At 61.9% G+C, this 57,671-nt stretch carries 48 protein-coding genes (2 of these 48 cut by a window edge); 25 read left to right on the top strand and 23 right to left on the bottom strand.

Annotated features, from left to right (window positions below; translation table 11 throughout):
* The 7 genes from RIN13_RS01455 to RIN13_RS01485 all read left to right on the top strand — a co-directional run.
* Positions 1-989: the 3' portion of a sugar ABC transporter substrate-binding protein gene (locus RIN13_RS01455; RefSeq protein ID WP_309105554.1), read on the top strand. 346 nt of this gene lie to the left of the window's left edge; 989 of the gene's 1,335 nt are visible here — the last part of the coding sequence; its start codon lies off the left edge, out of view; the stop codon is at positions 987-989.
* A gap of 144 nt (positions 990-1,133) precedes the next feature.
* Entirely contained in the window at positions 1,134-2,033 is a 900-nt protein-coding gene (locus RIN13_RS01460) for a sugar ABC transporter permease (protein ID WP_309105555.1), read from the top strand.
* An 11-nt stretch (positions 2,034-2,044) separates the two neighbouring features.
* Positions 2,045-2,995: a carbohydrate ABC transporter permease gene (locus RIN13_RS01465; protein WP_309105556.1), complete on the top strand. Its 951-nt coding sequence runs from the start codon at positions 2,045-2,047 to the stop codon at positions 2,993-2,995.
* The gene (locus RIN13_RS01470) at positions 2,992-4,335 is read left to right on the top strand and encodes a family 43 glycosylhydrolase (RefSeq protein ID WP_309105557.1); all 1,344 of its coding nucleotides are present in this window, start codon (positions 2,992-2,994) and stop codon (positions 4,333-4,335) included. Before RIN13_RS01465 ends, RIN13_RS01470 begins: the two co-directional genes overlap by 4 nt.
* A gap of 2 nt (positions 4,336-4,337) precedes the next feature.
* Entirely contained in the window at positions 4,338-5,009 is a 672-nt protein-coding gene (locus RIN13_RS01475; protein WP_309105558.1) for a DUF624 domain-containing protein, read from the top strand.
* A 133-nt stretch (positions 5,010-5,142) separates the two neighbouring features.
* Entirely contained in the window at positions 5,143-6,657 is a 1,515-nt protein-coding gene (locus tag RIN13_RS01480; RefSeq protein WP_309105667.1) for an alpha-N-arabinofuranosidase, read from the top strand.
* A gap of 44 nt (positions 6,658-6,701) precedes the next feature.
* Entirely contained in the window at positions 6,702-7,706 is a 1,005-nt protein-coding gene (locus RIN13_RS01485; protein ID WP_309105559.1) for an arabinan endo-1,5-alpha-L-arabinosidase, read from the top strand.
* On the opposite strand, the gene RIN13_RS01490 is transcribed toward RIN13_RS01485, so the two are convergent.
* From RIN13_RS01490 to RIN13_RS01510, 5 genes are all read right to left on the bottom strand, one after another.
* On the bottom strand, positions 7,703-8,746 hold the full coding sequence (locus tag RIN13_RS01490) for a LacI family DNA-binding transcriptional regulator (protein ID WP_309105560.1): 1,044 nt from the start codon (positions 8,744-8,746) through the stop codon (positions 7,703-7,705). The genes RIN13_RS01485 and RIN13_RS01490 overlap by 4 nt on opposite strands.
* Before the next feature lie 68 nt (positions 8,747-8,814).
* Positions 8,815-9,864: a GNAT family N-acetyltransferase gene (locus tag RIN13_RS01495; RefSeq protein ID WP_309105561.1), complete on the bottom strand. Its 1,050-nt coding sequence runs from the start codon at positions 9,862-9,864 to the stop codon at positions 8,815-8,817.
* 9 nt (positions 9,865-9,873) lie between these two features.
* Complete coding sequence (gene cydD / locus RIN13_RS01500; RefSeq protein WP_309105562.1) at positions 9,874-13,407, bottom strand: thiol reductant ABC exporter subunit CydD; 3,534 nt, start codon at positions 13,405-13,407, stop codon at positions 9,874-9,876.
* A gap of 6 nt (positions 13,408-13,413) precedes the next feature.
* Entirely contained in the window at positions 13,414-14,463 is a 1,050-nt protein-coding gene (cydB, locus tag RIN13_RS01505) for a cytochrome d ubiquinol oxidase subunit II (protein WP_309105563.1), read from the bottom strand.
* Positions 14,464-14,484: 21 nt separating this feature from the next.
* Positions 14,485-16,107, bottom strand: coding sequence for a cytochrome ubiquinol oxidase subunit I (locus RIN13_RS01510; protein WP_309105668.1), 1,623 nt, complete (start codon positions 16,105-16,107; stop codon positions 14,485-14,487).
* A 268-nt stretch (positions 16,108-16,375) separates the two neighbouring features.
* On the opposite strand from RIN13_RS01510, the gene RIN13_RS01515 reads away from it, so the two are divergent.
* Positions 16,376-16,762: a BlaI/MecI/CopY family transcriptional regulator gene (locus RIN13_RS01515; RefSeq protein ID WP_309105564.1), complete on the top strand. Its 387-nt coding sequence runs from the start codon at positions 16,376-16,378 to the stop codon at positions 16,760-16,762.
* Positions 16,763-16,768: 6 nt separating this feature from the next.
* On the top strand, positions 16,769-17,758 hold the full coding sequence (locus RIN13_RS01520; protein WP_309105565.1) for a M56 family metallopeptidase: 990 nt from the start codon (positions 16,769-16,771) through the stop codon (positions 17,756-17,758).
* Positions 17,759-17,802: 44 nt separating this feature from the next.
* On the opposite strand, the gene RIN13_RS01525 is transcribed toward RIN13_RS01520, so the two are convergent.
* Both RIN13_RS01525 and RIN13_RS01530 read right to left on the bottom strand, forming a co-directional pair.
* Positions 17,803-19,338 (bottom strand): M28 family peptidase, encoded by a 1,536-nt coding sequence (locus RIN13_RS01525; protein WP_309105566.1) that lies wholly within the window; start codon positions 19,336-19,338, stop codon positions 17,803-17,805.
* 199 nt (positions 19,339-19,537) lie between these two features.
* Positions 19,538-21,646: a DNA topoisomerase IV subunit B gene (locus RIN13_RS01530; protein WP_309105567.1), complete on the bottom strand. Its 2,109-nt coding sequence runs from the start codon at positions 21,644-21,646 to the stop codon at positions 19,538-19,540.
* 223 nt (positions 21,647-21,869) lie between these two features.
* On the opposite strand from RIN13_RS01530, the gene RIN13_RS01535 reads away from it, so the two are divergent.
* Positions 21,870-22,091: a hypothetical protein gene (locus RIN13_RS01535; protein WP_247044971.1), complete on the top strand. Its 222-nt coding sequence runs from the start codon at positions 21,870-21,872 to the stop codon at positions 22,089-22,091.
* A gap of 196 nt (positions 22,092-22,287) precedes the next feature.
* Here RIN13_RS01535 and RIN13_RS01540 read toward each other — a convergent pair whose 3' ends face one another.
* The 4 genes from RIN13_RS01540 to RIN13_RS01555 form a co-directional block, all read right to left on the bottom strand.
* Complete coding sequence (locus tag RIN13_RS01540) at positions 22,288-23,595, bottom strand: RNA polymerase sigma factor (protein ID WP_309105568.1); 1,308 nt, start codon at positions 23,593-23,595, stop codon at positions 22,288-22,290.
* Between the two features lie 298 nt (positions 23,596-23,893).
* On the bottom strand, positions 23,894-25,189 hold the full coding sequence (locus tag RIN13_RS01545; RefSeq protein WP_309105569.1) for a DUF4192 family protein: 1,296 nt from the start codon (positions 25,187-25,189) through the stop codon (positions 23,894-23,896).
* Between the two features lie 101 nt (positions 25,190-25,290).
* On the bottom strand, positions 25,291-26,625 hold the full coding sequence (locus RIN13_RS01550; RefSeq protein ID WP_309105570.1) for an MFS transporter: 1,335 nt from the start codon (positions 26,623-26,625) through the stop codon (positions 25,291-25,293).
* A 35-nt stretch (positions 26,626-26,660) separates the two neighbouring features.
* Complete coding sequence (locus RIN13_RS01555) at positions 26,661-27,599, bottom strand: PAC2 family protein (protein WP_309105571.1); 939 nt, start codon at positions 27,597-27,599, stop codon at positions 26,661-26,663.
* Positions 27,600-27,903: 304 nt separating this feature from the next.
* On the opposite strand from RIN13_RS01555, the gene RIN13_RS01560 reads away from it, so the two are divergent.
* The 5 genes from RIN13_RS01560 (at position 27,904) to RIN13_RS01580 (ending at position 34,583) form a co-directional block, all read left to right on the top strand.
* Positions 27,904-29,430: a leucyl aminopeptidase gene (locus tag RIN13_RS01560; RefSeq protein WP_309105572.1), complete on the top strand. Its 1,527-nt coding sequence runs from the start codon at positions 27,904-27,906 to the stop codon at positions 29,428-29,430.
* 231 nt (positions 29,431-29,661) lie between these two features.
* Positions 29,662-30,297, top strand: coding sequence for a ScbR family autoregulator-binding transcription factor (locus tag RIN13_RS01565; RefSeq protein WP_309105573.1), 636 nt, complete (start codon positions 29,662-29,664; stop codon positions 30,295-30,297).
* 502 nt (positions 30,298-30,799) lie between these two features.
* Positions 30,800-32,182, top strand: a complete 1,383-nt coding sequence (gene lpdA / locus RIN13_RS01570; protein WP_309105574.1) for a dihydrolipoyl dehydrogenase — start codon at positions 30,800-30,802, stop codon at positions 32,180-32,182.
* Positions 32,183-32,299: 117 nt separating this feature from the next.
* Complete coding sequence (gene sucB / locus RIN13_RS01575; RefSeq protein ID WP_309105575.1) at positions 32,300-34,075, top strand: 2-oxoglutarate dehydrogenase, E2 component, dihydrolipoamide succinyltransferase; 1,776 nt, start codon at positions 32,300-32,302, stop codon at positions 34,073-34,075.
* A 157-nt stretch (positions 34,076-34,232) separates the two neighbouring features.
* The gene (locus tag RIN13_RS01580) at positions 34,233-34,583 is read left to right on the top strand and encodes a hypothetical protein (RefSeq protein ID WP_309105576.1); all 351 of its coding nucleotides are present in this window, start codon (positions 34,233-34,235) and stop codon (positions 34,581-34,583) included.
* On the opposite strand, the gene RIN13_RS01585 is transcribed toward RIN13_RS01580, so the two are convergent.
* Positions 34,580-34,804: a hypothetical protein gene (locus RIN13_RS01585; protein WP_309105577.1), complete on the bottom strand. Its 225-nt coding sequence runs from the start codon at positions 34,802-34,804 to the stop codon at positions 34,580-34,582. The genes RIN13_RS01580 and RIN13_RS01585 overlap by 4 nt on opposite strands.
* Before the next feature lie 132 nt (positions 34,805-34,936).
* Between RIN13_RS01585 and RIN13_RS01590 the strand changes: the two genes are divergently transcribed.
* The gene (locus tag RIN13_RS01590; RefSeq protein WP_309105578.1) at positions 34,937-35,368 is read left to right on the top strand and encodes an OsmC family protein; all 432 of its coding nucleotides are present in this window, start codon (positions 34,937-34,939) and stop codon (positions 35,366-35,368) included.
* A 139-nt stretch (positions 35,369-35,507) separates the two neighbouring features.
* Here the strand turns inward: RIN13_RS01590 and RIN13_RS01595 are convergent, their stop codons facing one another.
* Entirely contained in the window at positions 35,508-39,008 is a 3,501-nt protein-coding gene (locus RIN13_RS01595) for a S41 family peptidase (RefSeq protein ID WP_309105579.1), read from the bottom strand.
* A gap of 84 nt (positions 39,009-39,092) precedes the next feature.
* On the opposite strand from RIN13_RS01595, the gene RIN13_RS01600 reads away from it, so the two are divergent.
* Positions 39,093-39,983: a TIGR01777 family oxidoreductase gene (locus RIN13_RS01600; protein WP_309105580.1), complete on the top strand. Its 891-nt coding sequence runs from the start codon at positions 39,093-39,095 to the stop codon at positions 39,981-39,983.
* Here the strand turns inward: RIN13_RS01600 and RIN13_RS01605 are convergent.
* The gene (locus RIN13_RS01605; RefSeq protein ID WP_309105581.1) at positions 39,980-41,755 is read right to left on the bottom strand and encodes a serine/threonine-protein kinase; all 1,776 of its coding nucleotides are present in this window, start codon (positions 41,753-41,755) and stop codon (positions 39,980-39,982) included. The two genes, RIN13_RS01600 and RIN13_RS01605, sit on opposite strands and share 4 nt — an antisense overlap.
* Positions 41,756-41,873: 118 nt before the next feature.
* Between RIN13_RS01605 and lipB the strand changes: the two genes are divergently transcribed.
* The 4 genes from lipB (at position 41,874) to RIN13_RS01625 (ending at position 44,889) form a co-directional block, all read left to right on the top strand.
* Entirely contained in the window at positions 41,874-42,542 is a 669-nt protein-coding gene (lipB, locus tag RIN13_RS01610) for a lipoyl(octanoyl) transferase LipB (RefSeq protein WP_309105582.1), read from the top strand.
* Complete coding sequence (gene lipA / locus RIN13_RS01615) at positions 42,539-43,546, top strand: lipoyl synthase (protein WP_309105583.1); 1,008 nt, start codon at positions 42,539-42,541, stop codon at positions 43,544-43,546. Before lipB ends, lipA begins: the two co-directional genes overlap by 4 nt.
* Positions 43,547-43,642: 96 nt before the next feature.
* Positions 43,643-44,407: a DUF4191 domain-containing protein gene (locus tag RIN13_RS01620; protein ID WP_309105584.1), complete on the top strand. Its 765-nt coding sequence runs from the start codon at positions 43,643-43,645 to the stop codon at positions 44,405-44,407.
* A 119-nt stretch (positions 44,408-44,526) separates the two neighbouring features.
* On the top strand, positions 44,527-44,889 hold the full coding sequence (locus tag RIN13_RS01625; RefSeq protein ID WP_309105585.1) for a DUF3817 domain-containing protein: 363 nt from the start codon (positions 44,527-44,529) through the stop codon (positions 44,887-44,889).
* Between the two features lie 56 nt (positions 44,890-44,945).
* Here the strand turns inward: RIN13_RS01625 and RIN13_RS01630 are convergent, their stop codons facing one another.
* Positions 44,946-45,383: an RDD family protein gene (locus RIN13_RS01630; RefSeq protein ID WP_309105586.1), complete on the bottom strand. Its 438-nt coding sequence runs from the start codon at positions 45,381-45,383 to the stop codon at positions 44,946-44,948.
* A gap of 302 nt (positions 45,384-45,685) precedes the next feature.
* On the opposite strand from RIN13_RS01630, the gene glnA (RIN13_RS01635) reads away from it, so the two are divergent.
* Positions 45,686-47,110 carry a type I glutamate--ammonia ligase gene (gene glnA, locus RIN13_RS01635; RefSeq protein WP_309105587.1) on the top strand — a complete coding sequence of 475 codons (1,425 nt, stop codon included), beginning with the start codon at positions 45,686-45,688 and terminating at the stop codon, positions 47,108-47,110.
* 116 nt (positions 47,111-47,226) lie between these two features.
* Here the strand turns inward: glnA (RIN13_RS01635) and RIN13_RS01640 are convergent, their stop codons facing one another.
* The 5 genes from RIN13_RS01640 to glnA (RIN13_RS01660) all read right to left on the bottom strand — a co-directional run bounded on the left by RIN13_RS01640 (position 47,227) and on the right by glnA (RIN13_RS01660) (position 53,038).
* Positions 47,227-47,463 (bottom strand): hypothetical protein, encoded by a 237-nt coding sequence (locus tag RIN13_RS01640; RefSeq protein WP_309105588.1) that lies wholly within the window; start codon positions 47,461-47,463, stop codon positions 47,227-47,229.
* Positions 47,464-47,591: 128 nt separating this feature from the next.
* Positions 47,592-48,113, bottom strand: a complete 522-nt coding sequence (locus tag RIN13_RS01645) for a GNAT family N-acetyltransferase (protein ID WP_309105589.1) — start codon at positions 48,111-48,113, stop codon at positions 47,592-47,594.
* 57 nt (positions 48,114-48,170) lie between these two features.
* Complete coding sequence (locus RIN13_RS01650) at positions 48,171-48,590, bottom strand: VOC family protein (RefSeq protein ID WP_309105590.1); 420 nt, start codon at positions 48,588-48,590, stop codon at positions 48,171-48,173.
* An 86-nt stretch (positions 48,591-48,676) separates the two neighbouring features.
* Positions 48,677-51,688 carry a bifunctional [glutamine synthetase] adenylyltransferase/[glutamine synthetase]-adenylyl-L-tyrosine phosphorylase gene (locus tag RIN13_RS01655; RefSeq protein WP_309105591.1) on the bottom strand — a complete coding sequence of 1,004 codons (3,012 nt, stop codon included), beginning with the start codon at positions 51,686-51,688 and terminating at the stop codon, positions 48,677-48,679.
* 9 nt (positions 51,689-51,697) lie between these two features.
* Positions 51,698-53,038, bottom strand: coding sequence for a type I glutamate--ammonia ligase (gene glnA, locus RIN13_RS01660; protein ID WP_247045066.1), 1,341 nt, complete (start codon positions 53,036-53,038; stop codon positions 51,698-51,700).
* A 281-nt stretch (positions 53,039-53,319) separates the two neighbouring features.
* Between glnA (RIN13_RS01660) and panB the strand changes: the two genes are divergently transcribed.
* Complete coding sequence (panB, locus tag RIN13_RS01665; RefSeq protein ID WP_309105592.1) at positions 53,320-54,225, top strand: 3-methyl-2-oxobutanoate hydroxymethyltransferase; 906 nt, start codon at positions 53,320-53,322, stop codon at positions 54,223-54,225.
* A gap of 9 nt (positions 54,226-54,234) precedes the next feature.
* On the opposite strand, the gene RIN13_RS01670 is transcribed toward panB, so the two are convergent.
* Entirely contained in the window at positions 54,235-54,399 is a 165-nt protein-coding gene (locus tag RIN13_RS01670) for an SPOR domain-containing protein (protein ID WP_309105593.1), read from the bottom strand.
* A 158-nt stretch (positions 54,400-54,557) separates the two neighbouring features.
* Here RIN13_RS01670 and map point away from each other — a divergent pair, with 158 nt between their 5' ends.
* On the top strand, positions 54,558-55,436 hold the full coding sequence (gene map, locus RIN13_RS01675) for a type I methionyl aminopeptidase (RefSeq protein ID WP_309105594.1): 879 nt from the start codon (positions 54,558-54,560) through the stop codon (positions 55,434-55,436).
* A 66-nt stretch (positions 55,437-55,502) separates the two neighbouring features.
* The gene (gene ppgK / locus RIN13_RS01680; protein WP_309105595.1) at positions 55,503-56,306 is read left to right on the top strand and encodes a polyphosphate--glucose phosphotransferase; all 804 of its coding nucleotides are present in this window, start codon (positions 55,503-55,505) and stop codon (positions 56,304-56,306) included.
* A 46-nt stretch (positions 56,307-56,352) separates the two neighbouring features.
* Here the strand turns inward: ppgK and nrdR are convergent, their stop codons facing one another.
* Together nrdR and hisD are read right to left on the bottom strand one after the other, a co-directional pair.
* On the bottom strand, positions 56,353-56,850 hold the full coding sequence (gene nrdR, locus RIN13_RS01685; protein WP_309105596.1) for a transcriptional regulator NrdR: 498 nt from the start codon (positions 56,848-56,850) through the stop codon (positions 56,353-56,355).
* Positions 56,851-56,966: 116 nt separating this feature from the next.
* On the bottom strand, positions 56,967-57,671 hold the 3' portion of the coding sequence (gene hisD / locus RIN13_RS01690) for a histidinol dehydrogenase (RefSeq protein WP_309105597.1). Its footprint extends 666 nt past the window's final position; the window shows 705 of its 1,371 coding nt (coding positions 667-1,371); its start codon lies off the right edge, out of view; the stop codon is at positions 56,967-56,969.

Raw genomic sequence — 57,671 nt, forward strand, 5'->3', positions numbered from 1 at the left:
TAGAGAAGTCAGACACCATTGACCTGGACAACATTTGGGAATACGGCGTAGACAGCTATCGATTCGACGGCAAGCTGACAGGCCAGGGAGCCATCTACGCCCTGCCCAAGGATGTCGGACCGTTTTCCTTTGGCTACAACAAGACCATGTTCGAAAAAGCCGGGATTCCGCTGCCGGACAAGGACAAGCCCTACACCTTTGACCAATTCGTCGACATCTCCAAAAAGCTCACGGCCGACACAAATGGTGACGGCAGCCTGGATCAGTGGGGCACCGGCCTCAACGTCCAGTGGAATCTCCAGCCCTTCGTCTGGTCCAATGGCGGCGACTGGCTGAACGAGGACCGGACCAAAGTCACGGTAGACACCCCTGAATTCGCCGAGACCCTGCAGTGGTTCGCCGACCTCCAGAACGTCCACGGCGTCACCCCTTCCGTGGCCGAGGCACAGACCCTTGACACCTACCAGCGATGGATGAAGGGCGAAATCGGGTTCTTCCCCATCGCACCCTGGGACCTGTCCACCTACCAGAAGCTCGGCTTCGACTGGGACGTCATCCCGTACCCAGCCGGTAAGACGGGTAAACCCGCTACCTGGACGGGAACGCTGGGAATCGCAGTTTCTGAAAATACGCAGCATCCCGAGGATGCGGTGAAGCTCGTTGAATTCCTGACAGCGAACAAAGAGGCACAGGAGTCGCTGGTGAAGGCAGGCATCCAGATCCCCAACCTGAAGGATATGGCGGAGACCTGGGCGGCCGACACCACCACCAAACCGGCCAACAAGGCTGAGTTCCTGGAGATCGTCAAGGACTACGGCCGGGCGCTTCCCGGCGGCAACACGTATAACGCAGAGTGGTACGACGAACTGTTCACCAATATCCAGCCTGTACTGGACGGCAAACAGACGGCCAAGGACTACCTGAAGGAAGCGCAGCCCAGGATGCAGCAGTTCCTGGATGCAGCAAACCAGCAGGCCGGTATCGGCTGACCGTTAGCCACGGTCCCCCAAGACTGGTGCCGCGGCTGCATCCGAGCGCAGCCGCGGCACCCCTTCCTTTGCCTTCACCACCGCTAGACACGCAAAGGGCCACTGAAGCCCTGGCCCCATCACCACATCAAAGAGGATCCGCCGATGTCCATGACCATGCGCCGCTCAAGGCTCCACCGGAAGGAACACCTGGCCGCCCTGCTCTTCGTGGCTATCCCGGTGATCGGGTTCCTGTTGTTTACGCTCTTTCCGCTGCTGTTCTCTGTGTACGCGTCCTTCACCAACTGGAACGGCATTTCGAGTCCGAAATTCAAGGGCATCGACAACTACGTCAAGATGTTCGAAGACCGCTACTTCCTGAAGTCCCTGTGGAACACGCTCTACATGATGATCGGCATACCGGTTGGCCTGGCCATCTCCCTCGCCCTGGCGCTGGCCCTGAACCGCAAGATGCGGGGCACAACTTTCTTCCGGACTGTGTACTACCTGCCGGTCATCTCCTCCATCGCGGCAGTGGCCATCCTTTGGCAGTGGGCCTTCAACGGAGACTTTGGACTGATCAATCAAGGCCTGTCCCTGGTCGGCATCGACGGGCCGAACTGGCTTCAGGACACTTCCACTGTCAAGCCTGCCCTCATCATCATGGCCGTCTGGAAGGGCTTGGGCTACTCAATGCTGCTGTATCTGGCGGCGTTACAGTCTGTCCCCCGGTACCTCTACGAAGCCGCGTCCCTGGACGGAGCCAGCCCATGGCAGCAGTTCCGCCACATCACCATCCCGATGGTCCGGCCGGTCACGTTCTTCCTGATTGTCACGAGCATCATCGGAGGCAGCCAGATCTTCGTCGAAATCAACATCATGACTCCTACGGGAGGCCCGGAATTCGAGTCCGCCTCCATCGTCTGGTACATCTGGCAAAAAGCCTTTGACAACCTCCAGATGGGTTACGCCTCCGCCATGTCCGTGGTTCTGGGGCTCCTGGTGTTCATCATCACTTTCATCCAGTTCCGGCTCAACCGCCGCAACCAGTTCTCGATCGATTGAGGCAGGCAGCCATGTCGACACAGCGCGTCATCACCCCAGCGCCCCTGAAACCGGTCCACAGAATCCCCGAGAGTTCCGGCAAGGGCAGCGGTGACGGTAGCCGAACCGCCGTCGTGCCCGAACGCAGCAAACGCAGGACCAACCCCGGGAACATCCTGGTTGGAATCATCTTGTCCCTCGGAGCCGTCATGATGATTGCTCCCCTCGCCTGGACCTTCTCCACCTCGCTCAAGACCCGCGAGGGCGTATTCGAGCTCCCGCCCCAGTGGATCCCCGATCCTTTCGTGTGGGAAAACTACGCCAGAATCTGGACGGCCGGGCCGTTGCTGAGCGGCATCCAAAACAGCCTGATCGTGGCATGTTCTGTGACGATCGTCGGGTCCCTGACCTCTGCCCTTGCCGCCTTTGCCTTCGCGAAACTGCGGATGCCTTTCAAAAACGCCATCTTCCTTGGGCTGCTGGCCGGGTTGATGATTCCGTTTCCCACCCTGATGATTCCCCAATTCACCATATTCGCGAGCATCGGCTGGGTGGACACGCTGCTTCCCCTGATCGTGCCGGGTCTGTTTGGAAACATCGTCATGATCTTTTTCCTTCGTCAATTCCTCAACAGCGTCCCGGACTCTATCGTGGAGGCGGCCAGAATTGACGGCGCTTCCTACCTGCAGATTTTCTGGATACTGATCCTGCCGGCTGTGAGGCCTGCCCTTGCTGCACAGTTCATTCTTTGGTTTATGGCCATGTGGAATGACTATTTGGCGCCGATCATCTACCTCAACTCCCCAGGCACACAAACTCTGCAGTTGGTCATCGCCAACTTCAACGCCCAGTACGCCATCCAGACGGACTATCCCCTCATCATGGCTGCTTCCTTCGTGGCGCTGCTGCCGGTCCTGATCGTCTTTGTCGTCTTCCAGCGTCAGATCATTGAATCCATCGCATTGACGGGAGCCAAAGGGTGAGCGCCGGCGTCATCCCGCAGCGGCTCCGGCCAATGCGCCCGGAACCCACAGGAGCGCCCGCAACGTGGGGTGGCCGGCATGCCCACGACCCTACTGTGGTCCAGTCAGATGACGGAACGTTCTACATGTACTCCACCGACGCTGTCGCGAACTCGGCATCGGTTCCCGCGGGGGTGCACATCCGGACATCGAGGGACCTAGTTACCTGGAGTTATGCCGGCACAGCGCTCGACGGCGTTCCGGGTCCGGCCTTTGACTGGACGGGAGCACAGGGACTGTGGGCTCCCGACGTTGTCCGCTGGCATGACGGCAGGTGGCATATGTACTACTCGGCTTCCACCTTCGGATCGAATACCTCAGCCATAGGCCTGGCTGTTTCACCTGACCCTTCAGGACCATGGGAGGACCTTGGCCTTGTAGTGGCTACCCGGAGCGGGGAGCACACACAGAACGCCATTGACGCCGCAGTGACCTTCGACGCAGACGGGGAAGCCTGGCTCACTTACGGATCGTTCTTTTCCGGGATCTATACCCTGCCGCTCGACAGGACCACAGGCAGGCCGATCAGAGATGGTGACCTCGGCTCGCTGATTGCCTGCCGCCAGCTTTCGGTTGAGGGTGCCATCGAGGGCGCCTACATCATGTACCGTCCGGAAGAGGACAAGTATGTCCTGTTCGCTTCCTATGATTCCCTCTTCGCCACCTACAACGTGCGGGTCGCCGTCGCCGACTCGGTTACAGGGCCCTATCGGGACTTCAACGGCGCTGCCATGACGGATCTTGAGCAGGAACCGGGTTCCATAGGCACCAAGGTGCTGGGAAGCTACCGTTTCGACGGCGACACCGGCTGGCTCGCGCCGGGCCACAATTCTGTGTTCACGCGCCCCGGGCAAGCAGGTTATGAGCACTTCATGGTGCATCATGTCCGCTTTACCGAGGACCCATCCCAGCACACGGTACAGCTCCGACGGCTGTTTTTTACGGAAGCCGGCTGGCCCGTTGTATCACCGCAGCCCTTCGCCGGGGAGGCGGAGGAGGTGTTCAAGACACCCCAGGCGGTCTCCGGTAAGTGGCGCGTCATCCGCCTGGATCCATCCTCCACCGGGCTGGTCAACGCTGTACCGGCCGAACTGGACGCCGGTGCCACGGAGGCGTTGGATGGGTGGCCGTCCAACATGATGGTCCGCGTCAGCGTTGAACTCGACGGTGTTGAACTGCACGGCGTCGAGGTGGACTCCGTGGTATTCGCCTCCTGGGACTGGTCCAAGGGTCAAGCGGCACTCTCGTTCAGTGGGATCGACAAGGACGGCGTCGTCTGGTCCGGGACCAAGGAGTCGTAACAGTGAACGAGGAAGCCTTGGGTTGGGCTGGCCGGCTGATGCTTTGGCTCGACTTTGCCGTGAACCTGGTCCTGATCAACCTGCTGTTTGTGACAGGAGTCCTGGCTGGGGGTATTGTTCCCGGGCTCTTCCCTTCGGCCGTGGCCGCGTCCACCATGCTGGCCCGGCTGCGGACGGGAACTCTGGGTGAGCACCCCGTCAGGGATTTCATCACGGCCTATCGCTCCCAGTTTCTTCACGCCAACAAGGTGGGCAGCATCTTCTGGGTTGCAGCGGCCGTTCTTGTGCTGAACGGACTGTCGTTGGTGAGCCCCGCTTCGCTCCATGCCGCAGCACTGGACCCAACCGCACCGACAGCAGCCTCCTCCCCTGTCCGGGCAGTCTTGCTGGTTCTCTCAGGGGTCGCAGGGGCGGCCACGCTGGCCGCAGCAGGGACCGCCGTCGACGTCTGTACGCGCTACCGCGATACCGTGTTCAGGACATGGCGCCTGGCGTTCATGCTTCCTTTGGCCTCTCCCCTGCTTGGCCTGTCCCTGATAGCCAGCTACGTGGGCATGGCCACTGTCTTCGCAGGCATAAACGTTCTGATCCCGCTGATTGGCGCTTCACTCCCGCTTCTGCTCTCCGGGTGGCTCGTAGGACGGCATCTAAGCGCTCTGGAACCCTCCTACTAGCCGAATTTGCAACATCATGTGGCCCCGGATGCTCCGACCACCGTCTACAACGTTATACAGAATAGGAAACAGACAATTGACTTCCCCTGCCAGCACCAAAGTCGGCAATACTGACAACCCTGACACCGTCCATCTGGACGCAGTCGCCCCGACGGTTATTACCATTGACCGTTCTGCCGTCGTTGCCCCTGTAAGCCGCCGTATCTTCGGTTCGTTCGTGGAGCACTTGGGCCGGTGCGTCTATGACGGGATCTACGAGCCCGGCCACCATACCGCCAACGACGATGGCTTCCGGCTTGATGTTGTGGACCTCGTCAGGGAACTTGGCTCAAGCACCATCCGCTACCCCGGCGGCAACTTCGTCTCCGGCTACCGCTGGGAAGACGGCGTCGGGCCCAGGGACCAGCGGCCTGTCAGGAGGGACCTCGCGTGGCACTCCCTGGAAACAAACCAGGTGGGGATCGACGAGTTCGCCCGCTGGTGCGCGCTCACCGATTCAGAGCTGATGATGGCGGTCAACCTCGGTACCCGCGGGATAGATGCCGCGCTGGACCTGCTCGAGTATGCCAATCACCCCTCCGGCACCACCCTGAGTGAACAACGCATCGCCAATGGTGCCAAGGACCCTTACAACATCCGCATGTGGTGCCTGGGCAACGAAATGGACGGACCGTGGCAGATAGGCCACATGTCCGCTGACAACTATGGAAAGCTGGCCGCACGAACGGCATCGGCCATGAAGACCGCGGACAAGAACCTCGAGCTGGTGGTCTGCGGCTCTTCGAGTTCCTCAATGCCGACCTTCGGCGAGTGGGAGCGCGTGGTCCTCGAGCACAGCTACGACTATGTGGACTACATCTCCTGCCACGCCTACTACCAGGAACGCAACGGAGACCTCGGCTCGTACCTGGCATCCTCCCTGGACATGCAGTACTTCATCGAGACTGTGGTGGCTACCGCCGACCACGTCAAGCACAAGCTGAAGAGCAAGAAGACCATTCAGCTTTCCTTTGATGAGTGGAATATCTGGTACCTCGATGAGCACCAGGCCTCTGACGAGGTGAATGAGGAATGGGTCCACGCGCCACGCCAGCTGGAGGACGTCTATTCCGTGGCCGACGCCGTGGTGTTCGGTAACCTGCTGATCACCCTGCTCAAGAACCATGACCGGGTGGCGTCCGCATCTCTGGCCCAACTGGTCAACGTCATCGCCCCCATCATGACAGAACCGGGTGGGGCCGCCTGGCGGCAGACGACGTTTTTCCCCTTCTCAGTGACGTCCCGGTTGGCGCGGGGCGAGGTACTGCGGCCCCGGATCGATGCCGGAACCTATACAACCGCCGTATACGGAGAAGCTCAGCTCGTGGATGCTGTCGCAACCGCCGACGCCGGAACCGGACAGTCGGCACTCTTCCTCGTAAACCGAAGCCAGACGGAAGCGATCGACATTACGGTCAGGGTGGCTGAGCTCAATGCCACGGTCATCAGCGAGGCTGTCACTCTGCACGATGAGGACGTTTACGCCAAGAACACGCTCCAGGACCAGAACCGCGTCGGTCTCAAACCGCTCAACGGCGCTGTCCTGGAAAACGGTGTGCTCACGGTGACATTGCCTCCGGTGTCATGGTCCGCCGTCGCGCTCGCTTGATGGGGTTGTTGCGCAGGACCAGCACCGCAGCCAGCCGCACGAAAATGGCGCTGGCCGCGGTGCTGGCCGCAGGACTTGCCTTGGCAGTGGGACTGTCCGGTTGCGCAACAGCAGGGACAGACGCTGCGGCAGCTCAAGGAAGCACAAACGAGCTCACCGGGGACTTCTTCACGCACGACCCCGCGCTTGTTGCCGGGGAAGAAGGCGGTCCCTGGTTTGTCTACTCGACAGGCAACGGTCAGACGGCCGACGGAAACATCCAGATCCGACGCTCCGGGGACGGCAGGGAGTGGACCTACGCGGGCGAGGTATGGCAGGAGAAACCCGAGTGGCTGAAGAAGGCCGTGCCTGGTGTGGACAACCTTTGGGCCCCCGAGCTCTACCAGCACAACGGCACCTGGTACCTCTACTACTCGGCGTCTACCTTCGGCAAGAACAACTCCGTTATTGCCCTTGCCACAAACACCACACTGGATCCCGAGGAGCCCGGCTACCAGTGGGTTGATAAGGGTGAAGTGATCTCTTCGGCGGGCCAGCACTTCAACGCTATCGACGCCGGCATCGTCGAGGATGACAACGGCACTCCCTGGATGGCCTTCGGATCCTTCTGGACCGGGATACAGCTCGTGGAACTGAAGTGGCCGGGAGGCCTCCGGGCCAACACGGCCGAACCGGTTCGCATCGCCGACAGGAAATCGCCGCCCAACGCCATCGAAGCGCCGTACATTCTGCCGCGGGACGGCTATTACTACCTTTTCGTCTCCAGGGATTTTTGTTGTCAGGGCCTGGAAAGCACCTACAACATTGCAGTGGGGCGATCCGAAGAGGTGACAGGACCCTATATCGATCAGGATGGTGTGGCATTGCTTAACGGCGGCGGCACCCCTGTCCTGGCAACGGCTGATGAAAAGGTGGGACCCGGCGGACAGTCTGTTTCCGGGGACACACTCGCCTTTCACTTCTACGATGCCAAGCTCGACGGCGCTTTCCGCCTTGGCCTGCTCGAGCTGCAGTGGGTGGACGGCTGGCCCGTTGCCGGCTGGGACTAGGACCCCGAAGGTGGATGTGCCGGAACCGTCGCCTGGCCCAAGGTGGACTCCCTGGCCACCACCTTGAACGTGGTTTCGATTTCCTGGGGAGCTGAGCCGTCCGGGTGCATAATCCGCTCCAGGAGCACCCGGATGGCCGTTTCGGCAATTTCCACACGGCCCGGGTCCACAGTGCTGAGCGTTGGCAGTGAATAGCGTGTCTCGTCCAGGTCATCAAACCCGATGACGGCCACATCCTCGGGCACGCGGTAACCCGCCTGCTGGAGTACGCGCATTGCACCCTGCGCCAAGGTGTCGTTCATGCCGAACACCGCATCAAAGGTGACTCCCCTGGCCAGGAGTTCGCGCATCGCCGCGGCACCGTTGGAACGATGCCAGGACCACATGTAGGCCACGATGGAATCGTCATAGGCAATGCCTCGTGCCGCCAAGGCTTCACGGTATCCCCGGAGCCGCAACCCTGCCGAGCCGATGACTTCACCGTCGTGAGCGCCCACCACGGCTATGCGGTTGCGGCCCAGGTCCAGCAAATGATCTGTGGCAGCCCGGGCCGCAGCCACGTTCTGCATGGTGACGTGGTCGCAGTCCCCGGAAAAAATCCGCTCGCCCAAGAGGACCATCGGCACCTCAGACTTCACCAGGGCGGCGTCTTCTTCGCCTAGGCCCAGGGGGCTGAACAGCAGCCCGTCCGACATCTGCAGGCGCGGGCTCGAAAGGACCTCAAGTTCGCGCTCGCGGTTCCCACCTGTTTGTTCAATCAGTACAACCAGGCCCCTGGCCTCGGCGGCGGCAATGACGGCATCGGCAAGCTCGGCGAAGTAGGGCAGCTTGAGCTGCGGAACCGCGAGGGTGATGGCACCCGTATGTCCGGACCTCAGGCTCCGCGCCGCCAGGTTCGGCCGGTAGCCCAGTTCTGCGATGGCCGCCTCGACCTTGCTGCGGGTGACCGGACGTACGTGAGGATGATTATTGATGACATTTGAGACAGTTTTGAAAGACACTCCTGCCACGCGTGCAACGTCGTGCAGTGTCGCTGCCATGAAGGTTCCCCTCATTCGGTGCCCGGAAAAGTGCCGTTTCTCCTATATTACAACGTTGTATCAGGGATTTACTCTTGCAGCTCCTTATCCCACGCCATACTTCGGTTCACAACGGCGTAGCCCATCTTCGTATAGAGCGCCAGGGCACCTGTCGGGTTCTCCGAGTCGACATCCAGGGAAGCTTTATCCATCCCGGCCACCGCGAACTTTCGCATAGCGTCTGCAAGGAGTGCACTCGCGATGCCCCGGCCGCGGTATTCCCGCCTGACCCCCAGCAAATCCGTGTACCCCTCGGTGTAACCCCGGATCACGGCAATGTGAGGATCGTGCGTGGCCAGTTGGTAGCCCGCAACCCTCCCGGTGACGCGGTCCAGGACAACGGCACTGAGGTCCGGACGCGCCAACGGATCGTTCACAGTATCCGCCCAGGATTCCTCGTCCCGGGGTTCGCTCCCCCAATGATCCCGAAAGGCATCGTTGTGGGCCTCCCGCACTGGCTCGTTGAGGTGCGGCGCCATCCCCACAAGCTCCAGTCCACTGGCAAGGGCAAAATCGGGCAGCGGAGTGCTCAGGGGCCGGTGCATCTCGTTGTAGTACCGGACGACGACAAACCCGGACCGGCCGAACAGTTCGGCCTGGTGGCGGTGCTGCTCTTCCATGTGGAGGCGAAGACGCGCGCGCGGAGCTGCGCGGCTTTGGTCCGGGCCACCTTTGTTGGCAGCCAGGTCCTCCGCGAACCTGGCCACGGTCCGCGACTCCAGCCAGCCAAGCAGAGCCCGTCCTATCCCCCTTCGCTGCCACTCCGGGTCCACACAGCCGAAACCGTAGGCCTTGTCCCCTTCGGGGTTCTTGGTGATGCGTGCGTACGCTCGAGGAATCCCCTCTTCGTCCACACCGATGATGGTGTTCGCTGCAGGGTGGTTCTTCTTTGACTGCAGTATCTGGATCAGGTCCTCCCGCCGTTCGAACCAGACGGGCTGTTCCACCGCTGCAGTCCGTTCAATCAGTCCGGCCCAGGAAGCAAGGTCCTGGAGCGTGGCCGGACGCCATGACAGCAGTTGTGGCAGCATTTCGGCCTGCTGGGGTGGACTGCGGCAAATGCCAGGGTCGTGATCCATGGCAACAGGCTAGCCTCCTGCTCCTGCCCGCGCCAGAATAGGCTTGGTGGTACGGCCCGCGTGCTCCTCAAGACGGATGACGTGGTCAGTCGAGTGGATGTCGGCCGGGTTGTGGCTCACCAAAACAACTGTCTTTTCCTTCAGTCCGCTGCGAAGGTCGGCCAGCATGGCCCGTCCCGCTGCCGCATCCAGGTGTGCCGTGGGTTCATCCAACAGAATGACGTCCGCCCCGGCCATCAGCGTTCGGGCGACCGCAAGCCTCTGACGTTCGCCACCACTCAGGAAGGACCCGGATGGCCCGATCCTGGTGTCCAGACCCTCGGCCAGCCTGTCCATCAGCGGAGCCAGGCCTGCCGCGGTAAGGGCGGCCTTCATCGCAGTTTCAGCAATCTGCCCCTGAGCCTCTTCACCCTTCGAGCGGTTGTTTTCAGAACCAGGCAGGCCCAGCATGAGGTTTCCCCTGATGGTGGAATCAAAAAGATGCGCCTCCTGGGGGCACCACGCTACTTTCCCCGTGACGAGAACGTGCCCCTGCCCCGCCGGCAGGAAGCCAAGGATGACGGACAACAGCGTGGATTTACCGGATCCCGACGCCCCGGTGACAGCCAGCCAAGTCCCCGGTTCGGCAACGGCGGACAACTCCTCAAAAACCGACGGCCCTCCCGGCCAGGCTGCAGTAAGTCCGTCCAATTCAACTCCGGGCCGGTCCCCTGCCCGCCCGGGGACCGGAAACAGGCCATCATTGGTCTTTGCCGCCCCGGCACGGTTCACTCCAGGTGTGTCCTCGCCGGCAGGATCTTCCTTATCGGAACCCGCCAAAACCCCGGCTCCGCTGATGCGCTGCAGTACCGAGCGGAAGGCGGGATACTGCCGGACTGAGCTTGCCATGGCGGAGTATGGCTCCAGGAGCGCCAGCTGAAGCAGAACAACTACTGCCGCCGTCGCAGGTTCTACAGCCCCCGCCATCACAACCGGTGCCGCGAGCACGGCAGAAATCAGGGCCGCTCCCCCGCAGGCCAGAACGGTGAGGGCCTGCCCGAGGCCCTCCGCCCAGGCCGAGCGCAGGGACGCCGCGGTGGCAGCACGGTCAGCGTCCCGGATCGCCGAAAGAACAAGCCCGGCGGCGTGGTTTGCCTGCAGCTCCAATCGGGCATCCAGCGCTGCCGCCACATCCCGAAGCACCCCGGTGCGAAGCTGCTGTTCCGTGCGGGAGGACATCCTGTCGGCAAGGAGCGCCAGAATCGGAGAAGCCACCAGCGACACCAAGGCCGTAGCCGCCGTGGCAGGAAGTGCCGCCGGCAGCAGGAGTCCGGTAGACAGGACAGCCGCTGCGGCCACAGCGATTGCGGTCAACGGGGGCAGCACAACTCTGGGCAGCAGATCGCGCACCGTATCGACGTCGTCGATGACAGATCCGAGCACATGTCCGCCCTGCAGCAGTTTCCGGACCGCCAGCGCCCGCCTGCTCAGCGACTCCCACAACCGTCCCCGGAGGGAGGTCAAAGCGGCGAAGACGGCATCGTGCAAGAGCAGCCGCTCACAGTAACGCAGGACGGCGCGGCCGATGCCGAAGAACCGGACGCCGACGATGGCCGTGAGCAGGTACAGGATGGGTGGTTGCTCACTCGCCCGGATGATCAACCAGCCGGACAGCCCTGCCAGCGCGACGGCGAAGAGCGAGGCAAGCACTCCGACCATCGTCGATGAGGTGAACTTCAGGGCTTCGGGGGCGAGCAGGCTTCGCAATGCCTGGAAGGTACTCCCTCTCCCTGCGCCCTCTGTGACTGCGGGGATGGGGCTGGTGCGCTTTAGAGAACCGATGGACGACGCAGAAGAGGCAGCGGAGGAGACTGTGCCGGAACTGAGCCCACCTCCCGGCCGCTCCGCAACCGGAGCCTCGGCTTTGCGTGAATCCGCTCGGACACCAGGCTCATGTGCCACCTGAACAATCTTGTCGGCCAACTGTCGGGTGGTCGGATCATGGGCGACAAGGACCACTGTCACCCGGCCGCGCAGTGCGAGGATGGTGCAGTTGATGACGGAAGCTGTCTCGGGATCCACGTGGGCTGTGGGCTCATCCAGCAGCAGCAGGGTGGCTCCGGCCTCAATTCTGGCCAGTCCGCGGGCCAGCGCAACGCGCCGCAACTCTCCGGGGCTCAACTCGGCCGGATGCTTGTCTGCAAGGTGGGCCGCCGCCACGTCAGCGAGGCAGCGCTCCGCAGATTCTGTAACAGCGTCAGGGTCGGGCAGGACCCCCTTGTGTGCGGCAGTCAGATAAAGCTCCACTTCATCCTGCACCGTCGGTGCGACCATGACAGGGTGCTGGGGCACCCATGCCACGCCTGCACGATCAAAGCCTGCAATTTCGCCAAGGACTCTGGTGGAACCACTGTTTCCGACCATTCCTGCCAGCACCCCAAGCACAGTGCTTTTTCCTGCGCCGCTTACTCCGTCCAAGGCAGTGATGCTTCCGGCTGCCGCTTCAAAGCTCAGTGGCGCAACGGCCGGAGTGTCTCTTCCGCTGAACACCACCTCCAGGTCACGGACGACGACGGTTGGCGGAGCGCCGTCGTCGTCGGTCCTATGGTGGTCCGCATCAAGCGGCACGGCTTGCGGCGTGTCAAGGACCAGCGTGGCCTCCGCGAGCGCTGCACGGCCGTCGTCGCTGGCATGATGGGCAGTGCCCAGCTCCCGCAGGGGAAGATAGCAGTCCGGGGCCAGGATCAGTGCGAGAAGCCCCGCCTCCAGCGGCATCTCCCCGTGGACCAGGCGCACACCGATAAACACGGCCACGACAGCTACGGAGATGGTCGCAATCAGTTCAAGTGCCAGAGCTGAAAGGAACGCGGTGCGCAGTGTCCCCATGGTGCGGATGCGGTATTCATCCGAGATGTCTTCGAGCGCTTTCCTCTGGGCAGTGGCACGTCCCAGGCCAACCAGCACGGGCAGGCCCTTTGCAAGTTCGAGCATGTGCCCCGACAGTCGAGCGAGTGCCGTTTGGGCTTCCCTGACGCGATCTTCCGTATACCGGCCGATCAGGACCATAAACACGGGCACGAGCGGGACTGTGAGCACAATGACTGCTGCGCTGATCCAGTCGGCAAAGAGGATGCGCGCCCCCAGCAAGAGGGGAACCGCGGCGCAATTGACCAGCGCGGGCAGGAACTGGGTGTAGTAGCTGTCCAGGGCGTCCAGTCCCCGGGTGGCCAGAATGGCGAGTCCTCCGTCTGAGGGGCCGGCACCGCGGGTCCCGGTCCGGAGGGCCCGCTCCAGAAGTTCTGACCGCAGTTGTTCCTTGACGCCCAAGGCCGCCCTGCGGGCCGCGACTGACTGGGCCCACGTAGTGAGCGAGCGCAGCACTACCCCGGCCATTCCCCAGGTCAGCTGCTGGCCCCAGGCGGGGTCATGGGCCATCAGTCCGGCAAGCACAGAGGCAACTGCCTGGGCCATAAGCACAAGGGACAGTGCCTTCAGGGCGGCGACGAGCCCCAGGAGATAGATCGCGGATCTGGTGGCCGGCCCCGAGGGGAACGTTGGTCTCACAGGGGATCAGTCCTTGGTGGACAATGATTTGGCAGCAATCGCGGGAAGGAAGCTGTGCGCCTCCGGAATGTGGTTGGCGCTGACACGGCGCCGGAATACCCAGTAGGTCCATGCCTGGTATGCGAGAACCAGGGGAAGCCCGACCGCGGCAACAATGCTCATCAGCCCCAGCGTGTAGTCGGATGAGGAGGCATTGAACACCGTGAGGCTGAAGTCCGGACTGATGGTGGACGGGAGTACTACAGGGAACGCAGCACCGAAGATCGAGGCCGTGCCCGCGACGAGGAAGACGCCAAGGGCCAGGAAGGCCTTGCCTTCCGAGCCGCGTCGGGCGAACCTCCATGTCATGACCGCCGCCACCACCGCGACGAGAACGGCACCCCACGTCCAGGGTTCGCCGCTGAGCAGCTGGACACTTACCGCCCATGCAGCCATGGGCAGCAGCAGAACAGGCAACAGCCGGACAAACCAGCGCCGCGCGCGATGCCTGACATCGCCGTCGGTCTTCAGGGCCAGGAAGGCGAGGCCGTGCACTATCGCGAAGCCCACGACGGCGAATCCCCCCAGCAGTGCGTAGCCGCTGAACCACGCAAACGGGCCGCCTTCCCGGTCCCCGTTGGCGTTGAGCGGAAGGCCTGTGGTGGTCAGGGCCAAGGTCGCACCGACGCCAAAGGCGGCCAGGAAGGAACCGGCGGCAATCGCCAGGTCCCAGCGGGCACGCCAACGTTCAGTGTCCACTTTTCCACGGTATTCAAAGGCGACAGCGCGGAAGATAAGGGCCACAAGAACCAACAGAAGCGGCAGGTAGAGGGCAGAGAAAAGGGAGGCGTACCAGAGCGGGAAGGCCGCGAATGTTGCACCTGCCGCTGTCAGGAGCCACACCTCGTTGCCGTCCCAGACCGGCCCGATCGTATTGAGCAGCACGCGCCGATCCGTGTTGTTGCGGGCGAAGAGCTTCATCAGCATGCCGACGCCGAGGTCGAAGCCTTCGAGAAAGAGGTAGCCGGTCCACAGCAAAGCAATGGCGATGAACCAGATGGTGGGTAGCAGTTCCATGCTCAAATTCCTCTGCTTTTCCTAGTACGCGAAGGCCAGGACATCGTCCGCAGCGCCGGGCCCGCCGGCTTTGGTGGAACCGGACGTCCCCGGTCCTTCATCGTCGTCGGCTGGCTCTTTTCCGTGGGTCTGTCCATCCGCAAGCTCCGGCATGGCTGAAGCCACACCGCCGCGGATGTACTTGACCAGCAACTTCACCTCCACCACGAGCAGCACAGCGTAGATCGAGGCCAGGACCACAAGGGATGTCAGGAGCTCCCCGGCGGAAACCCCGGGCGAGACAGCAGCGGCAGTGAACATAAATACCTGATCGATGCCACTGGGATCGGGATTGGGTGCCACAACGAATGGCTGGCGGCCCATTTCCGTGAAGATCCAGCCTGCGGCGTTGGCTCCGAACGGTGCCAGGATCCCGAAGACGGCAAGGCGCATCAGGCCCCGGGAGGCCGGAACCGTTCCCTTACGGGTGGCCCACAGCGCAAGGAGCGCTGCGAAGGCCGCGATGCCGCCAAAGCCGATCATCATGCGGAAGCCCCAGTACGTCACCTCCATCACGGGCACATACTCGATTTCCTGGCCCGCCCGGTCGCCGTAAATAGGGTTGTCGGGAAGGTTGGTGCCGTACTTGGCCTGATATTCAGGGAGGAGTGTGTTGACGCCCTTGACCTCTGTGGTGAAATCGCCCTTGGCCAGGAAGGAAAGGATGCCGGGAACTTCGATGACGGCGACAATATCGTCACAGTCCTGGGAGCCGACGTTCCCTACGCTGAGGACTGAGAAGCCGGTCCCGTCATGGCATGCTGCTTCGGCCGCTGCCATTTTCATGGGCTGCTGCTCAAACATCAGCTTGCCTTGCAGGTCCCCCGTCACGGCAGTTCCGGCGAACGAAATCATCGCGACGACGGCACCAATCCGCAGCGAGCGGATCCAAACGGTGTGGTCGGTCAGATCGCGGCCGGGAATGTCTGCCTGACCGGGGATGACCTTCCCGTCAGGCCCTACGACGTCGATACCGTCATGCCTGCGCCGCCAAAGATGGTACCAGGCGATCCCCAGCAGGAAAGCTCCTGCCACTGCAAGGGCACCAAAGATGGTGTGGGGAACTGCAACCAGGGCTGTGTTGTTCGTAAAAACGGCCCACGCGTCCGTCATCACAGGCCTGCCGTTGATCATCTCCACACCAACCGGATGTTGCATCCAGCTGTTGGCGACGATGATGAAGTACGCCGAGAAAACGGAGCCCACCACGGCAATCCAGAGGCAGGCAAGGTGCACGGCCGGCTTGAGCTGTTTCCAGCCAAAGATCCATAGACCCAGGAACGTGGATTCAACGAAGAAGGCGAGGAGGGCTTCCATGGCCAGCGGGGCGCCGAACACATCTCCGACAAACCGGCTGTACTCGCTCCATGCCATTCCGAACTGGAATTCCTGCACAATGCCGGTTGCAACCCCCATGATGAAGTTGATCAGGAAGAGCTTGCCCCAGAACTTGGTCATCCGGAGGTACTCGGGTTTTCCCGTGCGATGCCACAGCGTCTGCATCAGCGCCACCACGAGACCAAGACCGATCGTGAGGGGCACCATCATGAAGTGGTAGACGGTGGTGATTCCGAATTGCCAGCGTGCGATTTCCAAGGCGTCCAAGGCGGTCCCTACTGTTGGCCGGGCTATCAACGTTGAAACTTCTACAAGGCGTAGAACATTCAACTTCTACAAAGTGTAGAACAAATCCGGGAAGTCCGGAAGCTGCGCTTTCGTACAGCAAAGAATGGCGGCGACACGCTGGAGTAGTGTTCTACCTCATGTAGAAAGAAAGCCGGAAACCGGGTAGATTTGGAGCTGGAGCTTTTTAAGAAACGCGCCCTGGTCGGAAACCCGCCCCGGGCGCCGGCGGGACCAGAAGGATGTACGAATGGCAAGTCTTGGGGAACTGGAACGGGCAGTGATGGACCTGCTCTGGGCGGGCCAGGAGGCAGCCACTGCAAACAGGCTTCGTGATCTGCTGGCGCAGAGCACACAGGCGCAGGGCGGATCAGCCGGCCATGTGGGCAAGGATCTCGCCGTGACCACCGTGCTGACTGTGCTCTCCCGCTTGGAGAAGAAGGGGCTTGTGGAGCGCGAACGCGGCACACGCCCGCACCGCTACCAGGCGGTCTCCAGCAGGGAGGACCATACGGCCGAACTCATGCATGAGGTCCTTGGCTCCGCGCCGGACCGCGAAGCAGTCCTCGCCCGCTTCATTGGATCGGTCACTGAAAGTGAAGCTGAAACGCTCCGCAAGTTGCTCGGCCACATTTAGCAGTACATGTTCTGGACCTCGTATTTTCTGGCGGTCCTGGCGATAGCGCTGGCGTGGCCGGTGCCTATCCTTCTTTCCCGTGCGCGATGGCCTGCCCGTTCGCCGTTTACCGCCATGCTGTTGTGGCAGGCAATAGCCTTGGCCGGCGGCCTCTCCATGATCGGCGCAATGCTGGTTTACGGCCTGGAACCCCTTGGGGACAATCTCCTGGCGGGACTGGGCGCCCTGGCGGCCATGGTCCTGCACAACGCTCCCACCACCCAGCTGGGCTTCTGGCACATTTTCGCGTTGTCCGCTGCGGCCCTGCTGACTGCGCACCTGGTTTTTACCCTGTTGCTCACGTACTACCGGATCGAACGCCAGCGCCGCAGGCATCGGGAGCTCCTTGCGCTTCTTGCGTCTCCCTCGGCGGATGGGCCCCGAACAGTGGTGATCAGTCACGATTCCCCTGTGGCCTATTGCCTTCCGGGCGGGGCGCGATCGGTCACCGTCCTGTCAGACGGGCTGATGTCCGCACTGGAGCCTGCGGAGCTTCGAGCCGTCCTCAACCATGAGAACGCGCATCTGAACCAGCGGCACCACCTTCTGTTGTGGGCTTTCGCCGCGTGGCGCCAGGCCCTCCCCTGGCTTCCCACCACTCGGCTGGCCCAGGAAGCAGTCAACTCACTCATTGAAATGCTGGCCGACGACGTCGCCCTTAAGACGGAGAGCAAAGCCACGCTCATCAAGGCAATCGCCATTGTGGCAAGCGGACCGGCTCCTGCCCCGAACGCCGGTTCCGGGTTCACCGGACAGATTGTGTCCGACGGCGAATCCCAGCCTGAGGGCACCACCGGCGGTGCAGGGTCGGCACGGACCACGGCAACGCGCGTCAGCCGGCTGCTGTCCGCCGAACCACCGCTTTCCGCTGCATTCCGGGGCCTGGTTCTCGCAGCCTGCGTGCTGCTCCTTGCTGTTCCCACGGCTTTACTGATTGTTCCCGGACTGCTCGGCTAGCGCCGGCAGGCCGGGAACGTCTTCAGGGCGGAAGCAGGCAACCCCTACTTCAGCGCAGCGTCCCCTTTGAACCGCAGGTCCACATTGCCCTGGCCCTGGCCTTTGGACGTGCCGTTGATCGCCGAGGAGGTCTCGGCGAAGGTCAGAGTGGCGTGGGCAATCGCATCAGCCATCTCTTCGAGGACCGTCTTACCGACATTGCTGAGCGTATCGCAGGCACTGTGGTAGCAGGGATCATATGGCGCACCGGCGACGCCGCCGTATACTACCGCTTCTTCGGCTGACTTGATTCCCTCGGCGCCGGTAAAGAGGCCTCCGGCAGGGATGCCGTTTTCGATGAAGCCGAAGTAATCCGAGCGGCCGTCGAACTCCGTCGGTTCCGTAGCAAGACCCTGCGATGCGAAGTAATCCAGGAATACCTGCTCCACGCGGGCGGACCCGTTAGGCCCCGTTTCCCCGAATGCCGATCCGTCGCCGTCGTAGACAAAGCGCACATAGTTAGGGGAACCCACCATGTCAAAGTTCAGGTTTACAGCGTGCCCCTTCAGTTGGCGCGCCGAGAGCTGGGAGACATAGAAGTCCGATCCGACGAGCCCGTCCTCTTCTCCGCCCCAGAAGGCAAAGCGGACCCTGTTCTCGGGATCCCCCGACTCAGCCAGCTGGAGGGCTGTTTCAAGAATGGCAGCGGATCCTGTTCCGTTGTCATTGATGCCTGCGCCTTCTGCAACGGAGTCCAGGTGCGCTCCCACGACCACCGTGCGGTCCGCCCGGCCCGTCGTGTCCGCCAGGATGTTGAAGGAGTTGATGGTGGTCAGGGCCGAGTCAACCGCGAGCCGCATTATGGTCACGCCGGTCAGTCCGGCCAGTTCTTCTCCAAGGGCAAATGTCGTACCCACAGCAGGGATGGTGGCCTGAGGGGCATTGAGCGTTCCGTTGAAGGCACCAAATCGATCATCGTCAGGAACGTCATTGCCTTGGTTGAAGACGATGACACCCGCTGCACCAGCTGCGGCCGCGTTGTCCACCTTGACCCGGAAGTCACAGGAACCGCGCTGAATCAAGGCGATATTGCCCACCGGGAAGCCTGCGAAGTCCTCACCCTCGCAACCGCTGGTTGCGGCGCGGTCTCCTGCCAGGTTTATATCGACGGCGGTGAGCGGAGCCCTCACGTCGCCCGCCCCCGAGTACGTCATGACGACGAAATCCGGGTCGTCGCCTTCGTCAGTGTACGTTTCCGAAGTGGGCAGGATTCGCTCCAGCACCGTACCCGCCGGATCCACGTTGAACTGGTCATAGGAGAAGTGCTGCCGCACAGGCTCATACCCTGCCGCCCGCAGCTGCTCCTCCGCATACACCGCCGAGGCCTCGTACCCTGCCGTCCCAGCCGCGCGCGTGCCGCCGTTGGCATCGGCTATGGTTTGGAGCTCTTGCAGGTGGTCCATGATGGCCACTGCAGATACGGCGTCGCGGAGTGCCGCGGTGTCCGTACCGTTGTCGGCAACGGCCGGCGGCGAAAAGCCCACCGCCACCAGGATCGTTGCGGCTGTAGCCGCGCGACGCATATTCCGTGTCTTCTTCATAGGGGTCTCCTGAATTTCTGAGGCGGAATCCGGGTCCGGGCATCATTGCACGGAGCGGTGAGATGACCCTATCGGATACGCGGCTGTACGAGGAGTACCTCATCCGCCACGACACGCGGCCAGTGGCCGGCCTTGCTTAGACCCCCGGCGGACTCAGGCGTCGATGCGTTCGCGGTCCAGGCTTGCCGCCCCGGTGGACTCAGGCGTCGATGCGTTCGCGGTCCAGGCTTGCCGCCCCGGCGATGATGAAGTCTTTCCGCGGAGCCACATCAGATCCCATCAGAAGGTCGAATGTCTCCTCGGCGTGCTTGGCATTCTCGATCCCCACCTTGCGCAGAGTGCGGTGCCGCGGATCCATGGTGGTTTCAGCGAGCTGCTCGGCATCCATTTCGCCCAGACCCTTGTAACGCTGGATGGGCTCTTTGTAGCGCTTGCCTTCCTTCGCCAACCTCGCCAGCAGCCCGTGAAGCTCGGCTTCGGAATATGTGTAGATCATTTCGTTGGCCTTTTGGCCGGCGCTGATGACTTCCACACGATGCAGCGGCGGAACAGCGGCAAAGACCCTGCCTTCATCCACCATCGGCCGCATGTACCGGAAAAACAGCGTCAACAGGAGGGTGCGGATGTGGGCACCGTCGACGTCGGCGTCGGTCATCAGGATGACTTTCCCGTAACGGGCAGCACTGATGTCGAAGCTGCGGCCTGACCCGGCCCCCACAACCTGGATGAGGGCAGCGCACTCGGCATTGGAGAGCATGTCGCCCACGGAAGCTTTCTGTACGTTCAGGATCTTGCCGCGGATCGGCAGAAGGGCCTGAAAGTCAGAGGAACGAGCCAGTTTGGCCGTTCCGAGGGCCGAGTCACCTTCCACGATGAACAGTTCCGAGCGTTCGACGTCGTCCGTCCGGCAGTCAGCGAGTTTCGTCGGCATCGAGGATGTCTCCAGCGCATTCTTGCGTCGTTGGGTCTCCTTGTGCACCCTGGCCGAGATCCGCGACTTCATCTCACTGACGATCTTCTCCAGCAGCAGCGCCGATTGGGCTTTGTCGTTGCGGTTGGCGGAGTTGAGGCGCGCCGTCACTTCCCTCTCCACTACCTTGGCCACAATCGCCCTGACTGCGGAGGTACCCAGTATCTCCTTGGTCTGGCCTTCAAACTGCGGCTCAGCCAGGCGTACCGTCAGGACGGCCGTCAGTCCTGCGAAGATGTCGTCTTTCTCGATCTTGTCGTTCCCCGCCTTGAGCTTGCGGGCATTTGTTTCAACAGCCTTGCGGAACGTCTTCACCAGGGCTTGCTCGAAGCCTGACTGGTGGGTTCCGCCCTTTGGCGTGGAAATGATGTTCACGAAGCTGCGGACGGTGCTGTCGTAGCCAATGCCCCAGCGCAAGGCAACGTCCACTTCGCATTCCCGCTCCACTTCTGCGAGCTGGCTGTGGCCACGTTCATCCAGGACCGGAACTGTCTCCTTGAACTTGCCCGAGCCGTGGAGGCGCCAGACATCTGTCACGCCTGGATCAGCAGCGAGGAACTCCACAAACTCCGAAATGCCGCCGTCGTGGTGGAACACTTCCTCGTGTGCCCCGGATTCACCAGGGGTACCGGGAAGGCGCCGCTCGTCCCGGACTGTCAGTTTCAGTCCGGGGACAAGGAATGACGTCTGGCGGGCGCGTGAAGCGAGTTCGTCATAGGAAAAACGAGCATCCGGGGTAAAGATCTGACGGTCGGCCCAGTAGCGGATCCGCGTCCCGGTAACTCCGCGCTTGGCCTTGCCGATGATGTCCAGCACTGAGTCTTCGACGAAAGGTTCGAACACGGCCGACGGGTCCGGCTTTGTTCCAACATCCCGGAACCGGCCAGGCTCGCCCCGACGGAACGACATGCGGTAGGTTTTGCCGCCTCTGTCCACTTCGGCGTCCAGCCTGGCTGACAGTGCGTTCACCACTGACGCGCCGACTCCGTGAAGGCCGCCCGATGCGGTGTAGGAGCCGCCACCAAACTTTCCGCCTGCGTGGAGCTTCGTGAAAACCACCTCGATGCCGCTGAGCCCTGTTTTAGGTTCCACGTCGACGGGGATACCGCGGCCGTCGTCGTGGATTTCCACTGAATTGTCGGCGTGAAGGATGACCTTGATGTCATGGCCAAAACCGGCCAGGGCTTCGTCGACTGAGTTATCGATGATCTCCCAGAGGCAATGCATCAGTCCGCGGGAGTCAGTTGAGCCGATGTACATGCCGGGACGCTTCCGGACGGCTTCCAGGCCTTCCAGGACGGAGAGGTGCCGGGCAGTGTAATCAGAACTGGGTGTCACGGGTGGTGAACTCCTTCAGTGACGGAATAGCTAGGGGTGGAAATGCTCTCTCTAGGGTAGTCGCCCCGCCCGCCTGCCCCTGTTTGCCACTCCCCTGAGGCCTCGTAACGCTACGACTCGTTACGCACCTGTGATACGCGGACAGCGAACTTGATCAATCCTTGCCGTGGATCAGCAACGAATGCTGGTTATATAGAGTTACCGATCTACTAAGGAGGCCGAAATGACAACAGCAGTAGCGGACCGCACGCTAAACGCACTGGACCGGTGCGATCGTTGCGGGGCACAGGCATACGTCCGGGTTGTTCTCGGTTCCTCCGGCGGTGAGTTGCTGTTCTGCGGCCACCACGCCCGCGCGGTCGAAGCCACCCTGAAGCCCCTGAGCTCCGACTGGCACGACGAAACGAGCCGGCTTCACGAGAAGGAACCGGTTCCAGTCGACTAGCAGCTCCACTGATCACGTCAGGGCTCCTCCATCGTGGAGGGGCCCTGATTTTTTTGGTCCGGCCAAGGTAGGCGGGACTCATCCAATCAGAGTGGCCGAAACAGCAGGGTGGAAACAACCGGGAACAGCAATGGCCTCCATCGGTGATACCGACGGAGGCCATTAGCGTGAAGGCTGGCTGCGTTAGGCGCCGCGTTTAGTCGAGGTAGTCGCGCAGGACCTGCGACCGCGACGGGTGGCGAAGCTTCGACATCGTCTTGGACTCTATCTGGCGGATACGTTCCCGCGTGACGCCATAGACCTTACCGATTTCGTCTAAAGTCTTCGGCTGGCCGTCGGTCAGGCCAAAGCGCATGGCTACAACGCCGGCTTCCCGCTCAGACAAGGTGTCCAGAACGGAGTGGAGCTGTTCCTGCAGCAGCGTGAAGCTCACAGCGTCAGCAGGAACCACCGCTTCGGAGTCTTCGATCAAGTCACCGAACTCGGAATCGCCGTCTTCACCGAGGGGTGTGTGCAGCGAGATGGGTTCGCGGCCATACTTCTGGACTTCAACGACCTTTTCGGGGGTCATGTCCAGTTCAAGGGCCAGTTCCTCCGGCGTGGGTTCGCGCCCGAGGTCCTGGAGCATCTGCCGCTGCACACGGGCAAGCTTGTTGATGACTTCAACCATGTGCACGGGAATGCGGATGGTACGGGCCTGGTCAGCCATGGCACGGGTGATGGCCTGGCGGATCCACCATGTGGCATACGTGGAAAATTTGAAGCCCTTGGTGTAGTCGAACTTCTCGACAGCACGGATCAGGCCCAGGTTGCCTTCCTGGATAAGGTCCAGGAACAGCATGCCGCGGCCTGTGTAGCGCTTGGCCAGCGAAACAACCAGACGGAGGTTGGCCTCCAGCAGGTGATTCTTGGCCCGCTTTCCATCGTGGATCACGAACTCAAGCTCACGCTTGAACTTCGGATCCATGCTGCCGTCATCGGCGTTGATCTTCTCTTCGGCAAAGAGTCCGGCTTCGATGCGCAGCGCAAGGTCGACTTCCTGCTCTGCATTCAGCAGCGCCACCTTGCCGATCTGCTTCAGGTAGTCCTTGACGGGGTCAGCTGTAGCGCCGGCGGACATGACCTGCTGGACGGGGGCGTCGTCGTCATCGGCGTCCGAATACACAAATCCGGAACCGGTGGCGGTACCGGCAGCCTTGACACCCTCTTCGCCTTCTTCGGTGAGTTCCGAGGGATCAGGAACTACGTCGTCGAGGTCTTCCTCGACGTCCACGTCATCGGAATCGTCGTCATGCGACTTACCGGCAGCTTCCGCTGCCGCTTTTGCGCCGGGCTTTGGCCCGCGCTTCTTGGGTTCGGCTGCGGACACGGTGTCATCGCCGCCTCTGACAGCCTTGTTGGCTGCTCGGGTGGCGGCACGCTTCGCGCTCGTGGCCGCCTTCTTCTCCTCTGGAGACAATTCGGCCTGGTCGGCGGGTTCCTTCTTCGCGGAAGACGGGGTCACAGAAAACCTTTCTAGCGGCGGTCTGTGGAATCACCATACGGGCAACACCACTATGACCCTGTCAAGTCCGTGATTCACATCAGGCGCAACCACGGCCGGCAGGGCCACTAAGTAGAACTGCCGGGGCGGCTGCAATGTTCCCGTTTCGGGGTACACCGCTCGCACCTGATTCACGGACCCAACCGGGTCTCGGCAACCATTGTCTCACGGATTTCCGAATCGGCCCCTCATGAATCCCTTGTTACCGCATTTTCCGCAGCCGCTCGGAGGCAAGCTCGCAGGCAAACAGCTCAACTGCTCAGGCGGCCTCCGAACAGATCTTCTGCCAGGCGGCCTCTCTCCTTGCCGCCCACCCGCAGACCGTGCCCCGCTGCACCACTTCGTTCAACAGATCCGCGAGCCTGTAGCCAGGGAGGATGTCTGCTGCCTGCCCAAGCAGCGAATGGGCATATGAGCCCCGCCCCCGGCACCATTCGATCCACCCCCGCGCTGTGAGGGCAGCCGCGCTAGCCTCCCCGCCGTTCGGTTCATCCAGGTGCACCAGCAGCCTTTCCAGCCTGTCCATCGATGTCCAGTCCGGAAGTCGCGGAGCCAAACCCAGGAGCACTTCGCCGTAGTTTGGAACAGACGCTCCTGCATATGGTGGGGCTGCCTCTGCGCTCGGGCCTTGTCCGGCCGCGGGAGTGGTGCCGGGAAGTGAGCCGGTTGCATGGGGGCTGTAGGGTCCGTCTGAGTGTTCATCGTCATCGGACTGGAAAACGCCGAATTCCGCAGCACCGTGAATTGCCGCCTCGGTTCCTGCCGCGGCCATAACGAGCACGGCATCGCGCCAGGCCGGGATGCAGAGCGAAGCGCGAAGGAAGCCTGATACCTCCGGTGGCGGCGGCTGTGCCGGCACTTCGGCCAGAACCGAATTCCAGGTCCCCAGGACGGCGTCGAATTGCTGTCGGCTGGCGCTGCGGCGGGCGAACGTGCCGGCCCATGCCAGTTGGGCCGCTGCCGTTGCCGGATCCGGAGGGCCCTGCTTGACCTGGGAAATGCGTCCCGCCTGAGTGTCCGGGTTTGGGCCGATACTGCTCCCCCGGAAGACCATTTCAGCGTTCAACCGGCTGTCGCGGATCTCATCCAGGGACCGGCCCGGCTCCGGGCAGCAGGAATCGTCAGCGCAGTCGGCGTTCCGCCAGTAATCCTCGCCGACCAGCCACACGTCCCTGACGGGCATGCCTGAGCAGTCAAGGACTTCTTCCACTGCAGCAAGGAGCCCGGAGTGCGGGACAGCCGGACTCTGATAGGGCGCGGTGGACACATCGTGCCGCGTCTCCCCGGTGACCTGACCCCAACCGTCGTTGCTGAAGATGATGAGCAAAGACCCGTCTGCGGCCTCGTCAGCCTCAAGGTAGCTGCCCACAGTCTGGGCGTAGTGCCCGAACTCCACCTGATCCTTCGGCGGAAGATCCACCCGAAGCGTCGCCCCCAGGCGTTTGCCCTGCATGGTCATGGCCACCAGGCTGTTACTCGGCCAATAACCCAGGGTGTGGGGAATGAAGCCAAGGATATCTTCAGGACCGCTGATAGTGAGATGGTCTTTTGTCATGCCTCCAGCTTGACGAAGCAACCGCCAACTCCGGGAGACCTGCCTTCGGCTATGTGGACAGCACCGCCTTGTGGAGGAATGGACGGCCGGCAGCAGACACCTTAGCCAGGTGTGCGCCGCTTTTCCGCATTCAGCAGCCGCTGCTGCGCCATGGACCTAAGGAGCGGCGGAACAACCACGCCTTGAGCGGCCAGCTGACGCCGGACCTTGCGCCGGCACACGAGGACCGCGCTGACACCGAACGCCAGTATCAGGAAATGGACGCTGAGTGCGATCCTGAAGGGCTCAAGGCCGTACAGTTCACCCCGCGAAAATCCGGTGGAGTAAAGGAGGTCGAGGACCAGCCCGACAAGGTAGATGCAGACAAGGGCTGCAATGAATCCACCCACATTAACAATGCCTGTTGCCGTTCCTATCCTGTGAGCAGGATTGAACGTGCGGGCAAAATCGAAGCCGATCATGGAGCCAGGTCCGCCGATCGCCAACACCACCACCAATCCAGCCAGGAGCCATAGCGGAGACCTGCCGGGCATCAGCAGCACGGCCCCCCACGCGACCGCTGTGGCCCCCGCAATCAGGAGCACCATGGTTGACCGGCGCAAGGGATGCCGCGAGACGAACCTGCCGATGAGCGGGCCGGTAGCCATTGCCGCGGCAACATAGACGGCCATCAGGACGGAGACCACGCCTGTGTCCAGGCCTTGGGCCGAGATGAGGAACGGGTAACCCCAGGTCATGGCAAATACCGTGCCGCTGAACTGAATAGTGAAGTGGCTCCAGAGCCCCAGCCGGGTGCCCGGTTGACGCCAGGCCCGCGATAAGGACGCACCGGTGGCGCGGAGTCCCTGGACTTTGTCGGAGCGCGGATGTCCAGGGGGCAGATCCCTCAACAGGACCAGTGCCATGACGACGGCGACTCCGGACATTCCCGCCAAGGTCAGAAATGCGGGGGTCCAGCCTGCCAAATGAAGTATCAGGGCGAACGGCACAACACTGAATAACTGGCCGAGCTGCCCTGACATCCCGGTGAGTTGGGTAATAAGGGGAACCCGCGCCGGCGCGAACCACAGCGGAATCAGCCGGATCACCGAGATAAAGGTCATGGCGTCTCCGGCACCCACCAGGACACGACCGAGGACACCCCCGGGAATGTTGACGGCAAATGCCAGCTGCAGCTGACCCAGACACATCAGGATGGCGCCGCCTGCAATCATTGCCCTCGACCCGAACCTGTCCACCAAAATCCCGACCGGGATCTGCAGGCCGGCGTATACGAGCAGCTGCAGGACTGTGAAGAAGGAAATCTCCGCTGCGCTGGCATGGAAACGTTCTGTTGCCTCCAGGCCAACCACGCCGAAGGACGTCCGTTGGCTGACAGCTACCAGATACGCGAAGACACCAATGGTCCAGATGAGCCAGGCGCGGGGTGCAGTCACCACTCCATTATGCCTGCGGGCCGGATAAGTCGTATTTATTGACCTGCTTCTTTGCTGGCCAGATAGGCCTCGACTGCCGCGCCAAGATCATCGGCGTTCGGCAGTTGGTCGTTTTCGTCGGCCAGCAGCGACCGGCGGACCGTGCCTTCGGCCTTCTCGTCATACCGTGACTCCAGACGCGACACGACATTCTGCACTTCTTCAGAGGCCTCAATCTGCTCGGCAATCTGCCTCCCGACCTCACGGCCCGCTTCACGAAGACGGTCCGCCGGAAGCATCAGCGACATCGCTGCGCCGAGGTATTCAAATCCTGCGACAGCCGCGGGAGGGTACTCCGCCTCGGCCAGATAGTGCGGAACATGGATAACGTATCCGGCCACCTTCCGCCCGGCCTCTGTCAGCCTGAGTTCGAGAATGTGACCAACTGCGGCGGGCACCTCAACTGTGGGTTTCCAGACGGAAATGCCCTCGATGAGTTCCGGCCTGTTGCCGTGAACCGTTACTCCTACGGGCCGGGTGTGCGGTACCGGCATGGGAATGGAGTGGATCCAGGTGACGAGGTTTACCTCAAGTTGCTCCACAATGTGCAGGACTGCGCGGGCGAACCTCTCCCACTGAAGGTCGGGTTCGAACCCTGCCAGCAAGAGGAACGGCTTTCCAAGACCATCAACAAGCCTGTACAGCGAGAGGCCCGGAGCCTGGTAATCCTGCAAATGGTCCTCGACGAAGCTGACGTGGGGGCGCCTGGACCTGTAGTCGATGAGCTGGTCTGCGTCGAAGACTGCTACGAGTTCCGATTCCAACGTTTCGAGGAGTTCGGTGGTGATCTGCTTGACCACATGACCGGCATCGGCAAAGCCGGTAAACCCCATTACCATGTCCAGCCCGCGGTTGGCGGGGTCGTGGAACAGTTCGCTGTCGCTTGCATAAAGCGCATGGGGGTCCAGCAGCGAGCCGGATATCCGTTCAAGCATGGCATGTTCCTTTCACGGTTGCGGTGGGGAGGAGGATGACACCGCACGCGGCGGGCCGGAGGACCGGCACGCCGGACTAATCTTTACAACGTCGAAGAAGCGCCACGCATTCCTCCCGTCCGATGTGCCGCACATCTCGCGGAGTTCAGTACCAACCCCGGTGAGAGGCTACGATCGGAACTGGCCCAATATCCGGCCGGAAGACTCCGGATTGCGTCACAAACCGATGCTGGCCGGTCCCCCGGCAGGGGCGCCCAACATGCGCCCCTGCCAAGAAATCACAGAGAATTGAGGACTGATCCTCGTGGTCAAGAATACTGAGATCAAACTTACCGCCATCGCCCGGGACCTGAAAAAATTTCCCAGCGAAGCCCTTGTCATCGGCGTGGGTCAGGGACCGGACGGTCCCGTCCTGCTGGAGAACCCCTTGACGGCCAAGTCAGCCGAGACCCTCGCCGAATCGCTGAAGGTTCTTGGGGTCACCGGAGCCGCAGACCAGCTGATTCGCCTTCCGGGCCTTCCGGAGACAGGTGCCTCTGTGCTGGTATTGACAGGCCTGGGCAAGGTGCGCGACGGCCAGAAGATTTCCGAGGAGTCACTGCGCCGGGCGGCCGGATCAGCTGTCCGCCAGCTCGCCGGGCTCTCCAGCGTCACTATTGCGTTCCCGACGGCGGCCCTGGCCGACGTCGCTGCCATCGCCGAAGGTGCCTCTTTCGGCGCCTACTCCTTCACCGATCACCGTTCCGAGAAAAATGGACTCAAGGACCCGGTGAAGGCCGCCGTCATCTTCACCGACCTCGCTGGCGACAAGGAGCTCCCCCAGGCGTTGGAACGGGCATCTCTCATCGGGAAGGCAGTCAATGCAACCCGGTCCCTGGTCAACGAGCCTCCAAGCCACCTCTACCCGGAGTCTTTCGCAGAGGCGGCGAAGGAGCTGTCCAAGGGTTTGCCTGTCAAGGTGACTGTGTGGGACGAAAAGCGTCTGGAGAAGGAAGGCTTCGGCGGCATCATGGGCGTAGGCAAGGGCTCTGCCCGTCAACCGCGCCTGGTCAAGGTTGAATATTCGCCCGCGAAGGCGACGGCGAAAATTGCCTTGGTAGGCAAAGGCATCACATTCGACACCGGCGGAATCTCCATCAAGCCGGCCCTTGGCATGGGTGACATGAAGAGCGATATGGCCGGCGCCGCCGTCGTACTCAACACAGTCCTGGCGCTCGCAGGGCTGGGCCTGCCTGTCAAGGCAACCGCCTGGCTGTGCATCGCCGAGAACATGCCCTCAGGCGCTGCCTCCCGTCCCGCTGACGTCCTGAAGATGTTTGGCGGCAAGACCGTCGAAGTCCTGAACACCGATGCCGAGGGCCGCCTGGTAATGGCCGACGGCATTGTCGCGGCAAGCCAGGAGTACCCGGACGCGATCATTGATGTTGCAACGCTGACTGGCGCGCAACTGATCGCCCTCGGTAACCGGACGGCCGGCGTCATGGGGGCGGACAGTGTCACCGCGCCGCTGAAGGCCGCCGCCGACCGCGCCGGCGAGCTGGTCTGGCCGATGCCGCTGCCCGAAGAACTGCGCCCCAGCCTGGACTCCCAGGTTGCCGACCTCGCCAATATCGGTGAACGCCACGGTGGCATGATGACCGCGGCGGTTTTCCTGCAGGAGTTCGTGGGCAAGGGCAAGGACGGCGAGCCCATTCCGTGGGCCCACATCGACATTGCCGGCCCGTCCTTTAACAACGGCAGTCCCTATGGCTATACCCCCAAACAGGGCACCGGCTGCACCGTCCGGACTTTGGTTGCCTATGCCGAGGATCTCCTGGCCGCGTCGGCCTAGTTGGACTACTGATCCGGGTGTGCCGGTTTCCGGGAATGACTGCAACCGGCACACCCGACTGCCAACCGGGCTGGTCCTCTTGATGAGGCACCGGCCAGAAACCGCTTGAGCGTCTCTAAAACTGAGGGTCCAAGCTAAAACATTCATGTTGTTAGGATCAGAAGTCCGCCGGCAGGCACGGGGCGGGTAACTTCCCCGGAAAAACGCTTCGTACAGAGTTGAGGTCAATAAATGGTCCTTCAGGATCGCGCCAAAGCAACCCGCGAGGCGATCATTGCAGGGGCGGCTGCCGTCTTTGAAGAGCATGGCTACGGCAACGCCAGCCTGACCCAGGTGTCCCAGGCGGCCAAGGTAACTAAGGGAGCCCTCTACTTTCATTTCCAAAGCAAGGAAGACCTTGCCCGTGCAGTGATTGAAGAACAGCACCGGATAGTTCTCGCGGAGGGCCAGGCCATCCTGGCGGAAAGCCGTCCGGCACTGACAACGATGATCCTGATGTGCCGCGCGTTCGGACTGAAGCTCATCCACGAACCAGTAGTCAGGGCGGGCATCCGGCTCACCCTGGAAGCGACGGCTTTCGGGCAACCCGTGCGCGGGCCCTATGAAGACTGGATCGACGCCATGGGACATCTGGCAGAACAGGCCCGGGAGGAGAAGCACATACGGTCCTCCGTTACTGCTGCCGCCTTTGCACGCTACTTGGTCGCTTCCTTCACAGGGGTCCAGATGGTGTCCGGGATCCTGACCGACAGACGGGACGTCATGCAACGCATCGAAGAGATGTGGTCCATCCTTTTGCCCGGAATTATGCACGAGGACTATCAGGAAGACCCCATGGCTCTCGCGGCTCTTATCTCAGCTGAATAACGATCCGCGCGTAAACCGGTCAACCATATTGTTTTAGGTGCCGGATGCACATATCCTCATCTAGGTACCAATGATTCCCGGCCAGCCATAATGGGGGCCTGGAACGAAGTCTGTGTGCCGGCGCAAGCTTTGGGGGGCGTCGGCAACGCCTGGATCAAGCCGGGCTGTACCGCGATCCGCCTTCGTCGCGGGTCCGCTGGCGGCAAGCCATTGATGGCTCAACCTCAGCAGGCCCGCGACAGGTGTGCCATCGACCCCTTGCGCTCGCCGGTGTTGAACATCCCCGCTCTCTGATCTCTTCGACACAAAGCTGCGTGACTCTGACCACAAGCGCTCCACAAACGCTGCTCCAAGGTGGAGCATGGATAAGTGGTTCGCTAAGGTGAACTTTGGTAGTCACAAATGCAAGAGAACCTGCCTGCTGGCATAATCACGGCAGAACAAGTTCCAAGACCAGATGATGCGTACTCTCGCGTCATCGTTCACGCGAGGGAGCGTTTTAGTGGCCGATCAGGCAACTGCGCAAGAATTCGACATCCTGGTACTCGGTGGCGGCAGCGGCGGATACGCCACCGCCCTGCGTGCTGTTCAGCTCGGCTTCACTGTTGGGCTGGTTGAAAAAGCCAAGCTTGGCGGAACCTGCCTCCACAACGGCTGTATTCCCACCAAGGCACTGCTGCACTCCGCTGAATTGGCAGATCATGCCCGCGATGCCTCGAAGTACGGGGTCAACGTGACCCTTGACAGCATCGACATGACTGCGGTCAACGCATACAAAGACGGCATCATCGCCGGAAAATTCAAGGGCCTGCAGGGACTCATCAAGTCCAAAGGCATCACCGTTATCGAGGGTGAAGGCAAGCTCCAGGGCACCGACACCATCGTCGTGAACGGAACAGCCTACAAGGGCAAGAACATCGTGCTGGCGACAGGCTCGTACTCCCGCTCCCTGCCGGGGCTGGAAATCGGCGGACGCGTCATCACCTCGGACGAAGCTTTGACCATGGACTACATCCCCAAGAGCGTCATCGTTCTGGGCGGCGGCGTCATCGGCGTCGAATTCGCCTCAGTCTGGAAGTCGTTCGGAGTTGACGTCACCATCGTCGAAGGCTTGCCTTCACTGGTTCCCAACGAGGACGCCGCCATCGTCAAGCACCTTGAGCGTGCCTTCAAGAAGCGCGGCATCAAGTTCTCCACCGGCACCTTCTTCCAGGGAGTCGAGCAGGACGAAAACGGTGTCAAGGTCACGCTGGTCGATGGCAAAACCTTCGAGGCCGAACTGCTCCTCGTAGCAGTCGGTCGCGGACCGGTTACTGCCAACCTCGGCTACGAAGACGCCGGCGTCACCATTGATCGCGGTTTTGTCATCACCAACGAGCGCCTGCACACCGGCGTGGGCAACATCTATGCCATCGGCGACATCGTCCCGGGCGTCCAGCTGGCCCACCGCGGTTACCAGCAGGGCATTTTCGTGGCCGAGGAAATCGCTGGATTGAAGCCGGTGATCGTCGAGGATGTCAACATCCCCAAGGTCACCTACTGCGATCCCGAAATCGCGACGGTGGGCTACACGGAAAAGGCCGCCAAGGAGAAGTTCGGCGACGACCAGGTCCAGACCCAGGAATACAACCTTGCCGGTAACGGCAAGAGCTCCATTCTGGGCACCAGCGGCATCGTCAAGCTGGTCCGCCAGAAGGACGGCCCCGTCGTCGGTGTCCACATGATCGGTGCGCGCATGGGCGAGCAGGTCGGCGAGGCCCAGCTGATCGTGAACTGGGAAGCCTACCCGGAGGACGTGGCCCAGCTGGTACACGCCCACCCGACGCAGAATGAGTCACTGGGCGAGGCCCATCTTGCTCTGGCAGGCAAGCCCCTTCACGGCTAGTCATTCCGCAAGGCAACAGGGTTTAGTGCACCCGGCAGTAACTGCTGCGTGCACTAAGCTCGAACAACGCAGCAGCAACCATCCGCACTAAAGATCAATAAGGAGAACGGGGACGATATGTCTGAATCCGTTAACTTGCCCGCCCTCGGTGAGAGCGTCACTGAAGGAACCGTTACGCGCTGGCTTAAGCAGGTAGGTGACCGGGTAGAAGTGGACGAGCCGCTGCTCGAAGTTTCCACTGACAAAGTAGACACCGAAATCCCCTCTCCGATCGCCGGTGTGATCGAGGAAATCCTCGTTGCCGAAGACGAGACCGCCGAAGTAGGTGCGCCCTTGGTCCGAATCGGGGACGGCTCTTCTTCGAACGGCGCGGTGGCTCCGGCCCCCGCAGAGGAAGCACCCGCTGCTGAGGCTGAGGCACCTGCCGCTGAAGCACCGGCAGCACCTGCCGCAGAGGCGCCGGCCGCTGAATCAGCCCCGGCGGCTCAGGCACCGGAAGCTGGAGCTGCACCGGCATCTGGCGGCGAGGGCCACGAAGTCACACTTCCGGCTCTGGGCGAAAGCGTCACTGAAGGTACAGTGACCCGCTGGCTCAAGGCTATTGGTGACAGCGTCGAAGTTGACGAGCCACTTCTCGAGGTCTCGACCGACAAGGTGGACACGGAAATTCCGTCGCCGGTGGCGGGAACCCTTCAGGAAATCCGTGTTAACGAGGACGAGACCGCCGAGGTCGGCGCCGTCCTGGCTGTCATCGGTTCCGGAGCCGCGGCTCCGGCACAGGAACCCGCACCTGCGGCCCCGGCACAGGAACCGGCAACCGCCCCCGAAGCAAAGCAGGAGGCACCCGCACCTGCTGCTGCACCGGCACCCTTTGTCGAAGCCAAGCAGGAGGCACCCGCTGCCGCACCTGCACCAACTCAGGCCCCTGCTGCGGCTACCGAGCCGGCTGCAGAGTCCGGCTACGTAACTCCCCTGGTCCGTAAACTGGCCAACCAGCAGGGTGTGGACATCTCCTCGCTCACAGGAACAGGCGTCGGAGGCCGGATCCGCAAGCAGGACGTGCTGGATGCAGCAGAAGCCAAGGCAGCCAGTGCAGCTCCTGCTGCTGCTCCTGCGGCGGCTGCACAGGCCGCTCCTGCCGCATCTGCCCCGTCAGCTGCCGCTGCTTCCCTCCGCGGTACTGTACAGAAGGCGCCCCGGATCCGTCAGGTAATCGCCCGGCGCATGCGCGAGTCACTTGATGTTTCGACCCAGCTGACCCAGGTCCATGAAGTGGACATGACGAAGGTTGCAAAGCTCCGGCTCAAGGCCAAGAATTCCTTCCAGGCGCAGAACGGTGTGAAGCTGACGTTCCTGCCCTTTATCGCCAAGGCTGTTGCCGAGGCGCTGAAGCAGCACCCGAAGCTGAATGCCGCCTACGACGAGGAAAAGCAGGAAATCACGTACCACAACGCCGAGCACCTGGCGATCGCCGTGGACACCGACAAGGGCCTCCTTGTTCCTGTTATCTCCGACGCCGGCAACCTGAACCTCGCCGGCCTTGCCGGCAAGATTGCCGACGTCGCCGACCGTACCCGCAACGGCAAGATCGGCCCGGACGAGCTCTCCGGCGGAACGTTCAGCATCACGAACATCGGATCCGTCGGCGCACTGTTCGACACTCCGATCATCAACCAGCCGCAGGTTGGCATCCTGGGAACAGGCGCTATCGTCAAGCGGCCTGTGGTCGTCACTGATGAGAACGGCGATGACTCACTGGCCATCCGCTCCATGATGTACCTCTCCCTGACGTACGATCACCGACTGGTCGATGGAGCAGATGCAGGTCGTTTCCTGCAGACCCTGAAGGCACGCCTCGAATCAGGTGCCTTCGAGTCGGACCTGGGGCTCTAACCCTCAGCAGGGCTGACATTTCAACGACGGCGGCGCGGGCAACGGTGGAACATCCACCGGAAGCCCGGGCCGCCGTCGTCGTTTGCCCTGGTTTCCGGTAGCGAAACGCGCGGCCACCTTACTACAGGCTGTAGAACTCTCTGACTAGACTGATGCCATGAATATCGTCTTTGACATCATGGTCTTCCTTCACATCGTTGGCGCCGCAATGATCGTCGGCATCTGGATCGGCAACATGAAAAAGCCAACGGTCCACCCCCGGCAGTTCGACGGCGCCGCACTGCAGCTCCTCACAGGCATCGCGATGATGGGCCTGATCCCCGCATTGGACAGGGATGCCAACTACATGAAGCTCGGCGTCAAGATCGTGATCGCCCTTGTGGTCGCCGTCCTCGCCTTTATCGGCAGCCGTAAGTACAAGAAAGGCGAACCAGTCGGCAAGGGACTGGCACACAGCGTGGGCGGACTTGCCCTCCTGAACGTTGCCATTGCTACTCTCTGGAACTAAAGCATGTCTCCCGCGCCTGTCCTCCGTTCAGGGCTGCCCGGGAATAGGTCCGGCAGATTAAGCCAGATGAACTGATCGAAGCGACTGGCCACCTCTACTGCCAGGAACCTGGACCAGAACGCGGCAAGACTCTCCGCGTCCACAGCGCTGACCATAATCGAGGCGATACGCGCAACTGGCGGATCGTGGTGACTCTGCTGCTCAAGCTGCTTCTGATTCATGTTCACTGCTTATTGATCCATAATCCTCTGACAGCGGACACTGGTGCACTTCAACTCCGGAATCCATAGGATTGACCCGGAGGGAAAAGGCCCAGGCCTGACCCGGTACCAAATTCAAGCTGAGGAGCGGACATGGCAGCAACACGCAACGCACACACTGTATGGAATGGCGATCTGATGGAGGGTTCGGGTGCAACCACCCTGGACAGTTCCGGACTGGGCACTTTCGATGTGACCTGGAAGGCCCGCACCGAAGAAGCCGCGGGCAAGACCAGCCCCGAGGAACTGATTGCTGCAGCCCACTCGTCATGTTTCTCCATGGCCTTCAGCAACATGCTGGCCAAGGCGGGGCACACACCCGATGAGCTGTACACGACTGCTGCCGTGACGTTCGTTCCCGGTACCGGAATCACGGGAAGCCACCTCACCGTGAGCGCCAAGATTCCGGGCATTTCCGAAGAAGAGTTCCAGAAGATCGCCGAGGAAGCCAAGACGGGCTGCCCCGTTTCCGGCGCGTTGGCCAGTATCGATATCTCCCTGGAGGCGACGCTCGCCTCTTCCTGATCGCAAGGCATCACGAAGAATCCTGATCCGAGCGGCGCAACGGTGACGCATCGGGTCGGGACAGCTCAAAGGCCCCGTTGAACTGATAGTCAGGAAAGCCTGACACCAGCCCAACGGGGCCTTTAGCGTTGGCCGGCAGTCAGTCTGTGTGCTTCCGTGCAGGCAAGGGAGCAGGGACCACCCGACGGTAGCCTTCGCGGAGCGGGGGACGGTCCGTGGGGAGCTCCTGGATCATTTCTTTCAGTGCCCCGATCCCATATTCCAACTGGGGATCGCGTCCGGCCGCGTAGGCATGGGGCGGGAACGTTACCTCGATGTCAGGGGTGACACCGAAGTTCTCTATATCCCACCCGACTCCCCCGCTGAACCAGGTGGCATACCGGGGCTGCGTCACTCCGGTGCCGTCGGCGAGGGTAAAGCGGTTGTCGATGCCCACGACGCCGCCCCAGGTCCGGGTGCCGATAACCGGCCCTATTCCCCGCAGCTTCGAAACCTGGGTGATGATGTCGCCGTCGGAACCGGCAAATTCATCGGCGAGGATCACCACCGGCCCCCGCGGTGCATGGTGGGGGTAAGTGCGGGGTTTCTCTCCACGAGGCATGCTCCACCCCGTCACCTTTCGCCCGATGAGTTCAGCGACCAGTTGCGATGTGTGTCCGCCCCGGTTCCGGCGAACATCCACTATCAGCCCGTCAAGAGCGGTCTCAGTGTCCAGGTCCCGGTGCAACTGTGCCCATCCATTCGGCATCATGTCGGGAATATGAAGGTACCCAAAGGTAGCGTCTGATGCCTCCCTGACTGTCCGCCGGTTTGCTGCCACCCATTCCTGGTAGCGCAGCCGCTCCTCGTCCTTCACCGGAACAACAGCAATCCGCCGCTGGCTACCGGCGGCATCGCCGTGACCGGCGCCGTTGAGAAGGGTGAGTTCCACGGCTCGTCCGGCGGCGCCCACCAGCTGAATGGCCGGCGTGAGAGTTTCTGAAAGCTCCACACCGTCTATGGCCAGGATCACATCGCCGGCTTTGGCATCAGCTCCTGGACGTGTCAGTGGTGAGGTGGCCAGGGGATCCGAAGATTCACCGGCGAGGATCCGGGTTATTTCCCACCCCTGACCCGTGAAGGCGAGATCGGCGCCGAGTCGGCCCTGTCCGTTGCTGCCGTTTTCGGTGACAGCGGCCGGACGCACGTAGGCATGTGAGGTGCCAAGTTCACCGTGGAGTTCCCACAGGAGGTCCACAAGATCATCGTGTGACCCCAGACGATCCACAATGGGGCGATACCGGCTGTGCACGGAATCCCAGTCCTGGCCGGCCATGTCCTCAGCCCAGAAGAAGTCGCGCTGCAGGCGCCACGCTTCATCAAACGCCTGTGCCCAAATACTCACAGGATCCATCAGCACACGGACCCTGCCCAGATCCACGGAGACCAGCTTGCCCGAATCTTCATCCGCCTTGGCCCCTGAGGGCGCGACCTTGACAGCCTTCTCGTGGATGAATACCACCTGTTTCCGGTCCCCTGACAGAGTGTAGCGGTCCAACGAATCCACGATCGTGGCGTCCTTGCGGGTACTCAGGTCAAAACGCACCAGCCGAGGCGTCGGCTTCTTGTCTTCGAGCGTTGCCCTGCCATCCCCCGTCGCTCCGGCCAGCGGGCTGTCCATCCAAAGCAACGCACCCGCGGTTGCCGAGAGAGCGGAATAGTTGCCTTGCGGAACGGGGACGCTGATCACACGGTGGGCCAACCCTTCCGGGTCCACCCTGACCTCCGGAGAGTCCGCTCCCCCTGTCTTCTGATCGTCGCCGTCTGCATCCGCCGCTTCGCCGCCGTCCTGCAGATCCACCGTCGGCCCGAACGGCGAAGGTGTGTCAGCCGCAAGCGCCACAAGATAGGGCTTGATGGGACTGGGGAAGGACAGGTCGAACGAATGTCCATCGTAAACGGGGTCAAAACTGCGGTTGGAGAGGAATGCGAGGAATTTACCGTCAGGAGTGAACGACGGCGACTCGTCCCGGAAGCGCCCATCCGTGACGCTGATGGCTTCCATGCGATCAGTCGAAACGCGGGCAATCCTGATCCGGCTCCGGGATCCAAAGGACGTAACCGGCTCGGACCACCCCAGCCAGGAGGAGTCCGGCGACCAGCAGAGGCCTTCTATCGTGCCCTCGCCGATGCTGGTGACGAGTGTCAAAGAACCCGCCCGGGTGTCCGCAAGGTAGACGTCGCCAAAGGCGGTGCCCACAGCAAGCCACCGTCCGTCCGGGCTGGCCTCCAAGGCGCTGGCGCGTGTGGGCTTCGGGAAATCCATGCGCAAGGCCTGTGATGCAGGGACACTGGAAGCAGCCGATGGCCTGGCAAACCCGCCGGCAACATCAGCATCCTCAAAAGCGTCGTGCTGGCGCCCTTCAGTCTGGTGCCCGGCAGGCGGGTTTTCGTGGCCCGCCCCAACCTGGAGGCTCAGCCCCGCAGCGGACACGGGGCTGGGCAGCACGGTTCCCTTGCTTTGCCCGGAATTGGCCTTGGCGTCCTTAGTCCCTGCCGGGGCCGGGACGAGCAGTCCGGCGATGGCCTTAACGTAAAGGGCCTCAACCCCGCCATGATCAGCAACATAGGCAATCCGCCCATCCGCCAGCGGCCGCGGAAGCCGTCCACGCACTCCGGGTGTGGCTTCAATGACTCGCGAGGGGCCGTCTTTGTGCCGAAGCCAGTGGATGGTTCCATGGGCTTCAACTGCACTTGATGTTCCCGTATGGTCCGGGATCACGTCCCCGAGATGCTTCGCTGTCTTAAGGAGCGAGCTGCGGCGCGCCTGGGACGCCGAGCCCAGCGAGATGTCCAGCCTCACGGCCTCCGAGGCAAGGTCCGGCAGAACCCACAGCTCGCCTGCCGATTCAAAGATGATGCGCTTTCCGTCAGTAGCCGCGTGGCGGGCGTAGAAGTCCTCGTGGTCTGTGTGCCTGCGAAGGTCAGCCCCGTTGGGGAGCACTGAATACAGGTTCCCGTACCCTTCGTGGTCTGACAGGAACGCGATCCGTCCTTCCACCCACATGGGGTCAGTAAGGTTCCCGTCAATCTCCGGAAGAAGCCTTTCGAACTCGCCGTTTCCGTCATCATCGATCCACAGTTTGCCGGCCGTTCCGCCCCGGTAGCGTTTCCACCAGGCAGGCTCCCGCGACAATACGCTGGCCAGCACGACCGGCCGCTCGTCACCGATTTCCGGGCCAAAGGCCACGGACTCTACTGGCCCGAACGGAAGCTCCTCCGCCCAGCCGCCCTCCACGGGCACGCTGTAGGCGTGGGTATGGCGCCCTTCAGCCTGGCGGAAAGCGCTCGTGACGACGACGTCACCGGCTGCCGTAAATCCTTTGACGCGCGTAGTGGCGTGTCCGAAGTACGTCAATTGGCGGTAACCGCCGCCGTCGACATCGGACGTGACCACTTCCGGGTTGGTACCCTGCACCACTGTCCAGACCAACCGCTTGCCGTCCGGAGTGAACCGGGGATTGCGGGCGGGCAACTGAAGAGATGAGACCCGCCAGGCGCGGCCTCCTCCCAGAGGTGCAATCCAGACGTCGTCCTCGGCCACAAAGGTGATCAGGTCGCCGTGCAGATGCGGGAAACGTAAATAGCTCGAAGAGGTCATCAGTTGATCATAGTCAAAGTCCTGCGCTCAACTGTCATGGACTGACACGCATCCGGCCCACGTCTTCCCGTGGTGAGATTGCACATGCAGATAGTCATTTCAGGTGCTTCAGGGCTCATTGGAAACGCGCTCACCCGCAGCCTCCGCCGGAACGGTCACAATGTCAGGACGCTCGTTCGCAGGCCGCCCGCCTCGCCCTCGGAAACAGCATGGGATCCTTCGCAGGGTGTTCTCGACCCCACTGCCCTTGAGGGCGCAAACGCCATCATCAATCTCTCTGGCGCGGGAATCGGTGACAGGCTATGGACTCGTGCCAGGCTCAAGGAACTGTCCGCCTCACGGGTCCTGTCCACCCAAACCCTTGTCAAAGGAATGAAACAGCTGGGCTCACCCCCCTCAGTGTTCATCAGCCAGTCGGCTTCCGGCTACTACGGGGATGCCGGCGCGAGGGTCCTCAGCGAAGAATCACCAGCGGGAAGCGGAGTTTTGGCAGAGCTCTGCCTGGAATGGGAAGCGGCAGCCAACGAAGCCCCACACGGTGTCCGTGTGATAACACCGCGGACGGGAGTGGTGCTCAGCCCCGCTGGAGGAGCCCTGGGCAAGCTGCTTCCGCTCCTGCGGCTCGGACTGGGCGGCCCGTTGGGCAACGGCCGGCAGTATTGGCCGTGGGTAACCCTTCCCGACGTCGTGTCCGCCTTTTCGTTCCTTCTTCAGTCGCCGAACGCGGGACCCGTCAATCTGGGGGCACCGCACAGTGCCCAGCTCCACTCTCTTATTTCCCACCTGGGGTCCGCGCTGAACCGCCCGGCGCTTTTGAGGGTTCCAGCTCCCATCCTGCGCCTCGGCATGGGCAAGCTGGCGGATGAACTCCTGCTGGCAAGCCAGCGGCTCGATCCCGTGGTGCTCACGTCAGCCGGTTTCCAATGGCAACATCCATCGCTGACGGACGCAGCCAGGTGGATCGCAGGCCGTTAGGTGGGAGGCAGGATCTCTTGAATGCGCCATCTGCCGTCCACCAGAAGCAGGACCAGCCGGAGTTGTTCCTCACCGCCAGCCGCCCGATTGGCCACCAAAGCACCTGAAGCATCCAGTTCCTGATAGGCGGACGCGGACGCAGTAATGCTAAGAACTGCCCGATCCGTAGTGCTTTCGCGCTCAGTGTCTACCTTGGAGAGTGTGGTGGTGAAACCTGCCAGCCTGTGGCCGGACCTGGCCAGCACCGCAACAGTCCTGGCGTCAGCCTCCGCCGCATCGGAACCCATAACGTTGACTTCGTTCAGCAGGTCATGTCTGCCGGAGCTGAATGCTGTTGATCGCAGCCAGGCCAGCCCCCGTGCCGCCTGGTCGGGCGCGCCGGAATCAATCTGCTCACGGATCTCCTGAGGAATCTCTGCTGGGAGCTCTCCTGGGACGCCTGCGGAACTCTCTGCAGCGGGACTTGCCTCATCGGCGACTCCCCCGGCCCGCGGTGAAACCATCCCTGCTTCCGGCTGGGCGGCCAAGGCAGCCCCAAAAACTTCGGGCCGCCACCAGTTGATACCCGCACCTGTCGACAACAGCACCAGAGCAATGCAGGCAAAGGGAAGCAGTCGGGGACTCCTTCGCCTGCGGGCTGTGCGCAGCCCACGCCTTGTCTCGTGACTTGCACTGGCTGTTGCCGATGGGCCCGGCCCCAAATGATTTTCCGGACCGGCGTGAGAGGCCTGGCGCGCCGGATGCTTTGTGAACCGGCGCCGCCACTCCCTGTACCGGCGCCTCCATTCCCTGTACCCGATGAAACGGGCCAAAAAATGATCCTGGGGAGGCAGGCTACGACGCGTCAGCAGTTCCGGAATCACGGTGGGGTGGACGGAGGCGGCAAGATCGACTGGAGCCGCTTCCGCACTTCGATACACAGCGGTTGCGAACTCGCGTGCGGTAGGGCGCAGGCGTCGCTCATCATGAAGTGCGGCTTCAAGCGCCGCGGCCAGCTCCGGCGGTGCATCCTGCAGCAAAAGTGTCAGAGGGGGCCTGCGGGAAGTCTCCGGCGGCGGGTTTCCGGTCAGGCAGTACCAGCCGACAGCGGCAAGGGAATATACGTCCCGCTCCGGTTGAAGTCCGGCCCTGAGGGGGTGGTCCGGCGCAGGATCCTTGAAGCCCAAGGTGCCGTGTCCGGAAACAGCTACGGCATCCCCCACCATTTTGCCGACACCGAGGTCTGCCAGCAGAGGCTTACCCTGTGCGGAAAACAGGACATTCCCCGGTGAGACGTCCGAGTGCGTGAATCCCTGGCTGTGAAGGTATGCCAGAGCCTGGGCCATCGGTGTCAGGACGGTGACCGTTTCGCCAACAGTGAGCTTGCCCCGGATGGCCACCAGTTCAGCAAGGGAGCCACCAGCGGCAAAATCCATGACGAGACCCAAGCTGCCGTCACCAACCCCTCCCAGCCTGACGACGTCGTGCGCCCTGACAAGGTGGGGGTGGTCCAAGGCCGAGAGGATGCGTATCTCACGACGAATGGATTCTGCTGTGGAGACATCATCCGGAGCATCCTCCATGCATTTCAGGGCAAAGCTTCTGCCCGTCGATTTCTCGCTGACGAGCCAAACCGCAGCTGATCCGCCTTTGCCCAGTGGACGCCCCACCTCATAGCCGGACACGGAAGGCTTTGTGTCCGCGATGTCGGCGGCAAGGGCAGGGCCCGTAGTGAACGATTCCCCGCCAGTTTCCATGCTGATCTCCGGCCCGCGCCGCTGGAATTTATCCATAATCAAGGAATAGCCGATTCCGCAGAATCCCGCAGAAGTTATCCACAGCCCCTCTGTTGCGATGAGAGCTTAAGCACAGAACCGGGCACGATGGCGGACGGGGTCTAAGCTGTTAGGCATGACTCTTGAGTTTTCCCAGCTGGGTCTGGCCCCGGATTTCGTTGATTACACGCGTGCTTGGGAAATCCAGCGCGAACTCCACGACAACGTCCTCGCCGGCAAAGCACCCAGCACAGTCCTCCTCCTCGAGCACTCCCCCGTATATACAGCGGGAAAGCGTACTGAGGAACATGAACGCCCCTTCGACGGAACACCGGTGGTACCGGTAGACCGCGGGGGCAAGCTCACCTGGCACGGTCCGGGCCAGCTGGTAGGTTACCCCATCATCAAGCTGAAGAACCCTGCAGGTATCCGCGACTATGTGGAACGCCTTGAAGCAGTAATCATCGCCGTTCTGTCCGACTATGGCCTCAAAGTGGAACGCATCAAGGGACGGGCAGGTGTCTGGATCGACCAGGACGAGAAGGGGCCGGCCCGCAAAATCGCAGCGATCGGGATCCGCGTCAGCGACGGCGTCACAATGCACGGCTTTGCCATCAACTGCAACAACGACCTGGCGCCCTATGGCCAGATCATCGCCTGCGGTATCACTGACGCAGGCGTGACCACCATCTCCCAGGAAACCGGGAGAGACGTAGCTCCGGCCGATCTCGTTTCGCGGATCACGGAAGAACTGCGCAAGAATGAAGACGCCCTAGTTGCGATTCCCGAAGGAGCTCTACTGTGACACTGGCACCAGAAGGCCGGAAAATGCTGCGCATCGAGCAGCGCAACTCGGCCACACCGGTGGAGCGGAAACCGGAGTGGATCAAAGCGAAGGTCCAAATGGGACCGGAATTCGTTAACCTCAAGAACCTGGTGAAGAAGGAAGGCCTCCACACCGTCTGCGAAGAAGCAGGATGCCCCAACATTTTCGAATGCTGGGAAGACAAGGAAGCGACCTTCCTGATTGGCGGCTCCGAATGCACCCGCCGCTGCGATTTCTGCCAGATTGACACAGGGAAGCCGTCGCCGGTGGACATCTTCGAACCCACCAAGGTTGCGAGGTCGGTCCAATCGATGCAACTGCGCTACGCCACGGTTACGGGCGTCGCGCGCGACGACCTCGAAGATGAAGGCGTCTGGCTGTACGCGGAAACGGTCCGCAAGATTCATGAACTTAACCCGGGCACCGGCGTCGAACTGCTGATCCCGGACTTCTCCGGAAAGCCGGAGCACATTGAGGCGATCTGCGATTCCAAGCCTGAAGTGTTCGCCCACAACGTGGAAACCGTACCGAGGATTTTCAAGCGCATCCGGCCGGCGTTCCGTTACGACCGTTCGCTCGACGTCATCACGCAGGGCCGCAAGCTCGGCATGGTCACAAAGTCGAACCTTATCCTCGGAATGGGCGAGACACGGGAAGAGATTTCCGAAGCCCTCAAGGACCTGCACGACGCCGGCTGCGACCTCATCACCATCACGCAGTACCTGCGGCCAAGCGAACGCCACCTTCCGGTGGACCGCTGGGTCAAGCCGCAGGAGTTTGTCGACCTGCAGCAGGAAGCAGATGAGATCGGCTTTCTGGGAGTCATGAGCGGACCGCTGGTGCGATCGTCGTACCGCGCCGGCCGTCTCTGGGCAACCGCGATGCGTAAAAAGGGCTGGGAAATCCCGGCCGAGCTCGCCCATATCGAGAGCTCCGGCAGCACCCGTCAGGAAGCCAGCTCGCTCATCGCAGCCCGCTCCTAGAAGCGCACCCCGAACTATTGCGCAGTGGCTGAGGGCCGGATGCCGGGCTTCCCGGCGTCCGGCCCTCAGCCATCAATCACGTAGAATTGAGGCACTATGGCGAAATCCCCTGATTCCAGCAACACCACTCCGGCATCCTCTGATGAGCCGAAACGTGGCCTCTTTTCACGTAAGCCCAAGGCGGCGAAGGTCAAGAAGCCAAGCCGTCTGAAGCAGATCGGCGAGGTCTTCCAAATGACCCGGCGCCACGACCCCATGGTGCCGTGGCTGATGCTGCTGGTTTTCCTTGGCGTCGTCGCTGTCAGCTTCCTGGTCGGTTTCTGGCTGGAGAACTGGGTTACCGGACTCATCATCGGCATCCCTCTTGGTTTGCTGGGGGCAACGCTGATCCTGTCCCGCCGCGCTGAGCGGGCTGCGTTTGCACAGATTGAGAACCAGCCGGGAGCGTCGGGGGCCGCCTTGGGCACACTCAAGCGCGGATGGATCACAGAAGAGCAGCCGGTAGCTGTCAACCCGAGGACGCAGGATGCTGTCTTCCGGGCTATTGGGCGCCCGGGCGTGGTGTTGGTCAGCGAAGGACCCACCCATCGGGTGAAGCCGCTGATCGAGGCCGAGCGTAAGAAGCTCGCACGCATCCTCCCCAACGTTCCTGTCCACGTGATCCAGAGCGGCCGGGGCGAGGGTCAGGTCCCCCTCAGCGAAGTTGCCAAGAAAATGGGAAAGCTGAACAAGGAGCTCACCAAGATCGAGGTCAGCGCTGTATCGAAGCGGATTGCGTCGCTGGGAAACCGTCTCCCGATTCCGAAGGGCATCGATCCCTACAAAGCACGTCCTGACCGCAAAGCAGCACGCGGCCGCTAGCTGGATCCGCAACGCCCCGGGAACGGCCAACCGGCCATAACCGGGGCGTTTCCTTTTGCAGCGGCGGCACCTCTCGCGTGCCTCGTTAACACGCCACCCTTGAATCGGAGAACCCGCACATGAAACTTCCCTCTAAGCCAGCCGTAATCCGGATCTTCAAAATACTCGCGGTGGCTGAAGCCTTCAGCTGGGCTGCCCTGCTGATCGGAATGTTCCTCAAATGGGTACTGAGAATTACCGAGCTGGGAGTTGAGATCGCCGGACCAATCCACGGCGGCCTGTTCATCGGCTACGCCATCGCCGCACTGGTCCTCTGGCGCCTGCAGCGCTGGCCGTTTCCCGTGGCGCTCTTCGCGGGACTTTCCGCGGTTCTGCCATTTGCCACGCTGGTGTTTGAACGATGGGCTGACCGTCGCGGTTACCTCACGGCTTCAGAGGAGACTTCCGCGGCAGCGGACGAGCTCCAGGAAGCCGGAGTCTGACCGGCACGCCGACGGCGGACGCCGGCCCCCAATGGTGCGCGCCGAAAGGGCCGGCTCTACAGGCGGACGAGTACCGTATTCATCGCCTTGTCATGAAGGCCGCGCTGATCAGGGTCAAAAATTACTGCCGGAATAACCAGGCACAGCAGAAGGGCCCGGACCAGTGCCGGCAGGGGTCCCGCGGGCCCGCCGCTCAGCCTGGTGACGTGGATTCCGGCGATGCGGTGACCAATGCTGTAGCCCAGCGTGCCAACGAGCAGGATCTGCTGGGCGGCAAAAACGGCCAGGGTGGCCCAGGGATCACCCGCGAAGGCAAAGTTGCTGATGAGAAGGGCAATTCCCCAATCAATGCAAATGCCGAGAATGCGTCTTCCCGCCCGCGCAATGGAACCCGGGCCTGATTCGGGCAAACCGAGCCGTTCCCCCGGATACTTGGAGGTTCCCGAAGTATCGGGCCCACTGAGCCATGAACCTATGTCTTTGCGATCAACCACTGAACAAGACTATCGGTTTCCCAGGCGCCAGGCGCTCCGCCATCATCATCCTTAACACCGTGTGCGCTCACACTGTGGAACCAGGTAGACCACACTGTGGACGCCCATTACCGTTTACATAGCAGGCGCTTCTGTAACCTGCCGGAAACAAAGCGGACACAGCAGAGAAATCCCTTATCCCTAGGGTGTTAACAGTTGCTAGCGAGCTATGAACGGGGACGGCGATTCGCTTTCCCCGCTGTTGTATTGCGCTGGACAGTTTGGCTTTCCAGCCAGTTATTCCACATGCATAAGGAGCATAGATGTTCAAGACTGCGGACGAAGTCCTCACGTTCATCCAGGACGAAGATGTTAAATTCGTTGATATCCGCTTCACCGACCTCCCTGGCGTCCAGCAGCACTTCAATGTGCCCGCCAAGAGCGTTGACGCTGACTTCTTCGTCAATGGGCAGCTCTTCGACGGGTCCTCCATCCGCGGCTTCCAGGGCATCGCAGAGTCCGACATGCAGCTCATTCCCGATGTCACGACCGCTTTCCTGGACACGTTCCGCATGGAGAAGACCCTTGCCTTGAACTTCTCCATCGTGAACCCGCGGACCGGCGATCCGTACCACCGCGACCCGCGTGGCGTGGCTGAAAAGGCCGAGGCCTACCTCGCCTCAACCGGCATTGCAGACACCGCGTTCTTTGCTCCCGAAGCCGAGTTCTTCGTGTTCGACAACGTCCAGTACCAGTCCACGCCCCAGGGCAGCTTCTACAAGATTGACTCCGAAGAGGCTCACTGGAACACCGGCCGTGAAGAAGAAGGCGGGAACCTGGGCAACAAAACCCCGGTCAAGGGCGGCTACTTCCCGGTTTCCCCGACGGACAAGCAGTCTGACCTCCGCGACGCCATGTGTATTGCACTTGATGAAGCAGGCCTTGAAGTCGAACGCAGCCACCACGAGGTCGGCTCGGCCGGTCAGGCTGAGATCAACTACAAGTTCACCACTCTGACTCACGCGGCAGATGACCTCCAGAAGTTCAAGTACGTCGTCAAAAACACCGCGGACGCCTGGGGCAAGTCGGTAACCTTCATGCCCAAGCCCGTCTTCGCTGACAACGGTTCAGGCATGCACTGCCACCAGTCCCTCTGGAACGATGGCGACCCGCTGTTCTACGACGAGAAGGGCTACGCCGGACTCTCGGACACCGCCCGCTGGTACATCGGTGGCCTGCTGAAGCACGCTTCTGCTGTCCTGGCCTTCACCAACCCGACGGTGAACTCCTACCGCCGCCTGGTGAAGGGCTTCGAAGCTCCTGTCAACATGGTGTACTCGCAGGGCAACCGCTCCGCTGGTATCCGTATTCCCATCACGGGCACCAACCCGAAGGCCAAGCGCATTGAGTTCCGCGCTCCGGACCCCTCGTCCAACCCCTACCTCGCATTCGCTGCCCAGCTGATGGCCGGTATCGATGGCATCCGCAACCGCATCGAACCGCCTGCTCCCATCGACAAGGACCTCTACGAGCTCCCGGCCGAGGAAGCCAAGGACATCCCGAAGGCTCCCGGCACGCTTGAAGAAGCACTGACCGCACTGGCGGAGGACAACGAGTTCCTGCAGGCCGGCGGCGTCTTCACCCAGGACCTGATTGACACCTGGATCGAATACAAGTACGAGAACGAAATCCGCCCGCTGTCGCTGCGCCCGAACCCCTACGAGTTCGAGCTCTACTACGGCGTATAGCAGCATTACAGGACTGAACATGGTTCAGTCCGCAGAGAGTCCGCACGCGCTTCCGGCAACGGCAGCACGTGCGGACTTTCTTTTGTCTGAACCTCTTGGCCCTGGCTCTGTGCGCTTTACGCCGATCGGGGGAAATCGTCGATAGCAAGCTCAGCGAGCTTCGCATAGATCGCCTGCATATATCCTTCGCTCTCTGCATGGACAAGAATCGACACCACCCGCGGCCCAATCCAAAGCTCCACCAGCAGATCTCCGTTGCTTCGCGTTACGAAAACATCTTCAGCCACCCAGGCCACACCGCCCTTGATGCCAAACAGCGCTGTGGCACCCCTGTCCTTTTGAGCTCCACTCATGGGCCGAAGGTAAATCACATCGCATAGCTGAAACACCAGTAACCTGTACGCGTGTTTATCCAGGCTCAATCCCACCGCTACTCAGGTGATGAAGAGAATGAAATCACCACACGCGGCCCGGTCAACATTCAGCGGTCGAACGCTCTGTACATGGTCCGCTGAGGGCCCGCTGAGCCGCCCGGATAAGGGCCTTGATCCAAGAATCCGGCTTTTCTGTAGGCGGCCTGCCCGGTGGGGTTGCCCTCATTCACTGAAAGTACGACGCCGGTCTCACCGCCGCCCAGCCTCGCAGACAAGCGCTCCGCTTCCCGGAAGGCCGCCCGGGCCGCGAGCGTGCCCAAGCCCCTTCCCTGGTCCTCCCTGCGGATGAGGAAGCCACGAAGCAGCCAGGCGCTCTGGTCGTCTGCCCAACCAGCCAGCCGTGCCGCTCCCAGCTGAAGGGTCAGAACTCCCACGGCCCGGCCCTCCGATTCCACAATGTAGGGAAACCGCGATTCTTCTGCCAACCCCGTCAGCATCATCCGCAACGGGTCTCCGACGAAGTCTGACTGACCCGGCGCCAATTCCAATTGGGCGGCTTCGCCGAGCTGAATGGCGCGCCCGTCTGCGTCGAGGCTCTTCAGGGGGATAAGCCAGACGAAAGCGTGCATGCCTATCAGGTTACCGAACGGGCGGCCTGTACCGTCCGTCGTCGTCCGCGCCGGGAGCTATTCCGCCGCAGAGTCTGCGGGCGGACCAGCGGGGTCCATCCACATGACTTCCCAGAGATGGCCATCCGGGTCCTGGAAGCTGTGGTTGTACATGAAGCCGTAGTCCTGGACCTCCTGGGATGGACTTCCACCGGCCGCAAGGGCCTTCCGTACGGTTTCGTCCACGGCTTCACGGCTGTCGACCGAGAAGGCCATGATGGCTTCAGTGGTACCCGTACTGTCCGCGATGCTCTTGGACGTGAACGTCTTGAAGAAGCCCTCCACCAGGAGCATGACGAAGGCGTTGTCGTTGATGATCATGCAGGTGGCATTCTCATCGGTGAAATCCGGGTTGAAGGAGAATCCGAGCGCCCCAAAGAACTCGACGCTCCGATTCAGGTCCTTGACGGGAAGATTCAGATAAATTTGCGTTGCCATCCGCTCAAACTAGCACCATGAATTGTGCGTGTCAGCCCTTTCGCAGCCATTGGCGGGCGCCTGGGATACCCTGCGAAACCACTCGCCTACTGCCCGTAGAATATCCTCTCAAAGACTCCACGGGCGAGCCTGCTGACGCGCAGGTAGTCTTCTTCCAGGGCAGCGGCATTGCCTGGCTGGTAGCCGCACCAACGCGCCACTGCTTCAAGGTCGCGCCGGGACGAGGGCAGAAGGTCTGAGGCCCTGCCGTTCCAGATCACGTTTGCAGACCTGATCCTGCTCGCGAGACGCCATGCCTTCATCAGCAGTTCGGCGTCATTCTTTCCAATGAGCTCGAGGGACGCGGCGGCCTCCAGCGCTTTGATGGTGGACGTGGTCCGGAGCCCGGGATGATGGGCGGCATGCTGCAGCTGCAGCAGTTGAACAAGCCATTCCACATCGCTCAACCCGCCGCGGCCCAGTTTGAGGTGCCTGGCAGGGTCCGCTCCCCTGGGCAGCCGCTCGGATTCAACACGGGCCTTCACTCTCCGGATTTCGCGGATGTCCTGCTCCAAGAGCGATTCCGGATAGCGAATGGGGTTGATGAGGCTTACGAAATCGGCGGCCAGTTCGTCGTCTCCTGCGATTGGCCGCGCCCGCAACAGCGCCTGGGCCTCCCAGATCAGGGACCAGCGGCGGTAATACTCCGCGTAGGAGTCCAGGGACCTGACCATCGCCCCGCTCTTACCCTCCGGGCGAAGATCGGCGTCGACCTGCAGGACCCTCTCAGCCATAATCGCCGGCTTCAGCGGCTGAGTCAGGAGGCTGGAGATGTGGCCCACGATCTGGGCAGCCTGCAGCTGGGCTTCCTTTTCCGGAACGCCGGGCAAGCCCCGATGAACATACATGACGTCGGCATCGGAGCCATACCCGATCTCACGTCCGCCCTGGCGGCCCATGGCCACCACGAGGACTCTCGTCTTCAGCGGACCTTCGGAGGAGACAATGCCTTCCGCAACCCGGAGCGCCCCGACAATAGCCGCCCGGTCTGTCTCAGCCAGCGCAACACTCACCTGGTCCTGGTCCAGGAGCCCGGCGCTGTCAGCGATTGCCGTGCGCAGGATTTCCCGTCGGCGGATCAGCCGGATCAGGCGCATGGCACTCTCCGGATCCGCATGCCTGGACATCTTGGAGGTGATCTCCAGCCACTGTGCATCGAATCCAAGCGGTGTGAGGTCCTTTTCCGAGCCCAGCCAGGCCACGGATTCCGGCGAGACCTCCAGCAGGTCCGCGATCAGCCTGGAGTTGGACAGTACATGGCAGAGCCTTTCGGCCGCGGCGGTGGAGTCACGCAGCATGCCCAGATACCAATGAGTGGTACCGAGGCTCTCGCTGATACGACGGAAACCGAGCAGGCCGGCGTCGGGATCAACGCCTTCGGCGAGCCATCCCAGGAGGATGGGCAGCAGATGGCGCTGGAGCGCCGCGCGGCGGCTGACCCCGGCAGTCAGGGCCTCGATGTGCCGCATGGCACCCTGGGGATCGAGATAACCCAGGGCTGCAAGCCGCGCCTGCGCCGCCTCCGGTGACAGGCGGGCATCTTCGCTGCTGAGCTTGGCGGCTGTGTTAAGCAGGGGCCGGTAGAAGATGCGGTCGTGGAGTTCGCGCACTGACCGCTTGGTTTTCTGCCAGGCGGCCAGCAGCGTGTCGGGGTGCGGACGTTCCCGGGAAAAGGGACCCAGCATGGCCTTGGCCAGAGCCCTCAGCATTTCTTCCCGCACGGGCATCAGGTGGGTGCGGCGCAATTGGAACAGTTGGATGCGGTGCTCAAGGACCCGCAGGTACCGGTAGGCGTGGTCAAACCCTGCAGCGTCAGACCGGCCAATGTAACCGCCGGCGGACAAAGCCGCGATGGCCGACGTCGTATCCCGGTGCCGGAGCGTCTCATCAGACTTGCCGTGCACAAGTTGCAGTAGCTGTACGGTGAATTCGACGTCGCGCAGGCCGCCCCGTCCGAGCTTGATTTGCCGTTGTTCCTCTGCCGGCGGGATATGCTCCGTGACCCGCCGACGCATGGCCTGGACAGACTCGACAAAACCGTCGCGTCCGGCAGAAGCCCAGATGAGCGGTGCCACAGCCGCCTCATATTTCGCACCGAGCTCGGTGTCCCCGGCGATGGTCCGTGCCTTCAGGAGCGCCTGGAACTCCCAGCTCTGCGCCCAGCGTGCGTAGTAGCTCTCGTGGGAGGCCAGAGTCCGCACGAGGGGACCCGATTTCCCCTCGGGCCGGAGGTTGGCGTCGACCTCCCATAATCCGGGCTCGCGTCCCACCGAGGAAATGGCCCGTGATATTCCTGTGGCGAGGGCAGTGCCTATGGTGTTCGATCGGGCGTCGTCCAAGGATCCGCCCTCGATGACGTAAATGACATCGACGTCGGAAATGTAGTTGAGTTCCCGCGCCCCGCACTTCCCCATCCCAATCACCGCAAGGCCGACGTTTGCGACGTCAGACGAGCCATACTGTTCCGCCGCTTCCGCCCGGGAGACGGCGAGGGCGGCTTCGATAGCGGCGCCGGCAAGGTCGGCCAGTTCCCCTCCGGCAGCCGGCATGAAATCAAGCGGATCCGCTGCGCAGAGATCCTTGATGGCGAGATCCACCACTCCCCTGCGGTAGGCAGTGCGAAGCGCCTCATACGCCTCCGGCCCGGCTAAAACCGCTACCGGCCGGGCGGACCTGGAGTCCGCCTGCACGGAACGCAGCAGACGCTCACGGAGTTCGCCGGCATCAGCGGCTGCCGGTTCAGGGCTGACCCTCACGTTGAAGGCGTCCAGATGCTCAGGATGACGGATCAGGAATTCCCCGAGCGCCTCCGAGGCACCAAGGACCCGGTAGAGGGCTTCACTGGTGTCCGGATCTGCGGACGCAAGGGTTTTGAGCTCCGGATGCTTCTCAAGGAGCCGGACCAGGGATTGAAGCGCAGTATCCGGGCTGGCGGACAGGTGGAATCCCGCAAACAGGATGTCCGGGTGAATGCCTTCCAACTCCGGCATGGCCAGGAAGCGCTCGGCCTTTTCCAGATCGCTGAAGCCGGTGGAAATCAGCCGACGGGCAAGGCTCATCGCGACGCCCTACAGAATACCGAGATTGCGCTGCAGCTCGTAGGGGGTCACCTGGAGACGGTAATCCTGCCACTCGGCGCGCTTGTTCCGGAGGAAGTACTCAAAAACCTGTTCGCCAAGGATCTGCGGCATCAGCTCGGAGTCTTCCATGCTTCGGATCGCGTCGTGGAGGCTTGCGGGCAGGGGATCGTGTCCCATAGCGCGGCGTTCTGCAGAACTCAGCGACCAGATGTCGTCCTCCGCCGCTGCCGGCAGTTCATACCCTTCTTCGATACCCTTCAGTCCAGCCCCAAGCAGCACGGCGTAGGCAAGGTAGGGGTTGGCGGCGGAGTCTATCCCGCGGTACTCGATCCGCGCGGACTGGCCCTTTCCGGGTTTGTACAAGGGAACCCGCACCAGGGCCGAACGGTTGTTGTGGCCCCAGCTGAGGTAGCTGGGCGCTTCTCCCCCGCCCCAGAGCCGCTTGTAGGAGTTGACGAACTGGTTGGTGATCGCAGTGAATTCCGGCGCGTGCTTGAGGATGCCCGCGATGAACTGCCGGGCCGTTTTGGACAGCTGGAATTCTGCACCGGCTTCATAAAAGGCATTGGTATCGCCCTCAAACAGCGAAAAGTGCGTGTGCATGCCGGAACCCGGATGATCGGTGAACGGCTTGGGCATGAACGTTGCGTAGGTACCCTGCTGCAGGGCTACTTCCTTGATGACGGTCCGGAAGGTCATGATGTTGTCCGCGGTCTGCAGGGCATCGGCATACCGGAGGTCGATTTCGTTCTGGCCCGGACCTGCTTCGTGGTGGCTGAACTCGACCGAAATCCCCACCGATTCCAGCATGGTCACCGCGGTGCGCCTGAAGTCCTGCGCCACACCGCCTGGGACGTGGTCAAAGTAGCCGCCCTCATCCACTGGCACGGGGGCACCGTCGGGGCCAGGCTCCTGGGACTTGAGGAGATAGAACTCGATCTCGGGATGGGTGTAGCAGGTAAAGCCCATGTCCGCTGCCTTGGCGAGCGTGCGTTTGAGGACGTTACGCGGATCGGCGGCGGAAGGTTCGCCGTCCGGCGTCAGGACATCACAGAACATTCTTGACGTCTGCTCGGTCTCGCCACGCCACGGCAGGATCTGGAACGTTGAAGGATCCGGCTGGGCCAGCATGTCTGATTCGAAAACACGGGCGAGGCCTTCAATTGCTGATCCGTCAAAACCCAGGCCTTCCTCGAAGGCCCCCTCAACCTCAGCCGGAGCCAGAGCCACAGATTTAAGCGAACCCACGACGTCGGTGAACCAGAGGCGCACGAATCGAACGTCACGCTCTTCGATCGTCCGCAGGACAAACTCTTGCTGGCGGTCCATAATGGCCTCTTCTCCGGTTCAACGTGCGTGCCCCGGGTGTCTCGGAAGCCGGCGGCAGTCTCACGATTCACTTTACTAAGCATTCCGGCGTGATGCGGGAGCCAGTGCCCCGCGTAACACAGCGTTAACACGGAGAGCCTTTATAAGTCACCGATCCGGGGTGTAAGTCGGTATTCCGGGCCTTGCTGACCGCACTCAGCGCGCCAGGTGTGACTCTTTTCACGTGCCCGGCGGCTACGGGCCAGTAGCTAGGACGCTTGGTATCGCATTACGCTCTAGCCATGGCCACAAGCAACAGCTCCGATTCCAGCATGCCCGCAGACGTACCTGCCCCTTACGGCAACGGGCCTGTCCCTGCTGCCGGGACATCTGCGGAGACGGCCCCCAAGCGGCTTCCAAAGGTCCGGACCCATCATCTGCAGCAGGCCAAGAACGAAGGCCGGCACTTTGCGATGCTCACTGCCTACGAGCAGTACGCGGCCGAGATTTTTGATGAAGCCGGCATCGAAGTGCTCCTGGTAGGTGACTCCGCGTCAAATAACGTTTTTGGAAACGAAACCAGCCTTCCCGTGACCGTGGATGAGCTCCTCTCGCTATGCCGTGCTGTTACGCGCTCCGCAAAGCGTGCCCTTGTGGTGGCTGACCTTCCGTTCGGCAGCTACGAAGTTTCTCCCCAGCAGGCTGTAGCCACCGGCGTGCGCTTCCTCAAGGAAGGGCTTGCCCATGGCGTAAAGATTGAGGGCGGGAAGTTCTACGCTGAAACGGTGCGGGCCATGGTCCAGGCCGGAATTCCGGTCATGGCGCACATTGGCTTTACGCCCCAAAGCGAGCATGCGCTGGGTGGGTACCGCGTTCAGGGGCGTGGCGATGACGCAAAGCGCCTCCTCGAGGATGCAACTGCCTTGGCCGAGGCCGGCGCCTTCTGTGTACTCATGGAAATGGTGCCAGCCGACACCGCCGCCGCGGTGGACGCTGCCGTGGACGTACCGACCATCGGCATCGGCGCCGGCAATGCCACCACCGGCCAGGTCCTTGTGTGGCAGGACATGGCCGGGCTGCGGGGCGGCCGGATGGCCAAGTTCGTCAAGCAGTACGCAGACCTCCGCACTACCTTGAGCGATGCAGCCCGTGCATACGGTGACGACGTCCGCTCCGGCCAGTTCCCCGGGCCGGAACACAGCTTTTAGCCGGGGTGTTCAGTCCTCTTCGTCCTTCTCCCACGCTTGGTTGCGGGCCCGTACTTTCTCCAGCGCGTGTTCGGCCTCTTCGCGCGTCTTGTACGGGCCAATCAGCTGGCTCCAGTCAGACATCGCGTCTTCTTCCACCTCGTGGGTGTTGACGTTGTACCAGTACTCGGTCATGGTTCCTTCCCGCATCCGCTCCACGTGGCTCCGATGCTTCGTGAGCCCCGTAACTTTGATCGGCTGGGGCTTCCATTGCCTGTTCGGTTCCGTTTCCGGTTCTGTTACATTGCCGATTCCGTTACTTGGCCCACGACGGCGCCTTATATGATCAATCTATGCCTTCCCTAGCCTCGACTGCACCCATCGGCACCCTTATACCGGGAACCGTGAGTCCCCAGCTGCCGGTTCCCGCGTCGATCCCCCGGCCCGAGTACGTGGGGAAGCCCGGGCCTGCAAAATTCACGGGTTCTGAGATCAAATCCGCTGAAACCATCGAGAAGATCCGCGTCGCCAGCCGCATTGCTGCGCGGGCTATCGTCGAGGTGGGCAAGCATATCCGGCCGGGTGTCACCACGGACGAGCTGGACAGAGTGGGCCACGAGTTCCTTGTGGATCATCATGCCTACCCCTCAACACTGGGCTACCGCGGTTTTCCCAAATCCCTGTGCTCCTCGCTTAATGAAGTCATCTGCCACGGCATCCCGGACAGCACCCTCGTACAGGACGGGGACATCCTTAATATCGATATCACCGCCTACCTCGACGGCGTCCACGGCGATACCAACTACACCTTCCTGGTGGGGGATGTCGACGAGGAATCACGACTTCTGGTGGAACGAACGCAGGAATCGCTGAACCGCGCCATCAAAGCTGTCGCCCCAGGCCGTGAAATCAATGTCATCGGCCGGGCCATCCAGTCCTATGCAAAGCGGTTCGGCTATGGTGTCGTTCGGGATTTCACCGGCCATGGCGTGGGCGAAGCCTTTCATACGGGCCTCATCATTCCGCATTACGATGCTGCTCCTGCCTACAACACGGTGATCGAGACCGGCATGGTGTTCACCATTGAGCCCATGCTTACTCTGGGAACTGTGGAGTGGGACATGTGGGAGGACGACTGGACAGTAGTGACCCGCGACCGCAAACGGACCGCACAGTTTGAACACACACTCCTGGTGACTGAGACCGGCGCGGAAATCCTGACACTACCCTGATACCAAGTACCATCTCAGCCGCCGAGCTGATCCCCTAGCCCGCAACCTGCCACGAACGGAAGCCCATTGGCCAAGAAGGACGCTAAAACCGTGAAAAATGCCCCGCTGATCGGAATCGATATTGGGGGCACCGGAATTAAGGGCGGCGTCGTCGACCTGAAGAAAGGCAAACTCCTGGGCGAGCGGGTCCGTATCCCCACACCCCAACCTGCCACACCGGCCGCGGTTGCCGAAGTCGTGGCCCAGGTGGTCCAGGAACTAGCCACCCAGGCGCATGCCCCGGATGCGGACTCCCCCGTGGGTGTCACCTTTCCCGGCATCATCCAGCACGGCATGGTGCTGTCGGCGGCCAACGTCGATAAGTCCTGGCTCAATACCGATATCGACGGCATGCTGACTGCGCGCCTGGGACGGCCCGTGGAAGTGATCAACGATGCTGACGCGGCCGGCCTTGCCGAAGCCCGCTTTGGAGCCGGTGAAAACGTCAAGGGCACGGTCCTGGTCATCACCCTGGGTACTGGAATCGGTTCAGCATTCATTTTCGACGGGAAACTGGTCCCCAATGCCGAACTGGGGCACCTGGAGATTGATGGCTTTGACGCTGAAACGAAAGCCTCCGCTGTCGCACGCGAAAGGGACGGACTGAGCTGGGAGGAGTACAGCGTGCTGCTGCAGCGCTACTTCTCCCACGTCGAATTCCTCTTTTCCCCGGAACTCTTTATAGTCGGCGGCGGAATCTCCAAGCGATCAGATGAATACCTGCCAAGGCTGAAACTGCGCACCCCGATCGTTCCAGCGGTGCTGAAGAACGATGCCGGGATTGTTGGCGCAGCGGTCGAAATCGCCCTGAAGCACAAGCTCGTCAAGTAGGAGCCGGCGGCGGCCGCGGCTTCCCCTCCGCGGCCACCACCGGAGTCTAAAGCTGGCTGGTCTCCGTGCTCTTTCCTTGGGCGCCTTTCGCTTCCACTTCCGCTTCATGGCGGAGCAGCGAAATGGCTGACTCGAAGTCCTCCAGTGATTCAAACGCCTGGTACACGCTTGCGAACCGCAGGTAGGCCACCTTGTCCAGCTTCTGAAGGGGGCTGAGGATCGCAAGACCAACTTCGTGCGCGTCGATTTCGGCTGCGCCGGATGCGCGGATGGTCTCCTCGACTTCCTGCGCCAACATGGCAAGGTCATCCTCGGTGACAGGACGGCCCTGGCAGGCTTTGCGAACGCCGTTGATGACTTTGCTCCGGCTAAAGGGTTCACCGACGCCGGAGCGCTTGATCACGGACAGGCTTGTTGTCTCTACTGTCGTGAAGCGGCGTCCGCATTCAGGGCATTGGCGACGGCGGCGGATGGCAGAACCGTCGTCGGCCATCCGGCTATCAACCACGCGGGAATCAGGGTTACGGCAAAACGGACAATACACGTTTGGTTCTCCCCTCGTCCGCCTTCAGTTTACGACTACATCTAGCGGAATAACAAGCCTGTAATTACTACATGTGGTAAAAGCAAGGGCCATCGACCACCTGCTTTGCCTTTGGACTAATCCGCGAAGCGTGCCGATACCGCTTGGCCGTGGGCGGGGAGATCCTCTGCGTCCGACAGGCTAAGGATGTGGCCACTGACATCGCGAAGTGCTGATTTGCTGTAGTTGATCACCTGGATAGCACGCAGGAAAGTGGTGACGTTGAGGCCCGAAGAGAACGCTGCCGTACCGCTGGTGGGAAGGACGTGGTTGGATCCTGCACAGTAGTCACCAAGGCTCACCGGGCTGTAGTCTCCCACGAAGATGGCCCCCGCGTTGCGGATACGCGCCGCTACGGAGGCAGCGTCCTCCGTCATGATCTCCAGGTGCTCTGCAGCGTAAGCGTCGCAGACGGCGATGCCTTGCCCGATGTCGTCGACCAGAACCACTCCGGACTGGGGGCCCGAGAGCGCCTCGCGCACACGGTCATTGTGTTTTGTGGCAAAGGCCTGCAACTCAAGCTCTGCACGGACCGCGGCGGCCAGGGGTTCGGAATCAGTGATGAGTACCGAAGCGGCCTTGGGATCGTGTTCGGCCTGGCTGATCAGGTCCGCTGCCACGAGGGCGGGAGTAGCGCTGGAGTCTGCGAGGATGGCGATTTCCGTGGTTCCGGCCTCGGAGTCAATCCCGACTACCCCCTTCACGAGGCGCTTTGCTGTAGCCACGAAAATGTTTCCAGGCCCGGTCACCACATCTACCGGATCGAGTGCAGGCCCCGTGGA

This window comes from Arthrobacter sp. (genome assembly GCF_031179985.1).
Taxonomy (GTDB): domain Bacteria; phylum Actinomycetota; class Actinomycetes; order Actinomycetales; family Micrococcaceae; genus Arthrobacter.

Bases quoted from the DNA above. Each gene is read 5' to 3' on its own strand.
- RIN13_RS01460 (WP_309105555.1), top strand. From the start codon at position 1,134: ATGTCCATGACCATGCGCCGCTCAAGGCTCCACCGGAAGGAACACCTG.
- RIN13_RS01465 (WP_309105556.1), top strand. From the start codon at position 2,045: ATGTCGACACAGCGCGTCATCACCCCAGCGCCCCTGAAACCGGTCCAC.
- RIN13_RS01485 (WP_309105559.1), top strand. From the start codon at position 6,702: ATGGCGCTGGCCGCGGTGCTGGCCGCAGGACTTGCCTTGGCAGTGGGA.
- RIN13_RS01490 (WP_309105560.1), bottom strand. From the start codon at position 8,746: ATGGCAGCGACACTGCACGACGTTGCACGCGTGGCAGGAGTGTCTTTC.
- RIN13_RS01495 (WP_309105561.1), bottom strand. From the start codon at position 9,864: ATGGATCACGACCCTGGCATTTGCCGCAGTCCACCCCAGCAGGCCGAA.
- cydB (WP_309105563.1), bottom strand. From the start codon at position 14,463: ATGGAACTGCTACCCACCATCTGGTTCATCGCCATTGCTTTGCTGTGG.
- RIN13_RS01515 (WP_309105564.1), top strand. From the start codon at position 16,376: ATGGCAAGTCTTGGGGAACTGGAACGGGCAGTGATGGACCTGCTCTGG.
- RIN13_RS01520 (WP_309105565.1), top strand. From the start codon at position 16,769: ATGTTCTGGACCTCGTATTTTCTGGCGGTCCTGGCGATAGCGCTGGCG.
- RIN13_RS01525 (WP_309105566.1), bottom strand. From the start codon at position 19,338: ATGAAGAAGACACGGAATATGCGTCGCGCGGCTACAGCCGCAACGATC.
- RIN13_RS01535 (WP_247044971.1), top strand. From the start codon at position 21,870: ATGACAACAGCAGTAGCGGACCGCACGCTAAACGCACTGGACCGGTGC.
- RIN13_RS01545 (WP_309105569.1), bottom strand. From the start codon at position 25,189: ATGACAAAAGACCATCTCACTATCAGCGGTCCTGAAGATATCCTTGGC.
- RIN13_RS01555 (WP_309105571.1), bottom strand. From the start codon at position 27,599: ATGCTTGAACGGATATCCGGCTCGCTGCTGGACCCCCATGCGCTTTAT.
- RIN13_RS01565 (WP_309105573.1), top strand. From the start codon at position 29,662: ATGGTCCTTCAGGATCGCGCCAAAGCAACCCGCGAGGCGATCATTGCA.
- sucB (WP_309105575.1), top strand. From the start codon at position 32,300: ATGTCTGAATCCGTTAACTTGCCCGCCCTCGGTGAGAGCGTCACTGAA.
- RIN13_RS01580 (WP_309105576.1), top strand. From the start codon at position 34,233: ATGAATATCGTCTTTGACATCATGGTCTTCCTTCACATCGTTGGCGCC.
- RIN13_RS01585 (WP_309105577.1), bottom strand. From the start codon at position 34,804: ATGAATCAGAAGCAGCTTGAGCAGCAGAGTCACCACGATCCGCCAGTT.
- RIN13_RS01590 (WP_309105578.1), top strand. From the start codon at position 34,937: ATGGCAGCAACACGCAACGCACACACTGTATGGAATGGCGATCTGATG.
- RIN13_RS01595 (WP_309105579.1), bottom strand. From the start codon at position 39,008: ATGACCTCTTCGAGCTATTTACGTTTCCCGCATCTGCACGGCGACCTG.
- RIN13_RS01600 (WP_309105580.1), top strand. From the start codon at position 39,093: ATGCAGATAGTCATTTCAGGTGCTTCAGGGCTCATTGGAAACGCGCTC.
- RIN13_RS01605 (WP_309105581.1), bottom strand. From the start codon at position 41,755: ATGGATAAATTCCAGCGGCGCGGGCCGGAGATCAGCATGGAAACTGGC.
- lipB (WP_309105582.1), top strand. From the start codon at position 41,874: ATGACTCTTGAGTTTTCCCAGCTGGGTCTGGCCCCGGATTTCGTTGAT.
- RIN13_RS01620 (WP_309105584.1), top strand. From the start codon at position 43,643: ATGGCGAAATCCCCTGATTCCAGCAACACCACTCCGGCATCCTCTGAT.
- RIN13_RS01625 (WP_309105585.1), top strand. From the start codon at position 44,527: ATGAAACTTCCCTCTAAGCCAGCCGTAATCCGGATCTTCAAAATACTC.
- glnA (WP_309105587.1), top strand. From the start codon at position 45,686: ATGTTCAAGACTGCGGACGAAGTCCTCACGTTCATCCAGGACGAAGAT.
- RIN13_RS01640 (WP_309105588.1), bottom strand. From the start codon at position 47,463: ATGAGTGGAGCTCAAAAGGACAGGGGTGCCACAGCGCTGTTTGGCATC.
- RIN13_RS01645 (WP_309105589.1), bottom strand. From the start codon at position 48,113: ATGCACGCTTTCGTCTGGCTTATCCCCCTGAAGAGCCTCGACGCAGAC.
- RIN13_RS01650 (WP_309105590.1), bottom strand. From the start codon at position 48,590: ATGGCAACGCAAATTTATCTGAATCTTCCCGTCAAGGACCTGAATCGG.
- RIN13_RS01655 (WP_309105591.1), bottom strand. From the start codon at position 51,688: ATGAGCCTTGCCCGTCGGCTGATTTCCACCGGCTTCAGCGATCTGGAA.
- glnA (WP_247045066.1), bottom strand. From the start codon at position 53,038: ATGGACCGCCAGCAAGAGTTTGTCCTGCGGACGATCGAAGAGCGTGAC.
- panB (WP_309105592.1), top strand. From the start codon at position 53,320: ATGGCCACAAGCAACAGCTCCGATTCCAGCATGCCCGCAGACGTACCT.
- RIN13_RS01670 (WP_309105593.1), bottom strand. From the start codon at position 54,399: ATGACCGAGTACTGGTACAACGTCAACACCCACGAGGTGGAAGAAGAC.
- map (WP_309105594.1), top strand. From the start codon at position 54,558: ATGCCTTCCCTAGCCTCGACTGCACCCATCGGCACCCTTATACCGGGA.